This window comes from Endozoicomonas acroporae, assembly GCF_002864045.1.
Taxonomy (GTDB): domain Bacteria; phylum Pseudomonadota; class Gammaproteobacteria; order Pseudomonadales; family Endozoicomonadaceae; genus Endozoicomonas; species Endozoicomonas acroporae.
On sequence record NZ_PJPV01000161.1, the window covers coordinates 1 to 55,495 of the forward strand.

At 47.9% G+C, this 55,495-nt stretch carries 56 protein-coding genes; 16 read left to right on the plus strand and 40 right to left on the minus strand.

The window, feature by feature from the left end; all coding sequences use genetic code 11:
- Positions 1 to 162: 162 nt before the first annotated feature.
- Positions 163 to 681, minus strand: coding sequence for a ProQ/FINO family protein (locus tag CX664_RS21365; RefSeq protein WP_180966579.1), 519 nt, complete (start codon positions 679 to 681; stop codon positions 163 to 165).
- Positions 682 to 1,030: 349 nt separating this feature from the next.
- Positions 1,031 to 1,240: a transcription antiterminator/RNA stability regulator CspE gene (gene cspE, locus CX664_RS21370; protein ID WP_101748687.1), complete on the minus strand. Its 210-nt coding sequence runs from the start codon at positions 1,238 to 1,240 to the stop codon at positions 1,031 to 1,033.
- Positions 1,241 to 1,914: 674 nt separating this feature from the next.
- On the opposite strand from cspE, the gene CX664_RS21375 reads away from it, so the two are divergent.
- Together CX664_RS21375 and CX664_RS21380 are read left to right on the plus strand one after the other, a co-directional pair.
- Positions 1,915 to 2,601, plus strand: a complete 687-nt coding sequence (locus CX664_RS21375; RefSeq protein WP_146000201.1) for a hypothetical protein — start codon at positions 1,915 to 1,917, stop codon at positions 2,599 to 2,601.
- Positions 2,576 to 6,115 carry a DUF4518 domain-containing protein gene (locus CX664_RS21380; protein WP_101748689.1) on the plus strand — a complete coding sequence of 1,180 codons (3,540 nt, stop codon included), beginning with the start codon at positions 2,576 to 2,578 and terminating at the stop codon, positions 6,113 to 6,115. The genes CX664_RS21375 and CX664_RS21380 overlap by 26 nt, the downstream gene beginning before the upstream one ends.
- A 113-nt stretch (positions 6,116 to 6,228) precedes the next feature.
- Here the strand turns inward: CX664_RS21380 and CX664_RS21385 are convergent, their stop codons facing one another.
- The 4 genes from CX664_RS21385 to CX664_RS21400 all read right to left on the minus strand — a co-directional run bounded on the left by CX664_RS21385 (position 6,229) and on the right by CX664_RS21400 (position 10,160).
- Positions 6,229 to 6,720, minus strand: coding sequence for a hypothetical protein (locus CX664_RS21385; protein WP_101748690.1), 492 nt, complete (start codon positions 6,718 to 6,720; stop codon positions 6,229 to 6,231).
- Positions 6,721 to 7,309: 589 nt separating this feature from the next.
- Positions 7,310 to 7,747 (minus strand): hypothetical protein, encoded by a 438-nt coding sequence (locus tag CX664_RS25890; protein WP_146000202.1) that lies wholly within the window; start codon positions 7,745 to 7,747, stop codon positions 7,310 to 7,312.
- Positions 7,728 to 8,483: a hypothetical protein gene (locus CX664_RS26640; protein ID WP_174783936.1), complete on the minus strand. Its 756-nt coding sequence runs from the start codon at positions 8,481 to 8,483 to the stop codon at positions 7,728 to 7,730. The genes CX664_RS25890 and CX664_RS26640 overlap by 20 nt, the downstream gene beginning before the upstream one ends.
- An 84-nt stretch (positions 8,484 to 8,567) precedes the next feature.
- Positions 8,568 to 10,160, minus strand: a complete 1,593-nt coding sequence (locus CX664_RS21400; RefSeq protein ID WP_101748692.1) for a hypothetical protein — start codon at positions 10,158 to 10,160, stop codon at positions 8,568 to 8,570.
- Between the two features lie 352 nt (positions 10,161 to 10,512).
- On the opposite strand from CX664_RS21400, the gene CX664_RS21405 reads away from it, so the two are divergent.
- Entirely contained in the window at positions 10,513 to 11,220 is a 708-nt protein-coding gene (locus CX664_RS21405; protein WP_101748693.1) for an F-box protein, read from the plus strand.
- A 38-nt stretch (positions 11,221 to 11,258) separates the two neighbouring features.
- Here the strand turns inward: CX664_RS21405 and CX664_RS21410 are convergent, their stop codons facing one another.
- From CX664_RS21410 to CX664_RS21450, 9 genes are all read right to left on the minus strand, one after another.
- The gene (locus CX664_RS21410; RefSeq protein WP_101748694.1) at positions 11,259 to 11,864 is read right to left on the minus strand and encodes a hypothetical protein; all 606 of its coding nucleotides are present in this window, start codon (positions 11,862 to 11,864) and stop codon (positions 11,259 to 11,261) included.
- The gene (locus CX664_RS21415; RefSeq protein ID WP_146000203.1) at positions 11,857 to 12,177 is read right to left on the minus strand and encodes a winged helix-turn-helix domain-containing protein; all 321 of its coding nucleotides are present in this window, start codon (positions 12,175 to 12,177) and stop codon (positions 11,857 to 11,859) included. Before CX664_RS21415 ends, CX664_RS21410 begins: the two co-directional genes overlap by 8 nt.
- Positions 12,178 to 12,677: 500 nt before the next feature.
- Complete coding sequence (locus CX664_RS21420; protein ID WP_101748696.1) at positions 12,678 to 12,962, minus strand: nucleotidyl transferase AbiEii/AbiGii toxin family protein; 285 nt, start codon at positions 12,960 to 12,962, stop codon at positions 12,678 to 12,680.
- An 11-nt stretch (positions 12,963 to 12,973) separates the two neighbouring features.
- Complete coding sequence (locus CX664_RS21425; protein ID WP_206679377.1) at positions 12,974 to 13,276, minus strand: type IV toxin-antitoxin system AbiEi family antitoxin domain-containing protein; 303 nt, start codon at positions 13,274 to 13,276, stop codon at positions 12,974 to 12,976.
- 107 nt (positions 13,277 to 13,383) lie between these two features.
- Positions 13,384 to 13,749, minus strand: coding sequence for a hypothetical protein (locus CX664_RS21430; RefSeq protein ID WP_241693445.1), 366 nt, complete (start codon positions 13,747 to 13,749; stop codon positions 13,384 to 13,386).
- Positions 13,746 to 14,339 carry a nucleotidyltransferase domain-containing protein gene (locus tag CX664_RS21435; protein ID WP_241693446.1) on the minus strand — a complete coding sequence of 198 codons (594 nt, stop codon included), beginning with the start codon at positions 14,337 to 14,339 and terminating at the stop codon, positions 13,746 to 13,748. The genes CX664_RS21430 and CX664_RS21435 overlap by 4 nt, the downstream gene beginning before the upstream one ends.
- Before the next feature lie 303 nt (positions 14,340 to 14,642).
- Positions 14,643 to 15,737 (minus strand): hypothetical protein, encoded by a 1,095-nt coding sequence (locus tag CX664_RS21440; protein ID WP_101748699.1) that lies wholly within the window; start codon positions 15,735 to 15,737, stop codon positions 14,643 to 14,645.
- 5 nt (positions 15,738 to 15,742) lie between these two features.
- Positions 15,743 to 16,027: a hypothetical protein gene (locus CX664_RS21445; RefSeq protein ID WP_146000204.1), complete on the minus strand. Its 285-nt coding sequence runs from the start codon at positions 16,025 to 16,027 to the stop codon at positions 15,743 to 15,745.
- Between the two features lie 398 nt (positions 16,028 to 16,425).
- On the minus strand, positions 16,426 to 16,716 hold the full coding sequence (locus tag CX664_RS21450) for a hypothetical protein (RefSeq protein WP_101748701.1): 291 nt from the start codon (positions 16,714 to 16,716) through the stop codon (positions 16,426 to 16,428).
- Positions 16,717 to 16,993: 277 nt separating this feature from the next.
- On the opposite strand from CX664_RS21450, the gene CX664_RS21455 reads away from it, so the two are divergent.
- Complete coding sequence (locus CX664_RS21455; RefSeq protein ID WP_101748702.1) at positions 16,994 to 19,060, plus strand: hypothetical protein; 2,067 nt, start codon at positions 16,994 to 16,996, stop codon at positions 19,058 to 19,060.
- Positions 19,061 to 19,107: 47 nt separating this feature from the next.
- Here CX664_RS21455 and CX664_RS27145 read toward each other — a convergent pair whose 3' ends face one another.
- The 4 genes from CX664_RS27145 to CX664_RS21470 all read right to left on the minus strand — a co-directional run bounded on the left by CX664_RS27145 (position 19,108) and on the right by CX664_RS21470 (position 24,292).
- A complete protein-coding gene (locus tag CX664_RS27145) occupies positions 19,108 to 19,377 on the minus strand; it encodes a calcium-binding protein (protein WP_219622254.1) in 270 nt (89 codons plus the stop codon).
- Complete coding sequence (locus CX664_RS27150) at positions 19,378 to 20,088, minus strand: calcium-binding protein (protein WP_219622252.1); 711 nt, start codon at positions 20,086 to 20,088, stop codon at positions 19,378 to 19,380.
- Between the two features lie 5 nt (positions 20,089 to 20,093).
- Complete coding sequence (locus tag CX664_RS21465; RefSeq protein WP_101748703.1) at positions 20,094 to 20,882, minus strand: hypothetical protein; 789 nt, start codon at positions 20,880 to 20,882, stop codon at positions 20,094 to 20,096.
- Positions 20,883 to 21,229: 347 nt separating this feature from the next.
- Positions 21,230 to 24,292 (minus strand): type I restriction endonuclease subunit R, encoded by a 3,063-nt coding sequence (locus CX664_RS21470; RefSeq protein WP_101748734.1) that lies wholly within the window; start codon positions 24,290 to 24,292, stop codon positions 21,230 to 21,232.
- A 47-nt stretch (positions 24,293 to 24,339) separates the two neighbouring features.
- Between CX664_RS21470 and CX664_RS21475 the strand changes: the two genes are divergently transcribed.
- Both CX664_RS21475 and CX664_RS21480 read left to right on the plus strand, forming a co-directional pair.
- The gene (locus CX664_RS21475) at positions 24,340 to 24,618 is read left to right on the plus strand and encodes a type II toxin-antitoxin system RelE/ParE family toxin (RefSeq protein WP_101748704.1); all 279 of its coding nucleotides are present in this window, start codon (positions 24,340 to 24,342) and stop codon (positions 24,616 to 24,618) included.
- Between the two features lie 5 nt (positions 24,619 to 24,623).
- Entirely contained in the window at positions 24,624 to 24,908 is a 285-nt protein-coding gene (locus CX664_RS21480) for a HigA family addiction module antitoxin (RefSeq protein ID WP_244910705.1), read from the plus strand.
- Between the two features lie 5 nt (positions 24,909 to 24,913).
- Here CX664_RS21480 and CX664_RS21485 read toward each other — a convergent pair whose 3' ends face one another.
- From CX664_RS21485 to CX664_RS28325, 4 genes are all read right to left on the minus strand, one after another.
- Positions 24,914 to 26,215, minus strand: coding sequence for a restriction endonuclease subunit S (locus tag CX664_RS21485; protein ID WP_101748706.1), 1,302 nt, complete (start codon positions 26,213 to 26,215; stop codon positions 24,914 to 24,916).
- Positions 26,208 to 28,586, minus strand: a complete 2,379-nt coding sequence (locus CX664_RS21490) for a type I restriction-modification system subunit M (protein WP_101748735.1) — start codon at positions 28,584 to 28,586, stop codon at positions 26,208 to 26,210. Before CX664_RS21490 ends, CX664_RS21485 begins: the two co-directional genes overlap by 8 nt.
- 304 nt (positions 28,587 to 28,890) lie before the next feature.
- Positions 28,891 to 29,091: a hypothetical protein gene (locus CX664_RS25895; RefSeq protein ID WP_146000205.1), complete on the minus strand. Its 201-nt coding sequence runs from the start codon at positions 29,089 to 29,091 to the stop codon at positions 28,891 to 28,893.
- Complete coding sequence (locus CX664_RS28325; RefSeq protein ID WP_101748707.1) at positions 29,040 to 29,264, minus strand: terminase small subunit; 225 nt, start codon at positions 29,262 to 29,264, stop codon at positions 29,040 to 29,042. Before CX664_RS28325 ends, CX664_RS25895 begins: the two co-directional genes overlap by 52 nt.
- Positions 29,265 to 29,584: 320 nt before the next feature.
- On the opposite strand from CX664_RS28325, the gene CX664_RS21500 reads away from it, so the two are divergent.
- From CX664_RS21500 to CX664_RS21520, 5 genes are all read left to right on the plus strand, one after another.
- Complete coding sequence (locus tag CX664_RS21500; protein ID WP_101748708.1) at positions 29,585 to 30,811, plus strand: site-specific integrase; 1,227 nt, start codon at positions 29,585 to 29,587, stop codon at positions 30,809 to 30,811.
- Positions 30,812 to 31,098: 287 nt separating this feature from the next.
- Entirely contained in the window at positions 31,099 to 31,332 is a 234-nt protein-coding gene (locus CX664_RS21505) for a helix-turn-helix domain-containing protein (protein WP_101748709.1), read from the plus strand.
- Between the two features lie 123 nt (positions 31,333 to 31,455).
- Complete coding sequence (locus tag CX664_RS21510) at positions 31,456 to 31,878, plus strand: hypothetical protein (protein ID WP_146000206.1); 423 nt, start codon at positions 31,456 to 31,458, stop codon at positions 31,876 to 31,878.
- 91 nt (positions 31,879 to 31,969) lie between these two features.
- Positions 31,970 to 32,317: a hypothetical protein gene (locus CX664_RS21515; protein ID WP_101748711.1), complete on the plus strand. Its 348-nt coding sequence runs from the start codon at positions 31,970 to 31,972 to the stop codon at positions 32,315 to 32,317.
- Positions 32,298 to 33,773: a YfjI family protein gene (locus tag CX664_RS21520; protein ID WP_101748712.1), complete on the plus strand. Its 1,476-nt coding sequence runs from the start codon at positions 32,298 to 32,300 to the stop codon at positions 33,771 to 33,773. The genes CX664_RS21515 and CX664_RS21520 overlap by 20 nt, the downstream gene beginning before the upstream one ends.
- Before the next feature lie 304 nt (positions 33,774 to 34,077).
- Here the strand turns inward: CX664_RS21520 and CX664_RS21525 are convergent, their stop codons facing one another.
- Positions 34,078 to 34,608, minus strand: a complete 531-nt coding sequence (locus CX664_RS21525; protein WP_101748713.1) for a hypothetical protein — start codon at positions 34,606 to 34,608, stop codon at positions 34,078 to 34,080.
- Positions 34,609 to 34,823: 215 nt separating this feature from the next.
- Here CX664_RS21525 and CX664_RS21530 point away from each other — a divergent pair, with 215 nt between their 5' ends.
- Positions 34,824 to 35,354: a hypothetical protein gene (locus CX664_RS21530; protein WP_101748714.1), complete on the plus strand. Its 531-nt coding sequence runs from the start codon at positions 34,824 to 34,826 to the stop codon at positions 35,352 to 35,354.
- 4 nt (positions 35,355 to 35,358) lie between these two features.
- Here the strand turns inward: CX664_RS21530 and CX664_RS21535 are convergent, their stop codons facing one another.
- The 16 genes from CX664_RS21535 to CX664_RS21610 form a co-directional block, all read right to left on the minus strand.
- Positions 35,359 to 36,519 (minus strand): ImmA/IrrE family metallo-endopeptidase, encoded by a 1,161-nt coding sequence (locus CX664_RS21535; protein ID WP_101748715.1) that lies wholly within the window; start codon positions 36,517 to 36,519, stop codon positions 35,359 to 35,361.
- A gap of 286 nt (positions 36,520 to 36,805) precedes the next feature.
- Entirely contained in the window at positions 36,806 to 37,981 is a 1,176-nt protein-coding gene (locus CX664_RS21540; protein WP_101748716.1) for a restriction endonuclease subunit S, read from the minus strand.
- On the minus strand, positions 37,978 to 39,597 hold the full coding sequence (locus tag CX664_RS21545) for a type I restriction-modification system subunit M (RefSeq protein ID WP_101748717.1): 1,620 nt from the start codon (positions 39,595 to 39,597) through the stop codon (positions 37,978 to 37,980). The genes CX664_RS21540 and CX664_RS21545 overlap by 4 nt, the downstream gene beginning before the upstream one ends.
- 180 nt (positions 39,598 to 39,777) lie before the next feature.
- On the minus strand, positions 39,778 to 40,116 hold the full coding sequence (locus CX664_RS21550) for a DUF5615 family PIN-like protein (protein WP_101748718.1): 339 nt from the start codon (positions 40,114 to 40,116) through the stop codon (positions 39,778 to 39,780).
- Positions 40,116 to 40,337: a DUF433 domain-containing protein gene (locus CX664_RS21555; protein WP_101748719.1), complete on the minus strand. Its 222-nt coding sequence runs from the start codon at positions 40,335 to 40,337 to the stop codon at positions 40,116 to 40,118. The genes CX664_RS21550 and CX664_RS21555 overlap by 1 nt, the downstream gene beginning before the upstream one ends.
- 81 nt (positions 40,338 to 40,418) lie before the next feature.
- On the minus strand, positions 40,419 to 43,832 hold the full coding sequence (locus CX664_RS21560) for a DEAD/DEAH box helicase family protein (RefSeq protein ID WP_101748720.1): 3,414 nt from the start codon (positions 43,830 to 43,832) through the stop codon (positions 40,419 to 40,421).
- 349 nt (positions 43,833 to 44,181) lie between these two features.
- The gene (locus CX664_RS21565) at positions 44,182 to 44,667 is read right to left on the minus strand and encodes a terminase small subunit (protein ID WP_219622253.1); all 486 of its coding nucleotides are present in this window, start codon (positions 44,665 to 44,667) and stop codon (positions 44,182 to 44,184) included.
- A 410-nt stretch (positions 44,668 to 45,077) separates the two neighbouring features.
- On the minus strand, positions 45,078 to 45,407 hold the full coding sequence (locus CX664_RS21570; protein WP_101748721.1) for a hypothetical protein: 330 nt from the start codon (positions 45,405 to 45,407) through the stop codon (positions 45,078 to 45,080).
- A 33-nt stretch (positions 45,408 to 45,440) separates the two neighbouring features.
- Entirely contained in the window at positions 45,441 to 45,761 is a 321-nt protein-coding gene (locus CX664_RS21575) for a winged helix-turn-helix domain-containing protein (RefSeq protein WP_146000208.1), read from the minus strand.
- Positions 45,762 to 45,916: 155 nt separating this feature from the next.
- Complete coding sequence (locus tag CX664_RS21580) at positions 45,917 to 46,744, minus strand: type IV toxin-antitoxin system AbiEi family antitoxin domain-containing protein (protein WP_101748723.1); 828 nt, start codon at positions 46,742 to 46,744, stop codon at positions 45,917 to 45,919.
- Positions 46,745 to 46,977: 233 nt separating this feature from the next.
- Positions 46,978 to 47,349, minus strand: coding sequence for a calcium-binding protein (locus CX664_RS21585; protein WP_101748724.1), 372 nt, complete (start codon positions 47,347 to 47,349; stop codon positions 46,978 to 46,980).
- An 82-nt stretch (positions 47,350 to 47,431) separates the two neighbouring features.
- Entirely contained in the window at positions 47,432 to 48,034 is a 603-nt protein-coding gene (locus tag CX664_RS21590) for a hypothetical protein (RefSeq protein WP_101748725.1), read from the minus strand.
- A 38-nt stretch (positions 48,035 to 48,072) separates the two neighbouring features.
- Positions 48,073 to 48,993 (minus strand): nucleotidyl transferase AbiEii/AbiGii toxin family protein, encoded by a 921-nt coding sequence (locus tag CX664_RS21595; protein WP_101748726.1) that lies wholly within the window; start codon positions 48,991 to 48,993, stop codon positions 48,073 to 48,075.
- A complete protein-coding gene (gene abiEi / locus CX664_RS21600; protein WP_101748727.1) occupies positions 48,977 to 49,519 on the minus strand; it encodes a type IV toxin-antitoxin system AbiEi family antitoxin in 543 nt (180 codons plus the stop codon). Before abiEi ends, CX664_RS21595 begins: the two co-directional genes overlap by 17 nt.
- Before the next feature lie 144 nt (positions 49,520 to 49,663).
- Positions 49,664 to 50,758, minus strand: coding sequence for a hypothetical protein (locus CX664_RS21605; protein ID WP_101748728.1), 1,095 nt, complete (start codon positions 50,756 to 50,758; stop codon positions 49,664 to 49,666).
- A 5-nt stretch (positions 50,759 to 50,763) separates the two neighbouring features.
- Positions 50,764 to 51,552: a hypothetical protein gene (locus CX664_RS21610; protein ID WP_101748729.1), complete on the minus strand. Its 789-nt coding sequence runs from the start codon at positions 51,550 to 51,552 to the stop codon at positions 50,764 to 50,766.
- Positions 51,553 to 51,961: 409 nt separating this feature from the next.
- On the opposite strand from CX664_RS21610, the gene CX664_RS21615 reads away from it, so the two are divergent.
- The 4 genes from CX664_RS21615 (at position 51,962) to CX664_RS21630 (ending at position 55,287) form a co-directional block, all read left to right on the plus strand.
- Positions 51,962 to 52,267 carry a plasmid mobilization protein gene (locus tag CX664_RS21615; RefSeq protein ID WP_101748730.1) on the plus strand — a complete coding sequence of 102 codons (306 nt, stop codon included), beginning with the start codon at positions 51,962 to 51,964 and terminating at the stop codon, positions 52,265 to 52,267.
- Positions 52,264 to 53,595: a relaxase/mobilization nuclease domain-containing protein gene (locus tag CX664_RS21620; RefSeq protein WP_101748731.1), complete on the plus strand. Its 1,332-nt coding sequence runs from the start codon at positions 52,264 to 52,266 to the stop codon at positions 53,593 to 53,595. The genes CX664_RS21615 and CX664_RS21620 overlap by 4 nt, the downstream gene beginning before the upstream one ends.
- 96 nt (positions 53,596 to 53,691) lie before the next feature.
- Positions 53,692 to 54,264: a hypothetical protein gene (locus CX664_RS21625; RefSeq protein ID WP_101748732.1), complete on the plus strand. Its 573-nt coding sequence runs from the start codon at positions 53,692 to 53,694 to the stop codon at positions 54,262 to 54,264.
- A 9-nt stretch (positions 54,265 to 54,273) separates the two neighbouring features.
- Complete coding sequence (locus tag CX664_RS21630) at positions 54,274 to 55,287, plus strand: DNA phosphorothioation-associated putative methyltransferase (protein ID WP_101748733.1); 1,014 nt, start codon at positions 54,274 to 54,276, stop codon at positions 55,285 to 55,287.
- Positions 55,288 to 55,495: the final 208 nt, after the last annotated feature.

The following is a 55,495-nucleotide window of genomic DNA, read 5'->3' on the forward strand; positions in this document are numbered from 1 at the left end:
TAGCCAGAAATATATGATTCCATATGGCCAGCTACTTAGTTTATCCACAGCTTTTGTGGATAAACTTGTGACAACACTCGGGATAGTTCACAAACACCTGTCAATTCAGGCCACCCGGACAGTTTGATTAAAAAATGATCAGACCGGCCTACTGGCATCCGTTCAAGTCTGTTTATTCACGGACAATAAACGAATCTTCTTAATAATGACCCTATCCCGTGTTATGACAAAATCACTGCTCTGGGTATAAAGCTTGATTTCTGCATCCACTGCTTCGCGAAGTTTCACCCGACCTGCTGCCTGCCCCTCTAGGTTAATCCGGGTAGCTCCGGACTTTATCTTCTCAAGGTAGCGTTCCATGGACGTAAAAAACCGCAATGCAACCGGAATAATGTGTGCAGGCAGCAGGTTTGCCTCTGCCATCTCCTTGTGGATACCAATCTTAAGGGGCCTTGGATCCGAAACATTGAAGGCACCGGGCCAGATAATTCGCACCAGACGCAGCGCCTCAGAGTTCATTACATCGCTTTCAGGCCGGTTATGCAGCCTCTCAAGAATTTTCCTGGCCTCTTCCGGAAGCGCTTGATTCATAGGGGAACCGGAAACATCCTGTTCAGAGGCCAACTGCTGTTCCTGCTTCTGGATGCCCTGGTCAGAAATATTACTGTCTTCTGCTGTCATCGACTGCCTTGCCCAAATAACACTCGGCATCCCGGGAAAATAATAAGCAGTGCCACCACTCCCCTGAGACGCCCTTGAAAACCAACACCAAACCAGCCTGAGCCAGCGGGAGCACTATAATGACGGATTCAGCCCCGCCATAAAAGCGTAATTTATCAACAAACCGTACCAATCATAAGACGAGTACTGAAGAACAGGTCATTTTGGGCGACGCCAGACGAATGTTGAGCAAGTAACTGAATCAGAAGGGGCATAACCGGCTCTTCCCGCCCCCTTTGTGGCAGGCAATAAAAAAGGCAGTACCGTAAAGCACTGCCTTTTTATGGATCGCCCAAATGAAAACTGAGTTTTACAGAGGACGGATATCTTCAGCCTGTAGACCTTTCTGGCCCTGAGTAACACGAAACTCAACGCGCTGGCCTTCAGTCAGGGTTTTGAAGCCTTCGGTAGCAATCTGACGGAAGTGGGCAAACACGTCAGGTCCACCGTTTTCCTGGCTGATAAAACCGAAACCTTTCTCGTCATTAAACCACTTAACGGTTCCTGTAGAGGTAGACATACTCATATCCTGATATTCAAACACTATAGGGTGACTTTGCGGACAAAGCCGTTTAGCTAGAAGTTTTATTTTTGTTTATGAAGGATATGCAGAGAGACTACGCTCGGAACATCAAATCTTTTCATAAAAAAACTAATATCACTTTTAACGGTCCCTATCATACAGACTCTCGTCAGAAAACTCATCAGTGATTACCTTATCTTGAAATAATTCATGCCTCCATGAGCCTGACAGAAGTGAGTAGTCGTAGCGTACACCTAAGGAATTTCAGGTACAGAATGGAACTCTACAGCACATCAGTAGTCGCTGCTCTGGACAGCGAGTGATAGAACCTGTTGTCCCTTAACAGGAGCTCCCTTAGAAAGGTCAATGAGTACGTAAAACCATCAGTTATCCGAGGTCATTAATGGTCACTTTGGAGAGGGAAAACAGGGCATTTCAAGGCGTGTTTTTTTACACCGGCTGCATCGGTGTCAGTTTCATCGAGTCAACGACCAATGCTGAATGGGGGAACTTTTATAAGAATCAGTGGTCTTTGGCTGTAATTCAATAGTTCAATAATTCTAATGAACACACTCAATCTGAACCTGGATCCTGATCTTTTTTATGCCAATTTACAGGGTTTTCCAGATGAATTTTTAACACTAAACGACATTTTCAGCTCATCGCCATGCATGGCTGGTTATTCTGTACACAGACATGACTCACCTCTTGACGAATATTTCAATCAGGAAGTCACAAACCAGGAGCCACCTTCTCCACGGTCACTGAATGATTTTTCAATTTCTCATTTACCATTTGCTGAAAATGCATCAGCTCATTTTTCTCAGCCACCACCCCGTCCGGTTGCTGTAGTTCGCCCATTGAATAAAAACACACAACAGCCAGGGCATACCGTAACTTCTGGATTTACAGGCACTGAATCTTCCAGTTCTGATGAACCTCAGCCACCTGCGCCTGAAGTGGCAAGTGCTTCTGAAAAACGCAAGACGAACAAAACCAAAAACCAGGCCAAATACGTCGCATCCGAAAAAGCCAAGTTGAGGAGAGCCAGATACTTAAGATCCGAAAAAGGCAAGGCGTCCAAAGCCAGATACGCTTCATCCGCTAAAGGCCGGGCGAGCCAGGCCAGGTACTACTTATCCGATACACGTAAAGAGTCCATGGCCAAATACAAAGCATCCGATAAAGCCAAGGCATACAGAGCCATCAGAAATGCCAGATCAAACGCCTATAAATCTGCCATAAGAAAAGGCTTTAGCGAAAAATTGGCCAGGGAGAAAGGAGAGTTGGCAGCTAAGGCAAAAAGAGCAGAATTATCATCAGTGCTGCCTCTTGCCACTGTTAATTCCACTTACTGAAGGAATATTTGTACCGAATTCACCTTCTCAACATGAACTGTCCAGACAGGGTTTTATTCTGAAAGCAACCGCATCAACCTACTCCCGCCCAAAGCCTGCTGGCCATGTTGCCCGGCAAGCGGGTTCAAGGGGCATTCCTGATCGCTCAAGAAGCACATTTAACGGTAAAAGAGTCTCAAACCATCCGTCTTATAGAGGTAGAGCCCCCATCCTGGATGTAGGCAAACGTGTTGAGGACGCCTTTTGGGATAAAAACCCATTAAAGGGACGTCAAATCTCCTCGGCCGCTGTGCTTGGCACCTATAGAAATGATAGAACGTCTCTCAGAGGTGGCTTCTTTCTGCAAAAACTCTGCTTACAGAACATTCTACACGGCAATAGAAAAGTGTCCCCGGACCAGGTCATTCAGGAATTCAACCGGAAACCAGATGGTGACAAGAAATGCAAATTAGCGATAATTCGCTTCAAAGCAGAATGTTGCCTGAGGGGCCTGTTGTTAAATGAACGACAGGTCTCACCGGATGCGGTGATTAATGATTTTAAGGCAGTCAAGGCAACACTGGAGCTGGCGCGCTTTAAGGCAGAATGTTGCCTCAGGGGATTGCTGTTGAATAACCAGCTGGTCACAACGGACGATGTGGTTGAGCATTTCCCGGATAGTCCGGAGGGCAAATTGGGGATGGCCCGGTTTAAGGAACAATGCTGCCTGATGGGCAAGTTATTGAATGGTCGTCAGGTCACACCGGATACGGTAGTTAAGGGTTATCAGGCCACCAAAGCAACACTTGAGCTGGGTCGCTTTATTGAACAATGCTGCATCAGAGGGCTGCCACTCAATGGCCAGCTAGTCACACCAGCTACGGTGGTCAGGGAATATCAGTCAGCCGGAGCCTACCTGGAGCTGGCACGCTTCAAAGCGGATTGTTGCCTGAAGGGCTTGTCGTTGAGTGGCCAGCAGGTCTCACCGGATGCGGTGGTTAAGGATTGTCAGGTAGCCAATGCAACATTGGTACTGGTACGTTTTAAGGAAGAATGTTGCCTGAGAGGCCTGGCGTTGAATGGCCAGAAGGTCACACCGGAGGCGGTGGTTGAAGATTTTCAGAAAGCCGGAACCACACTGGAGCTGTCCCGTTTCAAAGCGGAATGTTGCCTGAGGGGCCTGTTATTGAACGGCCAGCAGATCACACCGGATGAGGTGGTTAGGGGTTATCAGGCAATCGGCGCAACTCTGGAGCTCGCCCGGTTCAAAGCGGAATGCTGCCTGAGGGGCCTGGAGTTAAACGGCCAGCAGGTTGCACCGGATGCGGTGATCACGGTTTTCCCGGACAGTCTCGAAGGCACATTGGGCAGAGCAATCTTCAGGGTACAATGTTGCCTGAGAGGGCTGCTGGTGAATGGCCAGCAGGTCAGACCGGGTTCGGTGGTTAAGGATTTCCCGGATAGCCCGGAAGGCAAACTGGGAATAGCACGCTTTAAGGAAGAATGTTGCCTGATAGGCCTGGCGTTAAATGGCCAGAAGGCGACACCGGAAGCAGTGATTAAGGCTTTCCCGGATACGACAGAAGGCAGGCTCGGAATAGCGCGCTTTATGCAGGAATGCTGCCTGAAGAGACTGGTACTGAATGGCCAGCAGGTGACAGCAGATGCTGTGGTTAAGGCTTTCCCGAATAGTTCAGAAGGCAGGCTGGGAATAGCGCGCTTTAAGCAGGAATGCTGCCTGAGGAAACTGGTACTGAATGGCCAGCTGGTTACCCCGGATGAGGTGTATAAGAATTTTCAGACGGCCAAAGCGACACTTGAGATCGCACGCTTCAAAGAAGAATGTTGCCTGAAGGGGCTGCCATTGAATGGCCAGCAGGTCACACCGGAAGCAGTGGTTAAGGATTATGAACGCGGTGGCTGGTTGCTCGAAAGAGCTATTTTTTATTCTCTACTGGCATTGCATGCCAGAGAGTTGAATGGCAACTATCTGGATAACCAGAAAGTGTTAGAAGCGTTTAATGAAGTACCTGGTGATCATTCTTCACGACAAGTGATGTATCTGATTCAAAGGCTGAACCAATCTCAGGGATATGATGAAACCAGCGAAGCTCAGGATATCATTCAAACAGCCTGGCAACTATTAAACAACGTATCGCTCAAAGATGAGCAACACCGGCTGCAATGTATCCTGAAATTCATGGCTATGCAGAATGAATTGACTATCGATCATCAGGAAGTGTCAGCAGAACAGGTGTTGCAATCCATCAAAAAACTGAGGAACTCATTTCAGAATTCACGCGTACATTTCTTTTTCCTGGCACACTGCTATATCACGAGGCAGTCTATTGATGGACTGAAAGTCCATAAGGATCAGGTACTTGGCTGTCTTCAGAGTTTTCCGGAAGGAAGCAAACTGCGCCATGATCTAGGCTTCTGGTTTGAACAATACAGCTACGAAGCCCATTGTGTAAATATCACCGGACATCGGCATAGAGATAACCTCCCCGACCTGATTCCCAATGTAGAGAACGCTGGCCGAGCAACGAAATACCGGGGTGAAACAGGCCATACATTCGCCACTCAGGGCATTACCACCAATGGGGCGCAAAATCTGAAGCAATGGACAACAACTGGCAGACCGGATTTCCCGGAAAATCCGGCTCTGCGGTTAACTGCGCTAACACTGAAAACACTGGAGATTATTCAGGAAATCAATGTTTCTTATAGCAATACCCCCATTCTGATTACCGGTTCTTATGCGCGATTTTTACAGGACCACTGCTCATTATTTAATGATATTGATATTATCTGCACAACAGAAGAGCCCGCCAGAATACTCTTTGCAAAGCTAGAGGCACTGAACACCACAGACTCAGACATTCCCAAAAGCATCACCATCTGGCAACTCCCGGGGTGTCCGGAGATTAAACTACCAAAAACCTACAATATTCATCTTAGGGACGCGGATCTGTGTATGAAAGCCATGGGGCTTCAGGTCAGTGTTGACGCCCGATTAACCCATGACAATACCGCACCATTGGCCGTCCGCGTTCCTGGTGTTGCGAGGCCGGTACTGTGTTTGTCGTTTGCTGATGAAACAAAGTTAATGAACGATACGCTGGAATACCTCGCTGAAAACCTGGATCCGCTGACCAGGCAACTACAAAGAGGGGCAGTATTTGACCTGCCACGAACCATTCTTTTTAACGACCCCCAAAATATCGAGGAGCGTATTTATGGCTTGCTTATTCGCTCTCTGCTTACCCTGAATAAAGCCAGGCAGTTTATCGATCTGCACTCAGAAGGCAAACCCGGAAAACCTGACTGTCTGCCTGAATATCGTCAAGTACAACAACAACGCCTGCACACGCTTACAGCACTTCTTCAAAAAAAATTGGCTGGCCATGTTTGCCGTAGTGGTTTCGAGCACAGAATTAACAACTGGCTGTCGACCAATCAGTATGTGAGTGATTATGAAATCAAAAAGAAGAATTTTATCAAATCGCTGCTTGTGATGATGCATTCGGCATAAGATCTGGCACACACAACAGTTACTCCAAAATGCTATCCGTAAATTAGCACTTAATCCTGTAAAATGCAGCCATTTTCAGAATGAGCTTATGCAATACTATATAATTCATGCGGTCAGTGTATAAGCTGTATTTTTGTCAATGTATCAGCACCAACCCGAGGTAGTTTAATATGAAAGTATTCACTCAAATTCTTGCAAATGGCATATCTATCAAAGGCCTTGGCGCTAATAGCGTCAATGATTTTGTAGGTGGACTTGTTCCGGTAAATATTGAAAAAATGCCCTTTTTCCTCACCAGACACTTGATATGAAAAACTGACAATGGCGTGTTCATTTGGCTTCATCTCAAGTAACTTCTGCTCACATGAAAATATCAGATCATCGTGCTCTCCTTCAAACAACTCCAGTTTCAGTGTTTTTTTTCCCAAGTAGATGTCATCAAGTTTGCCATAGACAGTCAGTGTTGATAGTGGTGCTGGTGCAGTAAATTCATCACAAAGAATGGGCTGAAATGTTTTATTCTCCAGGTAATGAAAGACCCTCATAGCAACAAACCCACAATTGGCTTTACATTCTGCCTGGTTAATATTGGCAAGAATATCCATGCTCTGCTCCTCAAGCCTATTCCTTAGAGGTGCATTCATATTTCTGCTTTGATTTTGTGCAGATGAACAGTCAGAAATCATACATTAGATCATTGAAGCCAGAATGGGTCGATACTCATTGTTAGCATTAAGTAGTTGGCCAAATGGAATCGTATATTTCTGGCTAAGTGGGCAGTTACTATGCAAGGCACAACGTAGGGAGCATAGCCGTAGCTATGTGACCGTAGTTGTAACGCCGCAGAGTGACTGCCCACTTAGTCAGAAAATACGATTTCATTTGGTTAACTACTTAACTTCCCTAAGCGTTAACCAACACAGTGATGTTTATGCCATAGACCCGTCTCCCAATGACCTGTGTACTATGCCTCTGCGCTCTATAAAAGACAGTTCATTGTGGTAGCGGTGTAAATGAAGTTTGAGGCCTTTGAGACTGGCTGATTTACGTTGACACAAACTACACCTGTAGGGATACCTTTCTGCTGACAGCTCCTCCTGCCGAATAGGGGCATGTTTGGCACAGTCAGCCTCACCTCTGGCTTGACAATATATTGCATAGTGGTCCGCCCATGGTTTTTCAAGTGGTGCTGTCTCAAGAAATAACTGGCCTGTTATTGCATAAACATACATGCTTTTCATTCTGCCCTGTCCATATGGTTGAATTTGCGGCTCTACAACAACTCCCCGGAATGCCGGATATAGATCCTGAGTTGTCTGATATTGTTGGTAGTGCATTGGGTTTGGTTGCATCATTTGTTACCTTGCCAGATATACACTTATGTTTATTTACCTGTCGGTGAGGCCTGTTCCCTGGTTGAACAGTTATTGAGTAAACCTTTCCCCTGGTTGAACAGCAATCCCCTGCATGATAGCTTGATATTGTTTCCAGATATTTTTTTTCCGCCATTTGAGACCTGACCTCTATCTCCAACCTGTTGTTTTCCGTTATTAGAAATCTGTTTTCTAACTCCAACCTGTTTTTTAACGCTACAATAGCCCTGTTCTCTAACTCAAGCTTGTTTTTTCCCATTATTAGAGACTTCTTCTCTAACTCCAGCCTGCTTTTTTTCAGACTTCAACATTTTCACTTCATTGGCAACAGCTTGTTTATTAGCCATTACCCCTTTTCTATACCCTGCTTGATGACGCCTGTTTTTTTCCGCTCTTCTAATATATCTCACGAAACTTTTAACTTCCTTGCTATTTTCTTTCTTGAGAAGCAGATTAAGCTCTTTAGTTGATATCTCAGAAAGTTCCTGACGAGTATACTCTCTATTACCTATAAAAATTTTCTGAGCCAATCCCGGGAATTTTCCGCTACCTGTAAGCCTGTCTGTTAAATAGAGCCAGAATGCAAGCCCATATTGTCGGCACGTTTTCTTGAGGCTTGCAAAGGTGTCCCTGCTCCGTCGGCCGTCCTCACTTTTGGTGACACCGCTGATTTTACGCCGTTTGACGTGTTCTCTTATCTGACTTTCGCTGAGGTTGTTATGAAGAGGCAGTAATGTCTGGAAATTTCCCCGGCTTTTGCTCCCAATGGTACTGAACCAGGTAAGCAACTCATTGGTTATGACAGTGCAGTAACCGTTTTGTCCTTGATGTCTCGACCCGGTGTCGTCTGTTTGCGGGTAACAGATAGCTTCGGAGTGAAGCTCCAACTCCTGCACATAAAAGGCATCTCGCCCATGACGAATAGAACCTTCTGGAATGGAATCCGGAGCAATCACGGATTCTTCAGTAGAAAGGTTATCAAACGATGTGTTCATGAGCCTGAAAGGTAGACTGTAGAAACAGTATTTTCCTCAAAGTATTAGTTTTTGAGTACATACCCACTGAGGCTAGCTTGAATTTTATATCTGTCCAGTATCCAGATCGGGTAGAGATTCAAGCAAAGACCGAAGGTTCTGGAGCCACATGATATCGTCTAAGGTTTGCACCGCTGTGTTTTCAAACAGAATATCCATCATCTGTTGTTCATTTTCGGTGAGATGTAATGGGTCAAAGGTTCTTTCCGGATGATTGAATGGAAGATCAAAAACACTTAACTCCCCACAGTTGCCCTGATGCAATCTGAACTCGATAACGCAATAACTGGCATCCTTAATTGTTGTTAATTCATAGAGGAAATAATATTTGTCATTGCGCTTGGGCAGAACAAAATCTCGCAAGTAACTAGCTGCCTTGCCCGGATCAGGCAATATCAGTTTTTCATTATCTCTGGTGACAATATAAGGAGTTGATAAAAAAGGGCTATACACGTGCTGTTTACCGTGCTGTTGCCTTATTTTGAGGACTTTAAACAGTTCCCGGACTTCGTGAAACAGCCATTGCTCCAACTTTTCATAGGCGGTGCGTTTTCCAGGAAATTCTTTCCAGCCACCATAGTCCAGAAATATCAGTATTATGACCTTGTACAGGTCATTCTCCCGATCTCTATTAATGCTTGTGACCAACTCGTTAACGGTCTCATCTGATAGCAGTTGAAACACCTCCTGAAGCTGGCCAGCTCTGATGCACAAAGACACATGGCGGATAACTCTTTGACCACCACGCGTTCTGGTCGTAAAACCATAGTTAATTATTTTCAGACAGTTGTACGACCAGTGCATAAAAACAGGCAGTGTGTTTTCATGTTCCGTTTTTATTCCGAACTCCCTCAACAGAGCGGTAGCGATCTCTTTTGCTTCACACCAACCGGCTGCATCAAGCAGTGAATAGAGTTCCGTTTGCTGGGGGATATTCGCAAATTGTCTGATATTTTTAAATTCTACAAAAAAGCTGGTCTGTTTGTAATAGTCCCAACCTGCCTCCCGATCCGGTATCTTTATTAATGTCAGAGGTCCTTTGCCGGTCGAGGTGCTGACCTCCGCTTGATTTAGCAGCCCATAGTTAATACCCTGGTCGTGTCTGAGGGAGGTCGGCTCATGGACTGTCGCTAATTGCAAAAGAGCACAGGTACGTTCGTCAAACCCATCAAGGCTTTCCAGCCATCGATTGTATTGCTGGATCAGTTCTTCCAGCGCCATGCCGGTCTCTGAGGGGATGGTTGCCAGCATCTCAAACAGTTTCTCTACCAGCTCACATAAACGCAGTTTGACCAGCGTCTCCGATGACAGCGGTGCCAGCACCGTCTCCAGTATTGCCAGTATTTGCTCCCCACCCGTTTGATCAATGGTCAGACTCATTAATGGGTAGCCAAAGTGACATCCCAGAGTTTCCGCAAGTACTGTGCCTTTTCTGAGGGCAATGCCAGGAGCTGTGACTGTGACGTTGTTGGACTCATACTCCATACCAATGAGTCTGGTATTGTTGACTACCGGAGGAAGGCCCAGTATTTGGCTGATATCCCGGTTGAAATACCGACGCTGAACGGCATGCTCGGCCTCAAAAGGTCTGCTACTGTCGGCGGCTGGAACATTCGTCGAAATTGTCGTTGAAAACATAGGCAATAATGGTGGTTGCTCTTTTTTTGATTCAGTGCGTATTGCACCCCCCGGATAACAAAAAACAGAAATAAAAAATATAATTTATATTCTTTTTGACAGTAGGGGGGATGAAAAGTTCATTTAGTAGAGCGTCAAATGTACGGAAAGGAAACCGCTGACTATCAGTCCAGGACAGCTCATAGCACTTCGATACTGCCGTTTTTTCCAAAGATCAGGCTGCCTGAGAGCATGTTGCCGGTGTGGATTTCCCGGTTTTGCATTGCATCACCCACTCGCCCGCAGATGGAACTTTTTCGCAAACTCAGGTTCTATTAGGACGTGGAAGAGAAGGAAATATAAGAACTATCTTATGCCATTCGATGCTCCATGTAATCAAACAGGGTTATCACCCTGTGTTCCCCCGCAATTAGCAGAATCAACACCTGACCAACAGCTACAACCTGGCTATTTCAACTGCTTGCCAGTTGAGGTTATTCAACATATCGCAAATAAACTGACACTGCCCGACGCGCTCCGACTCAAGCAGACATGCCATAATGCCAACAATTCTATTAATCAAAAGATTATCGAAAATTTAAGGCATCGAATTCAATTCAAAAATATGAAAACAGTAGTACATTCGAACAAATATGAGAGTTTAAAATCAATCTACAATTCAGGAAAGTTTGATCATTTTTTTAAACGATATGCATACGACCAACACTCAGGACTGGTTAAAGATCCAGAACGGGTAGACATTAAATGCTTCCTGGCAATTATGGAGCTGGGTAACTCAACCACTAAATACCAAGATGAAAAATACACAATGTATACAGGACTATTTGAAAATGGGCATGTTTTTCTTATTGCACCTCGTCACTCCTCCAGTATTGAAGAAGATACAAATGCAAACAACCCCAACAAAGTTTTATTTAACGGAAATACATCCAGTGTAAATGTTGAAGCTATTTATTCGGGCAGAAGTTTTCAGGAAGTAAAGAAACTAATAACCATAGTGCATAGTAACACTCCGCTATCAATACACATCTCTCATATTCTTGAGCACGAGTATAAATGATGTCATCATTGCCTCATATTGTATTGGGCAAAAAATGTTTATATTTGATTCATAAAATCAAGTAATACTATCGACTGTAATTCTTCCATGCTTTCAACGTTTTGCTCCTTTGCCATTTGATACAATCTTTCGATGGTCTGAGCCGCATCTGCCTGCCCCTCTTTTCCACAAAATGCTGTTAATTCAGCAGGCCTGATACTGTGTTTGACCATAACTGCCAACGCCTGGACCAAAGAAGGTTTATCATTCCAATGAAAATAAGCAGTCAACCGGTCTTTTACCACATCGACGGCCAGCAATATTGGAATTTTGCTGTCGCCACATTTAACGATGGTTGTTTTTTGGATGAGTTCATCTCCAACTGCCAAAGGTGCAGGTGGAAACTCAACACAGATTGGTGTCGTGTCATTAATATAAAAACGCCCGTGTTTCTTGAACCCTATTTCATCCATTGCCTGAATGATCCTGGCGACCGGGTCATGGCTAACATTCACCATATCGATATCTTTGGTGAGATAAAGGTTCTCGCTGTATATCTCAACAGCCAAGCCACCAACCAACACCACCCTGATCCCATGTGACTGCAGGTGCTCAGCGACTATCCCAGCCAGATCAACAATCGATACACCTTCACAATCAACCATGTTCAGACTTATCCTCTGTTTTGCCTGAGCGGACTCTTATTGTCGGCTTTCCTATCGCCCTGGGTTTATTGCGATTCATCACCAGCTCCTGAATGACTGCCTCCGGATATAGTAGGATTGCGGCTTTCACCATTTCTTTCATTGTCGCCAGAAAGACATACCTGGGATTCAGGCGATACTCTCTTAACCTTCCAATTAAGTGACTGACAACGACACCATCCTCTTCCATTCTAACCAGCTGTTTTTGTACTGAGTTTTGAGAAAGGCCAAAAAATTCGGCAATACCCTTTCCGTAACCAGAGTTTCTGAGCATCAGGTATATCAGTATCTTTTCCTGACTTTCAGCGCGAAGCACTCCCTTTAAGGCAAACATTCATAAAGCTCGTAAGGTATAGATGATAGTTCAAGTATAAACCAATATTTCTACCTTAATAACCAATATATGGTTTATTTAATAGATATGTTGGTTTATTACGCACTCATACTTCAGGGTGTTGTTATTCACTGGTCGTCATTACTCCAGAAAAAAACCTTCCACTATAATCACATCCTGAACTCAGGAGACTCACCCTCACCATAAAGCTCTCCCCTCAATCGACTAAACAGTTTTTGCAACGTCCCTGACAAGTAGCTTTCAAATTTCTCCTTCCCCAATGTGCGCTCATATTGTCACGGCTCTATTCTGCCCAAAACAGCCAACCTGCCATGGTCAGATGATTAACGGACAGTGTACTGAGCCAATGTTTTAAGAAGGGAGATTCGTAAACGGATATCAAGCAGCCGGTTGAAGAATAAACCGGGCCTCAAGCCTTCTCAGCAGGGCAAATGTGCTGATGTACTCCACTTCATACCTTGCAATGTAGTCTGAAGATCAGCACTGACCTCCCCCAGAGTCTCTCTAATGTCAGATAGTGCCTCACTACGCTCTTTTAATGGGAGGTACACCAGGTCGATATCGACGGACAACCGAGGAAGATTCCGAACGAACAAGTTGATTGCTGTTCCTCCCTTCAGGGCAAAGCAACTGTGCTTGCTAATGAAAGGCAACACCTGCAAGAGCAGCTGCACCTGCTTATAGAAATAACCCGATCGATCCATTCTCTACTCTCTCAATGTCTGGATTCATTCTTCATATGGAACGGCACAGTAATTAAATACTGCAGATCCAACGCTCCATGTTTAGCAATGACCTGCTTTCCTGAACCAAGTTCATAATTGTCCAGGTTCAGGCGGAAGAACCACGGATATTGGTGACGCTCTGCAAGCCAGAGGAATAACCTTTTTACCTTTATACTCAGGCACGCTTTCAACACTTGATCCAGCTTTCCTGGTGACAGGTTTACCAATCCCTGCATCGGTTCATCCGCATGTTCAAAACTGAACTTATCAGGAAGATCAGCAATCTCTTCCAATATGGTTGTGCTCAGTATGAGACATTCACCCAAATATTTGGCACGCAAAAAGGCTCAAGTGGTATTTTCAGCCAATGGCAGGGAGCTGCTTAACCAAACCTAAAAGTTCATGAGATAACGTAACCAATTCTTAAGCAACTGAGGATTAATCTTAAGGCAGCCCTCATACTCAGCCAGATTGCGTTGGCTATGGCACTGATCCAATACACGCCATTTTGCCCCACCGTATGCTGTAAACAGTGAAAAACCAGGTACCGGCTTTCTGAGCGGTAACCATGCCACCGAAGTGCAGCAAGTGACAATGCATGAGCAGCACTATAAGCCAGAGAAAACTGACTATCTACTGAAAGCCCGACAATAGCAGCATCTTTTAACTTGGTTTCTGCCGCTCTTATCATCCCTGCAAACTCTTTCGCGTCTGGTGCTTCCAGTTTCAATTTGTGTATTTTGACCAGGTTATCAAGCTCTTTCATGATTCGCCCTTATCAACAACTGCCTGATCAATGAGCCATATCTTAGGTTGATCCATCAACCGTGTCACAAAGCTTTGCTGTGATTCTTTTCTTTGCCGGAACTCATCGGGAGAAAAAATAGTGGGATTAATAACTCGACCAAGCTTCTTTTCTGCAGGCTCCAACCGTTCCAGAATATCACCATAGCTTAGTCCCTCACCAACCAGTAATACATCAATATCACTATCGGCGTGTTCAACTCCCTTTGCTACAGAGCCATACACAAAAGCTATATCGCACTGTTGTAAAACAGGCGACAACACCTCTGTAAGTAAATTTTGTATGCCAAAAGTTTTGCGCGTAATTGCTCTTAATTCTTCAAAAACCGGATTTCCAGGATTGGCTTGATAGTGCTGCTGATTCCCCTGTTGATAAGTGACCAGTAAGCCTGCTTCGGTCATTTTTTTTACTTCACGAACCACAGCACCTTTGCCAGTCCCCACTAACCGGACCAACTCATTCAGATAAAAAGAGGTATCTGGCTTGCCATAAAGCACGGACAACAGCCGTTGCTGGGTTTTCGTGAAAAGAGCAGAAGCAATGGTAGTCAAGAGGGAAATCATCCTTTAATGGTCTCTTTTTGGGTACTATAGGTCTCATTACAGGACTTTTTAAGGTCCTTATTTGATACCTTTCAGTATCAAATTGAGACCTGACCGTACTTAAATTAAAAGCGATATCCCTGCTCAACCCAATAATACCAACCAGGGCACCGTCCAGCGTTTGCCATCGGTAAAATCCAACACCAGCGCCCGCTTTTTCTTAAGCTGCAACAGTTGATTACTCCATAGAAGAAAATTCAACCATCAGTTTCTGAACTCAGGAGGCTCACCTTCACCATAAGCCATGGCCGGTTACCGGCGCCTTAACCACTGCCAGTGACTGGTTTTCTTTGCGTAGCGTTGTTTCAGCTCTGCCAGCCTCTGGTCATAGGCTGTTTGCCTGTTCTGCATTTTGGCCATGAGTTGAAGGTCACCAAGCTTTGCGGACAGTTCAGAATACACGGTAGAAGAGCCCCTTTTCTCAAACAGTTCTTCCACTCGACCCCAGTACGCCCCTTCATTGGCGGCCACGCTTTCTGCCTTTTCCTGTTGTTGCCGCAACTTCTGTTCCCTGGCCTTTTCATGGGCTTTTTGCCGCAACTCACGGGCTGAAGCCAGCAGGTGGCCAACCGTGACCGAACTGCTGCGGGGCACCTCCTGAGCCTGACCAACCAGGGCGGCAAACTGTTCTCTTCGTACAGTACCGGTTTCGTCTAATAGCAATGCCCTCAGCTGGTTTCTGGCAGCCGTTTCCGGGAGCTGCATTACATATTGATCGATCAGCGCTTCTGGCTGAGCATTGGCATAATCCGGTTTGATCTGAGCCGACGCCACAACCCGTTGAGCATCCAGTTTCAAAAAATCACACAACGCACTCTGGCTGGCAGAAAGATCATCCAGACCGGGTGGGATGGCGGGGGACAAAGCATCCGGTTCCAACCAGTCCAATTGAGACAACCAGGCCAGATACAGTGAACGATTGTCACCGTGCATCAGCTCACTGCGAATGTTCAGCAAGCTGCCCATCCAGCCATCACCTTCATCCCACTCATCGTCGTAGCAGTCTTCATTTTCATAGGCAAACTCAATAATCCAGTGACCGGCCACCCTCGTGTAATTGCAAGTATCATTCACCAGATACCGGAGCAGCAGCGACTCATCCAGAAGATTTCGCGGCACCTTGGTTGCAAAAATTTTGCAGCCAAAATTGGAGACATAAACATAAGCATCAAAGAACCTGCTCAGTAACTGCCTTGGGTCGGCTTTTAAATCACCGTAGTTATAGGTGTTACAAAACCGGGTGGACGATATCTGTGCCCGGCTGGAAATCCCTCGAAGATACCCCATCTCATCTTTGGACAACTGCCGGTCAACGGCCACCAACTCGTAATACTGGTATTCACTCATGACTGTTATGCCTTCTGCACCTTCTTACGCTTACGCACCTCATCAAGGCTGACCACATTATCTGGCAAAGCCAATGATCTCTCCTGCCCAATAACAGTAGCTGCTGTTGCAGGAAATGGGTTCGGAAAATCCCCATCCGGCGTCTGTGGATATGCCCACTCAGCCAAACCTCTGGCAAACCGGATTCCCTTTTCCATATCCAGAAACTGGTCATAGCCTGAACAAAAACAGACCTGATGATAGTGCGCTATTTTGGGTTTGAGTACCTGCCCGTGAGTGAGTCTGTGCAATGATTTTCCACAGCAATCAAGTGAATATAAATTCCTAATCACTTTTCTAAAACGCATAACCAGCTTAATCATGACAAGATCCTCCTTGATGAGCCTGGTCACAGGGTGATTTTGATGAGTTTTGGGGAGAGGCATTGAACATGGATGGCAAGAACATCCATTGAGAATCATCAGACAAACAAGCAAGGCAGTATAGACGACGATGGATAATAGGTTTTAACACAAATAGAAGGGAGTAACTTGATAGGAGGTGTAGGCTATACGTAGATTGGAAATCATGAAAGGCAAATGCTATGAGCGCTTACTCATGCACGCAGATACCTCTATTATGATTATGGCGCACCCGAGAGGATTCGAACCTCTGACCTCTGCCTCCGGAGAGGTGCTTTGGTACATATTTAATATTTGACGCATTTGAAAGATCTCCATAAACCACTGATTATTATTGATTTATCTACCCTTATCATTATAGAACAAAAGTACAAATCTCGACCAAAATCGATGGCGAGCAGTGACCAATCAGGCTCTCCCCTCTTGAAAGAGAGCAGGAACTGTTTTTCTTCGCTACTCAGCCCTATGTGTATTTGTTCAACCAGCTGCTGACTGACCGATTGCAGTTCTTCCAGAGAAACCGGAATCTCCGTCATATCAGCAAACTCACTCTTATAGAAATAACCGGATCGATCCATTCTTTATTCTCTCAATGTCTGGATTCATTCTTCATGTGGGCGGGCACAGTATTAAAAACTGCTGATCCAACGCTCCATGTTTAACAATAACACGCTTTCCGGAACCAAGTTCATAACTGTCTGGGTTCACATCGGAAGCCATGACGACTTCTCAAGCCCCCAGCAGGAAACCTTTAGTACTCCAAATTGAGACCAACAAGCACCAGATAATCTATATTGCAAAATCGCCCCCAGTCTCTATGATGCCACATTTGACAGGAATCCAGAGACCTCCCCCATGGCGATAAAACCATTCCAGTTAGGTAATATTGATCAGTCTGAAGATCCCGATGCAGCCAATGTCAAGCTGGATCAATGGCTGGATGCAACCCGCCCCTTTTATCTGGCATCCCCCGAATACCAAAAGTTATCCAAAGCCAATAAAAAAGGGGAAGGCAGCTGGTTCGATATGTTTATGAACCTTTACCTGAACTACATTGGCACAGACTTGAAAGATCTTGATGTGGATGCGGCCGAAGAGCTAATGCGGGACCTCTTTCCCCGCAAGTTGATCTGCTCCGACACTCAGGCCAAAACCATTGTCCCGGAACTGATTGCCTACTGGCAGTTGCTCCATCGCATCTTAAATGGTGGCAAGCAGCGAAGACTGAAACATGCAGAAAGTGTTATTACCTTTCTGGAGAGTATTCGCAAAGATTATCTGAGCATTTATAAAGGCGACGGCAACGGCCATCCTTTTGCAGGAATGGATTTTAATACATTAATGCAGGCAGCGCTTAATCCGGCTACTCATCACGATGATGATGACTGGGTTGCAAACCTGATCGCCGATGCGGCTCACCATCTGCCAGACTACAAACAGAAACCTTCACCACCGGATCACTGGCTGCCACTTCGTGAGCTGTCCAATGTGGCGGAACTTCTGGATTATGTCTGCCATATCGGTTTTGACCCCAATCTGCCCAATGCGGAGGAGGCCGTTTTTGAACTATTGAACTGCGCCTGTCAGGACGTCTTTATGCAAATCCGGCAAGGCGCTCCCCATGCGCAGAAATTCTGGCAAACGATTGAACAGCAGATCATCGTCAGTGGTGAAGATAATGCCCTGGCTCCTGAAGGCATGAGTGTGCTGTTTGCCGTGCTATCAACCCATAAGCAATTTCTATCCCCTGAGTTTCTTAACTTTATTCATCAATGGCATATGGATAATGTCACTGAGATGGCACCGGACGAGTTGACCCCAGAAGCGGTTGAACAAGCCTTGCAGAGCATGATCAGCGAGATACCGGATGAATTTGCCCTGGTCTCAGCCCTGCAGGAACAACTGGCTTTTATTCCGCCGGAAGGACTGGAGCTGATTACCCATGCACTCATCACCTCCGAAAAGGGCCTGAACGGAACCGCCCTGATGATGCTGGATGATAATCAGGAGCGGGCAATGAGCATTGTCAAAGTACTGAGCCATAATCCGGCGGCCATCACTCCAGTCACACTGGCCCGGCTGATTCGAATTCGTAACTGGCTGGCAGCACCGGTTAAGAGCAAGGTGGATAAACTGGTCCAGGCTGCCCGTAAAAAGGGCATAGCCCCTCAGTCACCACAACCATTACCAGCCAGCAATATCCTCGAAACCTATATGTCGGCCGTTGATGGCAGCGGTGCTCAGGGCGCTATGTTAACCTTCCGTGATGGCAAACTGCAGCGGTTGATTTCTTTTGTCCTGAAGGAATCCGTGGGTATTGTCGACGTATTAGTCACTCCGCCAGCCCCAAAACGTCAGATACAGCAGTATGTCTCCATGATGAAACAACAGGATGCGGCAGCGGAAAAAGTTTCCCTCGAACTTATTCACAAGCAGCTGCCCTTTTTCCTGGCCCTTAACCTGAAAAGTGGCGTCGCCATTGACCATGAGCTGGTACAGGTAATGGAGCTGTTGGGTGTGGAGAGCTGGAACCCGGAAAGCACGGATTTAGCGACGCTTTTTGATCCACTCTTATCCGAAACACCTTCACCGGCAGATATTGCCTCTGTGCAGAAACGCTCGGCAAAATGGACACAAAGTGCTGTGGGCCAGTCATGGTTTGAAGATCCCGATATGATTGGCCCCTTCAGAAAGCTGAACACCCGAAGTAATGAAGCATTCTTTGCGGAGGTGATTGAGCCTGCACGAGGAAAATGGGCAGAACGGCTTGGACGCATGGCACTTTGGGCTCACTACAGCACCAATAAAAACCGACAGAAGCAGAGCACGGATTATGCCATAGCCAACTGGCTGCTGGCACACTCTGATATGCCTGCCCACGACATCAGCCTTCTAAACGCCATTGCCCGAAATTCGATGTAGCCTTTAGCCAGAACTGTCCGCTATCTCAACAGATAGTGGACAGTCTCTTAAAAGTGGTATCCCTGCTCAACCCAATAATGCCAGTCACCTATCGCTTCAACCGTCTCTTCGTCCACGTCATCACTGGATGCTTCGAGTTGCACCAGCGGAACTGCCAATGTTCGATCCAGCCACTTAATCTGAACCTGCATGGTGGCCTCGCAATAATCCTGATCCGCCATTCCGGTAACCACCACCCGCTCTTTCATTTTCAGTGGTGATACCGTTAACTCCTGACAGCACTCTGCCTCAAAGGGAAAAGCCAGCCTGTCATCCAGTTAACAATGCCAGCCGGTGCTACGCTCCAGCTCATCGTAGCAATCCACAACAATATCGTTGTAAATCCGTTCCTCTATTTCAATTAACACTTCAGGCTCAACACTGGCATAATCCGGTTTGACCTTGGCCGACGCAACAACCCGCTGGGCATCCAGTTTCAGGAAATCGCACAACGCACTCTGGCTGGCAGAAAGGTCATCAAGGCCCGGAGTGATGGCGGGGGACAGCGCATCCGGTTCCAGCTCATCCAATTGAGATAACCAGGCCAGATACAGTGAACGATAATCACCGTGCATCAGCTCACTGCGAATGTTCAGCAGGCTGCCCATCCAGCCATCGCCTTCATCCCACTCATCGTCGTAGCTGTCTTCATCTTCATAGACAAATTCAATAATCCAGTGCGCGCCAGACGATTTGTAAGTGCAGATATTCCCCAGGAGGTAACGCAGCAGTGTCGATTCATCAATAAGATGACGAGGCACCTTAATCGCAAAAATTTTGCAGCCAAAATTGGAGACATAAACATAGGCATCGAAGAACCTGCTCAGTAACTGCCTTGGGTCGGCTTTTAAATCACCGTAGTTATAGGTGTTACAGAACCGGGTAGACGATATCTGTGCCCGGCTGGAAATCCCCCGAAGATACCCCATCTCCTCTTTCGACAACTGCCGGTCAACGGCCACCAACTCGTAATACTGGTATTCACTCATGGTTGTTATGCCTTCTGCATCGTCTTACGCTTACGTACTTCGTCAAGGCTGACCACATTATCTCGCAAAACCAATGGCGCCTTCTGCCCGATAACAGTAGCTACTACCGCCGGAAAAGGATTCGGAAAATTCCCATCCGGCGTTTCAGGATACGCCCACTCAGACAATCCTCTGGCAAACCGGAACAGCCAATCATCCACCATCCGCGACATTGGAATAAACCGCTCCATTGGTTTCGCACCAGGAAACGCCCTGGCCTTTTTGTGAACACAGTTGATGCGGTGCATACCCAACCCGATCTCTTCACTCTCGTCCAGTTGCTCCACCCCATAATCTTCATAGGATTGACTCAGCCACTGCTCAGCATCCGCAACATGTCCGTTGACGCTAAGGTCGGTATTTCTGACAAACCGGATTCCCTTCTCCATATCCAGAAACTGGTCATACATGGTCTGAGCCTGCGCTTCTGTTGTAGCACCACTCTCTATGGCCATATGGATACACTCTCTGGCCCAGCGTTTGGTAAATCGCTCAGCAAACTCATCTAAATCTGAAAACATCGGGTTAGAAAACAAAATGGCATAACGACTGCGGGCTTCTACAGCAATAACATCCGTGTACCCTTCTCTATTCCGGTAGCCCTTAATCGCATGCACCTGCCAGGCAATGACATTATCCCCAGAAGCAATGGGTTGAGTGCCTATGCGCTTACCATCCGGACTGGGTAACCGATCCAGGTCAACCTTCATATATTTACAAAAGGCATTGGTAGCAGAAATTAATACTTCAAGCATTCGCGGTATCTCTTGGCTGTTCTCTCGCAGGAGGGCTTACTGGCTGAATATGACAGATTTGAACTATCAGTCAGATCACTGCGGGATGCAAGCAAGGGCAAAGTAATGACATTACTTTGCAGACTGACTCAGTATGTACTCGCACTGAGTGGGTGCGGCGTCGTTTCACTCCGCCGCAGAACAATAAATGCCGATTTCGGCAATGGACTTGCCGGATAGATCAACGCAAATGCCAATTACAGGCATACCAGACGCCAAACCAGTCAAACAGTGTATTGTCCAAATCAGTAATCAATACAGTCTTTGTCACAAGCCTACCTTCACGCTGATGAATTCTAAGCAGACTATCATTGGGCAGCCTTCCCTGAAAGTTGCGCAGGACCATCCAACATCTCCCGCAAACTCTGCTGCATCGCCGCCTTAAACGCCGCATCCGTGGCCAGCAGCCGATACAGCTCCAGCTCATTGCGCCGGTTATTCAGCATCACCTCATCAAAAATCTTGTTAAAGGCCAAATCCCGGTTATGGCGATCATCGGTCCCCTGGTACTTGGCGGCAAAGTCCGGATGGTTACGAATACTGCTGGCCATGCTCATAAACTTCACCCGTTGTTCTTCCGGCGTGGCGGACCATCCCTGAAACCACCGCTCATTAAACGACTGAATAATAGCGTCCAGCGGGTCTTTTTCCTCCTCACCGCCATGGGCTCCCCGTAAATTGGGGTTCTGGGGGTCAAGCTCGGTTTCGCTGGCATCCAGGGTAATGGCATGGTTCAGCTTTACCCGTTGCAGGCCGTAGGAGGACAGATCCACCGAGTTCAGCAACTCATCAATCTGGTCCGCCTCCGGGTCTTGCAGAATCAACTTGGGAATCAGGAATTTCAAAAACCAGAACAGCTTTTCCCAGGCGACGATCTCAAAGGGCATAATGGCCGCCATCTGGCCGTAAATCTTCACGAACTGCTTGGCCTTGATCTTGAAATCCGCCTTATCCAGCTCTTCCAGTTCCAGCTCACGATTAAAACGGTCCGCCGCCACATCAATAATCGGGCTTAACTGCTGGGCATCAGCATTATCAAAATACCGTTCAACAAACTGTTCCACCTCCGCCCACTCATACACCCCAACCTCATCCAGCACCGCCTTCAGTTCATGGAGCACGTTCACATCCGTCGCTTCCGAAAGACTGGTGGCCGTGTAAAACGGGTCAAAAGCCGCCTTGATATCTTCCACCTCGTTAAAGAAGTCCAGAATAAACAGGTCTTCCGTCTTCTTGTTCAGCTTGGGAGCCGCCCGGTTCAAACGGGACAGCGCCTGCACCGCCAGCACTCCCTGAAGCTTTTTATCCACATACATGGTGCACAGCTTCGGCTGGTCAAAGCCGGTCAGGTACTTGTTGGCCACCACCAGCAGCCGGTAGTCGTCCGTATCAAACCGGTCACGGGTATCACTCTCGGAAAACCCGTTAATCTCCGGCTCGGAATACTCAATACCGTCCACCGCTTTACTGCCGGAAAAGGCAATCAACACCTTAAACGGCTGCCCCCGGTCCGCCAGCAGCCGGGTCAGGGCATGGTAATAGCGAATCGCCGACTCAATATTCTGGGTAATCACCATCCCCTTGGCTTTGCCCTTCAGCTTGTGCTTATTGCTCACCACCTGCTCCATAAAATGGTCCAGCATAATCTCAGCTTTCAGGTTGATGGTCTGCTGATGGCGCTCCACAAAGGCTTTCAGCTTCTTTTGCGCCTTGCGGGTGTCAAACAGGGGGTTATCCTGAATGGACTTCTGAATCTCGTAGTAACTTTTGTAGGTGGTGTAATTGGCCAGCACATCGAGAATAAACCCTTCCTCAATGGCCTGCTTCATGGAGTAGAGGTGGAACGGGTGAAAACTGCCATCCGCCAGTCGTGTACCAAACTTTTCCAGCGTCGTACTTTTTGGTGTAGCGGTAAAGGCAAAGTAGGAGGCATTGCCCCGCATTTTGCGCGAGCGCATCGCCTTGAGAATTTTATCCTGGGCATCCAGCGCCTCGTCATCCTCATTGCCCCCAGTGCCAATCACCCGGTTCATATTGTCGTGGGCTGAACCGCTCTGGGAGCTGTGGGCCTCATCAATAATCACCGCAAACCGGTTGTCGCTCAGGTCGCTGATGCCATCAATAATGAACGGGAATTTCTGAATGGTGGTAATAATAATCTTCTTGCCCTGCTCCAGGGCAGCCTTTAACTCCGCCGACTTATAGGCCGGTGCCAGAATATTTTTAACCTCGGAGAACTCCCTGATATTCTCCCGCAGTTGTTTATCCAGCAAGCGCCGGTCCGTCACCACAATGACCGAATCAAACAACGGCTGGTCCACCGACCGGGCACCGGGCACCCCGTCATTGGCAGGATAGGCCTCAATCAACTGATACGCCGCCCAGGTGATGGAGTTGGATTTCCCGGAACCCGCCGAGTGCTGAATCAAATAGGTCTGACCAACCCCCGCCTGTGCCGCGTGGGCCACCAGCCGACGAACCACATCCAGCTGGTGATAGCGGGGGAAAAACAGCGTGCGCCCGGGGAGCTTGTCTTTCTTGCTGCCATCGAGCCGGACAAAGTGCTGGATAATATTGGCGACACTCTCCCGGCGAAGCACCTCTTGCCACAAATAGGCCGTTTTATGCCCCTTCGGATTGGGTGGATTCCCGGCTCCCAGGGCATACCCCCGGTTAAACGGCAGAAACCAGGTATGCTCACCGGCCAGTTTGGTGGTCATGTACACCTCATCGGTGTCCACCGCCATATGCACCAGACAACGGCCAAACTGCAACAGCGGCTGGCTGGTATCCCGGTCCTGCCGGTACTGCTTCTGGCCGTGGTAACGGGCGGTCTGCCCGGTCCACGGGTTCTTTAGCTCCAGGGTGGCAAAGGGCAGGCCGTTAATAAACAACACCTGATCAATGGCTTCCCGTCGGTTGGCCAGGGAATATTGTACCTGTCGGGTAGCGCTGAAAATATTGGCCGCAAATCGGGCTTTTACTTTCTCCGAACTGCTGGCCAGCGGTGCCGGGTAGAACAGCGTCAAATGGGCGTTATCCACATCCAGGCCTTTTTTCAGCAGATGCAGCAAGCCGTACTTCTTCACCAGCCGGTCATAGCGGTCGAGAATTTTTTGTTGCCAGTCCGCCCCGGATTTTTGCAGCTTTGCCAGTTCATCGCCCTGGGTCGCCTGCAGAAATGCCCAGAACTGTTGGTTATCCACAGCGTAATGGGCATTAAAATCCTGTGCATAACCCAGCCGGTAACCGTGGTTCGGTGCAGCGGTGGTGCCCCCCTCTGCTACCTTGTCCCTGTGTTCAAGGCAGGTGCCGGTAAGCTGCTGTTCGATGGCGGCCTCAAGTGCCTGCTCGTTGGTTTGGCTGACCATAATCATCTCTCAATTGACACTGGAACCTCAGGGGTTACACTTCAGCTATGATACTCAGTTTTCTGCACAAAGGGTTGGAGCGGTTCTATCGTACCGGTAAAACCTCGGGAATACAGGCGCAACATGCCAGAAAATTGCAGCGCATTCTCACCAACCTGGACGAATTGGCGCATATTTCTGACATGGATTTTCCCGGCTACCGTCTGCACCAGCTGAAAGGAGAACGGCAGGGTATCTGGTCGGTCACCGTCAGTGGCAACTGGCGAGTGACCTTCCGACTGACACAGGCCGGTGTCGAAATAGTCAACTATGAGGATTACCACTGATGGCCATGTACAACCCCGCCCACCCCGGTGAAATTCTGGGTGAAGATCTGCTGAAACCGCTTGGGCTTTCCGTTACCCAGGCGGCAGAACACCTGCGCGTCAGCCGTAAGACCCTGTCCAAAATCATCAACGGCCGGGGGGCGATTACCGCAGAAATGGCGTTGCGTCTGGAGAAGGTGTTTGGCAAACCCTCTGCCGACCATTGGCTGCGGATGCAAAATGCCCACGATCTCTGGCATCTCAAGCAGGGGGAGCTGGACGTTACCCCCTACCGGCCGGATGCCGCCTGATGTCCTCAGGCCACTTTGATTTTGCCGGTTACGGCGCTGTTGATCAGGGTGGCTTTGTACTCTTTTAGTCGTTCAATTTGTTGTTGGTGGAGGGTGATGGCTTTGTTGATTTTGGTGGACTTTTGTTCAATATAGACTGCAATTTTTAATTGCTCTTCCACTGGAACAATAAGGAGGTCAACCATGCAAAAGTTCTCATACCTCAGCGCTTGCCCATCCCTAACAAGATTAGATGTACTTTGTAACGCTTCTATATACCTCTGGGATTTGAACAGATACTTAAAGTAAGGCGCATGAATGTTTTCTTGCGGTATCAGTGGAACATAAGCTGAACTCACACACCCCTCGTAAAGGCAGTGCTCAATCCCGCCCTGAAAACTTCTCATACTGATCACAAAGTCATTTGCACTCACATGCTTTAAAATCTCAGGATTTAGGTCAACTTGAGTTACTTTTCTTCCTTCTAAGGCCATAAACTTCTGCTGAGGTATCACTCCATATTTTTGAGATGCTGTTAGCTGCTCATCACTCTTCTTGGCTTTTTCTCTTCTCTGTAGGAACAGCCACTTGCTGCGGGATGTTAGCCAATGCGCCGGAATCTCCCCAATCCAGTCAACACCGGAATCTTTCATCGGCACCGCTGGATCAAGGCCACGGGTCACGGCATTCTGAATCAGTATATGCTTGCGCTCTTTTAGCAGGGTGATCTGTTTTTCTTTGACCTGGATGGCCTGGTCGATTTGGGTGGTTTTGCGATCCAGAAAAGAAATAATCTCACCCTGTTCCGAAACTGGTGGGTATGCAATTCTGATATTACCAACAGTTTCCGAGTTTAAATTTAACTGAGTGCCATGTTTACCAAGACCAAGATATGGTTGCCCCGTTTCAAATACTCGATATATAAACTCAGGATTGTCTTTAAGTTCAGGGAAATAAACAAAACCATCATGTATACAGCATCGTATTTTCGAGATTATTGGCTTGCCTACTGTGCCAGCAATGCTAAGAAAAATCTGCCCAGGCTGAATTTTTACGCTCAGTGAAGCTCCAAGCCTTGAAAGCTTTTCTTTTGTACAGTTTAAATAGTGTTCATTCGCAGAAACATCAGCTATGCGAACCCATGAATATTCCCCTTTTTCAGAAAAATATCGCGGGTCATCAATTGGTCTTGGTGAAGCACCGCGCTTTATCATGCTAAGGGTCTTAATCCGTCTGACTTGCCAATGCTCAGGAATCTCCCCCAACCACTCAACCCCAGAATCCTTATAAGCCTCATACCGAGGCATAACCGCCAACACCTTATCCATGCTCCACCCCCGAAACCTCAGCAATACCCATCCCCAAGATGTCAGCAATCAACCCCTCCGCCTGCTGCTCCAGCGCCACAATATCCGCCGCCACCGCTTCCATAGAACGCAACGGCTTATGCCGGTAAAAGTACTTGTTAAAGCTGATCTCATAGCCAATTTTGGTGGAGTCCAGGTTGATCCACGCCTCCGCCACATGAGGCTTCACCTCCGCCACAAAGTAACGGTGAATATGGTCCTTCAGGGGAATGGATTCACTGTCCCTCAGGTCGCTGCAAGGCTCATAGGTCAGGTACTCACCGGCCTTATCCGTGGGATAGTAACCAAAGTCTCCCAGTTCCGACTCCTCACACCCCAAATGCTCCAGCAGCTTTTCCAGCTTCTCGCCACTGAGCTTCTCGGTTTTGCGAATCACCTTCTCCGCCTGCGGGTCATACCAGCTGACGGCATTGAGAATGGCATTTTTCTCACTGGCCCCCAGACGCAGCTGTGCCGTTTTCAGGTGCTGGTCTACCCGCGTTCTAAACTGGTTGAAATCAGTAAACGTCTGCTGCCCAATGGCTTCCAGCAACTGGTTGGCAGCATTGAACAGATGGCACCCCTTGACCCAGGTATCCGGGCTTAACAGTTTCTTCCGGTTTTTAGCATTCAGGCTCAATTCATTCTCTTCACACCAGCCCAGAATCCCCTGTTCATTGGCCTTCAGCGTTTCCGACTCATAAACCGCCTCGCCCCACTGACTGAATACCCACTCCATGGGCTCCCGCAGGGCTTTATCAAATCGCAACGGGGCAATCCGCTCCGGGGTAAACTGCGCTGAGCGTCGGTCAGGCCGTTCGATATTGACCTTGTAGTAACCAAAGTCGTCATTATCGAACACTTTGGCAGCAATGCCGCTACTGTCACCCTCCCGTTCTACCTGAGCCAGTGCCAGATAGTTACCGGTAATCGCCTGGATATGCTCCGGGGCAAACTCACAGTTTTTGTTTCCCAGGTTCTTGCGCAGTTTGCGGTACAGCCCGCTGGCATCAAGCAACTGCACCTTGCCTTTGCGATGTGCGGCCTTGTTATTGGACAGTAGCCAGATATAGGTGGTGATGCCGGTGTTATAAAACAGGTTGTTGGGCAACTGGATAATGGCTTCCAGCCAGTCATTTTCGATGATATGCCTGCGGATATTGCTTTCCCCGCTGCCCGCATCGCCGGTAAACAGGCTGGAGCCGTTGTGTACCGAAGCAATACGGGAGCCTGCATCGGTCTCCTTCATTTTGCTGACCATCTCCATCAGGAACAGCAACTGCCCATCGCTGGACCGGGGGGCGGCATCCTGCACTTCACCATTGCCCCAGTAATCCGTCAGGCGCACCCGAAAGCGACTGTCGATCACCTCAGAACCATCCTTGATGTACTTCTGCTCACCGGCCCAGCTTTTGCCATAAGGGGGGTTGGAGAGCATAAAATCAAACCGCTCCCGGGCAAACTCATCGGTAGAGAGCGTGGAGCCCACCCGAATATGCTCCGGGTTATTGCCCTTGATCATCATGTCCGACTTGCAGATGGCGTAGGTCTCATCATTGATCTCTTTGCCGTAGAGGTGGATATCCCGCTGGTAGCCCTCTGCCGGGTATTTTTCATCAATAAAATTCTGCGACTCGGTGAGCATACCGCCGGAACCGCAGGCCGGATCGTAAATGGAGAGAGTCAGGGGCAACCGCGCTTTGACCGGGTCAAACACCAGATGGGTCATCAGCTCGATCACCTCACGGGGTGTAAAGTGCTCCCCGGCCTCCTCGTTATTCTCCTCGTTGAACTTGCGGATCAACTCTTCAAACACATAGCCCATGCCCAGATTGCTCAGGGCAGGCAGCTTACGGCCATCCGGGTCTTCTGCTTCCTTTGGGGTCAGGTTGATCAGGGGTGAGGTGAACTTTTCCAGCACATCCAGCAGCACATCCTTTCTGGCCATATGCTCCATTTGCGCTTCCAGGTTAAAGCGCCGGATGATCTCCTTGACATTCTGGCTGAACCCGTGCAGATAATCCTCCACATTGGCCAGCAGAATCTGCTGGTTATTGGTGGCGGTTTGGTTCAGTTTGGTCAGGGTCCACTTGCTGGTGTTGTAAAACTTATAACCGGAAGCCGCCATCAGCGGGTCAGTCAGCAGCTCGGTAACGCCCATCTCCTTTTTTTGGAACTCAACCTCTTCCAGCACCTGCACTTTAGTTGGCTCAAGCAACGCATCCAGACGACGCAGGACCACCATGGGCAGAATCACATCCCGATACTTGCCCCGGACGTAGACATCCCGCAGGCAGTCATCAGCAATCGACCAGATAAACGAAACCAGCTTGTTGTGGGCACTGTGATCCATGGAGAAAAGGTTCCAGATAAAACGACGGTAAACCGGCAGGCAAGAGGACAGACAGCGCAGGTTGGGCAAGCAAAGCCAGGCCAATAAACTGTCTGAAGTGGGTGCCTGCAATCTTGATAGCGGCAGATGCTAGCACGAAAGCAAAACCGGTTGTATGACCGAAATCGTGAGGGTGTTTGACGACGATGATAATGACTGCCTTTGCTTCCCTTTTTATTCCTATACCTATGGTAGATATATAAAGGTCACCAGTATCTGGTACAGAACAAGGTCAAAATCGGCACCATCAGCACCAGAATCTGGTTCAGGTAACACCAATAGCCGGTGCAGGAAATAGCAAATTGCAGAAAAACCCACCCCGGCGCGTCCGCACAATCAACTCCTTGTCCAGCAGTTCCCGTGTTGCCTTGGTCAAATGATCGTTACTGCTCCAGCCTCTTGACTTCAGGCAACTCATGGTGGCTTGCAAATCACCATTGTTGTACCCGTCTGCGCAATCTGCCACAGCTTCGCCCGCTTGTCTTGGGCCGAAATATTCAACTCACGGCTGAGTTTGTTTTGCCGGGCACGAATTTCTGTAGAAATGTCAGCATTTGCTAACAATCGACTGCCCTGAACTCTGGCGGTCTTTGGACTATACCCAGCGGCAATGGCTGCACGGGTAGCGTTCTGATCGATAGTCTAGGATTACGTTTTTCACACGTTAGTGGAAATGAAGTGGAAAAAGAAATTCAAGTGATTTTGACGAAGAGAAAACAGGAGATAAAACATTGATTTTACTGGCGCACCCGAGAGGATTCGAACCTCTGACCTCTGCCTCTGGAGGGAGATTAAAATATATTATCCTGAATCTCCCCGAATAGAAACACCCTCCAAACCCATTGATTTACTTGACCTTTCATCCCATAGCGATACATTTACATTCAGGACGTGTATTTTCTACCGGGATACAGTTGGGATACAGTTTTGATCAATAATAATTATTTGGACCAGAGAACATGAAAGGCCTTCCTCCATTAAAAAGAAAAATCACCGAGACAGTTATCAAAAATATGACCAGCGGTGACCGTGTATATGATACCGATATCCCTGGATTTATGGCCGAGAAAAAGAAACGTGGTGTGGTATTTAACCTTCGTTACCGGATCAACGGTAAGCGCAACATGATAAAGATCGGCGACTACGGAGCCCTGACCGTAGCTCAAGCGCGTGAGCAGGCCAAAGTATTTGCCGGTGATGCGGCAAGAGGAATAGACCCAGCGGAGCACAAAAAGAAATTACGAGAAGCCGCCAAAGCCAAACCGGCAGCAACTTTGCGAAGCTTCCTGCATACTGAATTTCTGGAGGTCACTCCGGTAAAAACTGCCGCCGACATCATCCCTCGTGTAACCCGACATTTTAAAGAATTCCTCGACAAACCGTTATCGGAAATCACCCCCTGGCAGCTTGAGAAGTGGAAGCGGGCATTCAAAGGTAAAGCCTCATCCTGTAATCGGGAACTCACCGCGCTCCGAGGTGTTTTTTCAAAAGCTGTGAACGCTGGCTTATTAAATGATTCGCCCATGCCCAAGGTGAAAAAAATGAAAGAAGACAAAAACTTGAAAATCAGGTTTCTCTCCAGCGATGAAGAGAGCAAGCTGTTTGCTGCTATTGAGCAGCGTCAGGAACAACAAAAGCTAAAACGCCAGAGCAAAATAGAATGGTGTATTGAGCGTAGATATGAGCCACCGGCACCTCTGAATGACCAATTTACTGACCACATTAAACCCATAGTCATTCTGGCGATCAACACAGGCCTTCGCCGAGGTGAGCTGTTCAACCTTCAGGCCAAAGATATTGATCTACATGCCCGCATACTGACTGTCGTCGGTGAAGGTGCAAAGTCTGGACAAACCCGACATATCCCACTTAATGAAAAAGCATTCAGAACGCTAGTCAGCTGGATGAACCACATTCAACCATCCACCTATGTTTTCCCCAGCCCAAAGACTGGCAAGCGATTAGACAATATTGCTTCCTCCTGGGATAAGATCAGAGAGCTTTCAAATCTTCCTGACATTCGATTACACGACCTCAGGCATACATTTGGAACTCGCTTGGCTCATGCTGGCATTGACCTTGTGACAATCAAGGAATTGATGGGGCACGAAGACTTGGAAACTACTGCTAGATACCTCCATACCAATGATCAGCGAAAGATGAGCGCTGTGACCAAGTTGGAATAGCATGAGTATTTTTACAAAAAGTTGTTATAGATATTTTTTAATAATAAAAAAAATCTATAAAAAAATTATGTTTCCCTTTGTTCGCATTGTTTCTAGTTGTTTAAGAGCGTTCATACTCGTTCATTGTTTATTAAAAACATATATCTCCCTTATTTTATCTTCATCAAAAATACTGGCATATTGACCTTAGAGACTTTCAAACTGATACAACACACCTTTGTTTGAATTCTCATTAGCGAATCAGGATTTAAATCTGATTTATTGTTTAAACGGCTACGGAAAGCTATATGCCAAAAACCATCCCACCAGCACTGCTCACAGCCGATCAGGCTGCGGACTACCTGGGAATAGCGAAAACTGAAATCGCTCAGTCCCGAGTAACCGGAAGCCTGTCCGGGCTTGAGCCGCCATACTTTATCAGAATTGGTAAACGAGTTCGTTACCCTATCGAGGCACTGAATGAATGGCGGAACAATCTGCCTCAATACAAGACACTTGCTGAACAGGAGGCAGGCAATTAATACTCAAACAGAAAGAAAAAAATCTAAAGACAGTAGATTTAGAAAGATAAAAACGCTTTCAGTTGCCGCTGAAAGCGCTTACTTCAAACAACCACCAATGCGTCGATACTGGATATTACTATCATGAACAATCCAAGGATGGAAAACCAGTACTTTTATAGAACTCCAACACCTCCCAAGCCCATCAGCCGAACTGAGCAAGCCCTTCTGGCCTTGCTGGATGCAGGTACTCAGGGTTTGACCGTATTTGAAACCGTAAGGCAGCCTTTTGGTTACCAGTTTCAGCATATTCTCGGCTCATTCTGGTGCCACTGCCTGAGCAGCTACGTTGCGGCTTTAGAGGCTAAGAATATAGAAATAGCCAGACGTTCTGAAACAATGGAAGCTATCATCGGGAAACCTGTCTGCGTTACCCGTTACTGGATCAAAGACACAACCTCATCATTACGGGCCGTAGCGCTTTGTAACAAGTACCGGGAAGCGCGAGGAGAAGCCCTTATATCCTGGCCACTGCTCAAGGTGCTCAACGGTCAATTCCCGTCTTAGTCGCATATCGCCCAAGACTGAAGTTAACCACATAGCTCCAGCACCCTGCTGGGGCTTTCAGTAAAACCACGAACGGCAGGATGCCAAAGCCATGAAAAAACTCCCTCCCTACGGAAGGCGGTTGGTGGTTCCCAATAACAAAATTATAGTGCTTTTCGTTGGAGCACCGCACTGCTGGATTGCAGCCCGCGAAAGCATTAATAAGGGACACCAGAACATACTTGTGCTTCCAACAATAGCATCTGTAACACAATACCAATGGCCAGTTGAACACAAGAGTGTCATCGTCGTTGACTTCACCGGTGGACCTATTTCCGACTTAGATCGACTCGCCCAAGTACTAATGAACAATGGCGCAGCCTTTGTTGGGGCCAGCCAGCTTGGGTCAGACACATCATACCAATATGAAGAGAATCCCCATGGAAAACCGACCAATTAATCGCACAACCATACACTCTGACATGGATAAGATTGACGCCTCATCAACGAGCCCTGTCACACAAATTTACAACGCGTTAAAACCACCCCATCCTCCCATCAGCACTTCTACTGAAAAGAGGGAAGAGCATAACGAGCTCTATAATATCAACCCTCCTCCAAAAACCCCGGAAGGTGCATTTCCTCCGGACCTGCAATCAGCCGTCAATGTGGCTTGCCACCATACAGAAGCACACCCAATGGCAGTGGCCTTACACCTCATCACCTATTTCGCTGCCCACGTTGGTCAACAGCGGCATGTAATGATCGGGAATGAAAAGCACCCTCTGATTTTTTACGGGTTACTCGTTGGCGATACGGGCAGAGTCAAAGGCACCGCAGAGTCGCAAGCCCGATACATTGATCAACTCGGCACAAAAATATTGAAAGAAAAATTCGGTTACCAACCACCACGCACATTATCTGGTCTGTCATCAGGGGAAGGCTTGATACAATCCATTCAAGACCCTGATAACGATAACGAGCGGGAGGGCGTCCAAGATAAGCGCCTGATGATCACTGAATCTGAATATGCGAATGTTCTGGCACAAGGCCAACGGGGTGGCAACACGTTATCAATGGTCTTGCGGGATGCATATGATGGGAAAATGCTGGCCAATATGACGGTAAACCCAAGGATGGCAACTCACCCCCATATCAATATTATTGGTCATATCACTCCGGAAGAACTATCCGGCCATAAATCATTTCTTACCCAGGCGCAAAACGGTGCCCTGAATCGTAACCTGATTTTCTCAGCCAAACGTGAAAAACCAATACCCAATCCACGGCGCTACTCATCCCAGGAAGCGGAAGCCCTCTCCAAGTGGTATGCCGAAGTAATCATTAAAGCAAGAGATCAACGCCCTATCGATAATGCCTTTAATGATGAAGGCAAAGAAATAACGATGTCAGAGGAAGGCCTGAAAATCATTGAGGCTGAATATATTCAGAGAGAATCGGATCTGGATAGCATGCCAAGGATTCTGTCGTATCTGGCATCCCGTCACCGAGTCTTTATATGGCGGCTGTCAGCTATTTTTGCCCTGATGGATTATAGTGACGTCATTACCGCTGAGCATGTCAGCCAAGCCTATAAGTGCATGGATTATTCACTGGATAGCCTCAGGTACTTGCTGAAAACGGCAAGACAAGAAGCCCAGCAGGAAGAAGCAGCCAGTCTGGCTGAACGCATCCTTTATGCCATAACCTTCATCAACAATGGTAGCGGCTGCACACTGACCGACATTCATAAACATTTTAAAAATAAATTGAAGTCCAGTGATATGGAAAAAGCGATCTGCACACTCCTGGAGTCAGCACCGCCGAAAATTGAAGAAGTCGTCAACCACTCTAAAAACAAGCGAGGCCGAAGAGCAAAAATATTTCGCCCCACCTCCACGAAAAAAACGAATTAACGAATTAATACCCACAGGCCGGTCTGTATGTGGGTTATTTCATTCGAACAGCAGGTGGCGAATAAAACCCACCTTGCGAATAATTCATCAACCAGCAGTCCAGGCGATAAAACATTTCTTCGCCATCCCCATTCATTCGAAAAATCATGAGCGAACAATATAACGCTGTCACCATAAGGCTTAGCGCTATTTATTCTATAATTCATTTCTTCGCTACTGATGTCACTGAATAACCAGACATTCAGGCTCCTGAACGGCCATTCAGTAGGCGCTGTTTATGCGCCTCAAAAGGTTCACCCACTAACTAATCAAACAATGTTGGCGGTACCACCGAGCTGAACACTTTCAGCCGGTAGCCACCGTTTTCCCGCAACACATCAAAATCCATAACAAATCGCGAGTCGTCGCTGAACACAGTTCTACGCTGCTCAACCATACTGTCCAGCAGTTCACAGAAAAGTACCCGAGACCCGTCGATATCCTCATCCTCGTCATTGCCGGATGAAGCCATATGTTCCCTGATGATCTGACTCACCATTTCATCCAGCATCTCTTTACCCTCATCTTCAGGGTAAGCACCTATATTCCAGCACATCGTCGCCAGGCTGACGGCCGACTCCACCACTTCCTGGCTCTCGTCACCGGTCACACTTAAAATGGGCTGCGCAAATTCCAGCAGTGCCTCTGAAATCTTGCATTTCCCCTTGGATGACTGACTGACATTGCCTAAAAACTTGTCCCGTTTTTTCTTCCGGATGAAGGCCTGAACGAATTGCTCACTGAAGGATTGTTGAGTCATGATGAAGCCCACTCGGCTGGAGAAAATAAAATTCATCAGGTGGAGTATAGGCTGTGTCGGTTGAAACTTTAGGTCAGTGACTATCAGACTTCACTCTATTCTCTCGATGACTAACTTTTTTCACCTGTACCGAAAATAGGCACTATTAAACGAAATGTACGACCATAAAAGTTCGATATCTCATAATGGTTAAAAAAGAGAGGTTTGTGAGAATCTACCAGCCCAATCATCCATCCCGGAGTACCTGAACGTTGATCAACAAGATCAATACACCGCTCAAGCTGGTAATCGCTGCACTGGTCGTAATGACAACCTCAGGCTGCACATCCGTAGCCCGGAAGGTTGGGGAGCTTCAAGTCGCTGTATACAAGACGTATTACAATGCCTTTGACCAGATGGCACGTAATGGAGCTGTAGAAAGCTGTCAGAAGCAGCAGGAAGAATCATCAGGGCAAATGGATTCTCTTGCCTACGAACAGTGTCTGGCCTCTGAATATCAGCAACAGATGGATTTCTATGTCAGTACCATGAATCGAGGTATTCAGAACTCATCTGCCAGAAGGGCGACACAGTCCAGCTACGGCACCAAAGTCTACCGAGCAGACGAATGCATTGGGTCTATAGTGAACGGCGTGTGTCACGGCTCTATTCTGCCCAAAACAGCGAATCATCCAACCTGCTATGGTCAGATGATTAATGGTCATAGCATAGTATTGGTTTTTCGCCTGGATAAACGTGTTCGCGTCCAAAAGGTATTGCATCAACAGCTCATCCTACATTAAGAGACTATCCATTCAGAGACTTGGCAAAATCGTTGAGAGTACTGATCTTATTGATATTCAAAAGCCGGGAAGCATCCCTGAGTAACAAGCGCCCTTCCATTGCAGCCCCCACAACAGCCGTAGAAAAAAGAACGCCATTGCGTGTTTTCAGGTTCAGATTAAAAGAACCACCACCGCCTTTTTGATTCCGGAACTTTTTCAGCTCAGCATGATAAAAGTCCAGATACTCCTCGCGGGGAATCAGACCAAGATCATAGGCACGACGTGCCAACACCATGGGGCTGACCTTATAAACCTTTTTTAAATCCGCACAGTTTTCCACCAGGCTGCGCTTTGCCTGCCAGTCATTCACAAACTCTTTACCAGGCACCAGAAACTCAGCAGCAACCCGATTACAAAATGCCTCTTCCTTCCTCTGGTGGCCTCGTTCAGAAAAATCATCCAGCGGAACATTAGAAATACCACTGTTACCCACCCACAAATGGGCAAGTTCATGAACCAGGGTAAACAGCCGCGCGGCAGGTGCATCGGCCGCATTGATAAAGATCAGCGGGGCATAATCATCACTGATGGCAAACCCCCGAAACTCTTCCACAGACAGTTTTCTATTAGAACTACTGCCGACAATGCCGCTTCGCATCACCAGAATGCCCACGGCTTCCGCCCTTTCAATCAGCAAGCTCAGGTATTGCTCCCAGTTCCGGGCACCTTTCCGTAAAGCGGCCGTTACACCCAACGTACGAGCGATATCCTCAGCCACACTGGCAGCGTCGTCATTCAAAGAACAGCGGCCTATAAACTCAACTTTGTCATTCCCGTTTTCAATCTGGTACTCCCGAAACCACTCTTGCTTGAGCAGCACATTATTCAGGAGATCACGGAAATTCTGCCCCAGCTCAGGGGATACCCGACTGCCCACGGTACGCAGGTCAGGTATGGGCAAAGGAGCTTCAGGAGGCTCTTTAAGAAACAGATAACCGAAAGGAACCCGGAGGTGGCTTGCCAGCTTCTGAGCCTGGGAAAAACTGGGCCGACTTTTGCCCTGTTCCCACTCAAGCAGCTTTTCGGGCTTCTGTTTTAACTTTCCCGCCAGATCAGCAGGAGCCATCCCAGCACGCTCTCGCGCCCAGTGGACAATCTCCGGATTGATCATGGCTTCGTTCATTATTGAGGTCCATCGTGTAATGGTTGGAATGGTATCATTATGAATATTCCATCGGTAGGCGTTCGTCGAGGTTTACTGCCATCGTCCAAAACAGATCCCATACAGCCTTGTCGTGAAACCTTATGTGGTTCCTGCTGACAGGTGCAGATCCTTGCTCTTGCAATCTCGTTCCCATGCTCTGCGTGGGAATGCATACCCACTGCCTCAGAGTCTTCGGAACTCGAATCTGCCACCCCACTTCAGGGAAGTTCGGTAGGCATTCCCACGGAGGACCCTGGTAACGAGGTCAAAGCTCTCCGGAAAAAACTTTTTGGCAAAGAGAGTTAAAAAGAGGTAACTCATTAGCCGTGCGCTTTACATCTTTAATTGACTCAAGCTTCAATTTAATGGTTTCAAACGCTTCCTGCAGTTCTATAGGAGGCACTCTGACCTTAAATTTTTTACATTCAGGAACGGAAAGGTGAGTTACTGTAGATCCAGAACTTAACTTCCTAATCTGCTGCTTTATACCGCCACCCATCAGCTCATATAATAAGTATGCTGGCTTTACCAAGTGCTTGTCAGGTCTGAAGTGCATAGTCCTCTGTCCAAGGAAAACCAGATCATTTGTTTCGATGATACCGGCCTCTCCCGCTGGAGCTTCACGGGTAAAGATAATGTCGCCCTTCTGTGGACGAAGCCGCCTTATCCATTTTTCATAAATATCTTTATCAACACACTTCAAGTCGAACAGGTGCAATTTATAGCCACGAACATTGGTTGTTCTAATCATTTTATAAGGTGTTTCATAATCAACTGTTGGTGCTGTTCGGTTCACACAGTCAACTATGTCCGTACAAACATCTGAGATATCCTTTACCTCCCACCTCTTCGGGTTAGTGACCGGGTCGCCAAACATATCCAGAAAGACGCTGCGGAGGAAGTCGTCGGCTAGGGCGATGGCCTGCTGGCGTTTCTGGCGTAGCTGGTCGGCTTTATCCAGAATGGCGGCAATGCGTTTTTGTTCGGCCAGTGGAGGAAGCGGAATTTCGAGTTCTTTAACAACATCCTTATTCAGGTTCTTAACGACTGCCCCAGCAGCTTTTCCTGCCAGGCGGTTATACACTATCTCTGACCCCAAGTAGTGATAAAAGTAATCGGTAAAAATCTGATCAGATTTTGGACTCAATATTAGCCATCCATCGTGAACACATCCTGACGTTTTCATTATGTACGGCCTGCCAAAACTCATTGAGTTAGTCAGCAAAAAATCCCCGGGTTTTACCTGACGGGTTTTCTTAAGCCCTTCTTTTCTGATTTTCTTGGCCGTGGACTCAATGTATTTAGAGCCCTTTTTTGTATCACCAATCATGACCCAGTTATAACCATCAAGATCATCTGTCAGGTAATCCTGAATGGGTCGGGGTGAGCCACCTCTGGCCACATCGAATACATCCTTTATTTTTACAAGAGGCCAGCTCACAGCATTCCCTCCAACGCCAAAAGCTCTTGCTGAATATCAGCCTCCAAGGCTTTCAACCGGGCAAGAATCTCATTAGGCGGTTCATACTGCTCCTCCTGATAAACAACCTCTTTATAGCGGTTGATGGAAAGATCGTATTTATTGGTTTTCAGGTCTGCTTTAGGCACAACAAAAGCCTTCTGAGTGCGATCCTGAAAATCCGTTGCAGCAATCCCTTTCGGGTAGTCTCTAATAAAATGCGACTGCAATTTATGGCCCACAAAGGCATCCACCGGTCGGCCTTTGCCCTGGCGATACTGCTTCCAACTGGCAATCAGATGCGGCAGGTCATTTTTGGCAATCGGTGTCCGTTTATCATCCAGACTATAACCGTCGTTTGCCAGGTCATAGAACCAGACGTCATCAGTCTCACCACCCTTGGTAAAAATCAGAATCGCCGTGGCCACACCGGCATAAGGCTTAAACACACCGGAAGGCAGGTTGATCACCGCTTCCAGCTGGTTCTCTTCCACCAGCTTTTCCCGCAGGCTCTGGTGCGCCTTGCTGGAACCGAACAGCACTCCCTGGGGTACAACCGTGGCACTGCGACCACCCACTTTCAGCATTTGCAGAATACGGGCGCAGAACAGCAGCTCGGTCTTTTTGGTTTTGACAGTTTTCAGCAATACCGGGTCAATGTCTTCTTCATCCAGTGTGCCGGTAAAGGGCGGGTTGGCCAGAATCAGATGAAACGCATTGTGGGAGGCTTCCGGGAATTTGTCGCTGAAACCCTGGCTCATGGTGTCCTGGTAGTGGATATCCGGCTCGTCCACCCCGTGCATAATCAGGTTCATGGCGGCAATGCGCAGCATGGTGGAGTCAAAGTCATAACCGTGGAACATGTCGTAGTCCACATGGTTCCGGTATTCATTCAGCAGATCACCGGAATAGACATACTGGGCTTCGGGTTCGCCCTTCTGGTTAATAACCATCTCTTTATGGACGGAATCCAGGGAACTGTATTTTTCCAGCAGGTATTCGTAACTGGACGACAGAAAACCACCGGTCCCACAGGCAGGGTCACAGATACGCTCATGACGGGCCGGGTTAGGCTCCATCATCTCCACCATGGCCCGGATGATATGACGTGGGGTACGGAACTGGCCGTTGATGCCCGCCGTGGTCAGTTTACTCAGCAGGTATTCGTACAGATCACCCTTGGTGTCCCCCCGGTCCAGCGGTAACTGTTTGATCATCTCTACTGCTTTTACCAGCAAGCTGGGCTTAACGATTTCCAGCCGGGCATCTTTCATAAAGTTGCCGAGTAAAGACCCCTTCTCACTCAGCGTTCTGAAGTGACGAAACACCTCATCCCGCACCAGCTCCATCATTTCATCCGCACCCAGGTTGGCAAAATGGCTGAACCGGTAGTCTTGCTCATGGGCAGCAAAACGGGGCTTGAAGTCAACGCCTGCCAGCGCCTTACGCTGCTCGTCCTTGCTCTCCTGCATATCCAGCATGCGGGAGTACATCAGGTAGGTGATCTGTTCAATCACAGTAAGCGGGTTGGTGATACCGCCCACCCAGAACTCTTCCCAGAGCTTGTCGATTTTGCTTTTCAGATCGCCGGTGATCATGGGTGATGCCTATTTCACTTTAAAGGGGGTAGAAAATGGTGGGAGTATACGGATTTTGGTTTGTAATTTCCCGACATCCTGTTTCACAGGGCCAGAGATGAATCTTACCTGGATGGGTTAAGCCAATAATGCAGTATTGTACTGGTCAAAGATACGTAGCGTCTTGAATTTGGCACCAAGTTACAGGCGAAGGCATAGAAGCCCACTGTTTTCTTCAGCCAGAAACTGGTTGATGCAATCCTGATTATCCATAATCAGAGACTGTACCGCAGCCAGTCGAGCATTCCCGATCTGAATATGGATGACTTTAGGAGGAGGGCCAAGGCGGCTCCAGTAATCGACAAAATCCCGGTCTTTAGTCACAATTGCCAGATCCTGGTGTTTCGCATAGTCCCAAACGCTCTGATCTGAAGCACCTTCCCCCAAAGTCGCTACCCTTGAAACGGCAACCGCTCCCCTGAAAGGCTTGCTGACCATCCTCGCCAGCTTATATGACAGGTTTTCATCAAACAGCAGCACTACGCAGCATTCCCTTTCGGCAGGTGGCTCGCTGCATATTCCAGCGCTGCCCGGATCCTGGTTTCATCCAGGCTGGGAAAATCAGAAATAATCTCCCCATAGGTCATGCCTGAACCCAACATTTCCAAAATGCTTTCCACTGTAATCCGGGTACCTTTGATGCAGGGTTTGCCTCTCATTACATCGGGCTTACACTCTACCCAGATATTACCGTTAATCACTTGCCATCTCCTTTCGCCGTGATTTATTCCTGACCTATTCTAGTCTTGCAATGGCTCAATCGCCATTACTCTATACAGGGCTCAGGTTGTTGCCTTGCCAATATCAACCGATACCCCATCCACAATGGCTTTAATGGCCATCACCTGATCCATATCCGGGAACAGGCCGGTAATGCCTTCACCATGGATGCGGGTAAAGGGCTGATCAAACAGTTGCGCCATTTCGATGGTGCCGTAATCCCGTATGTGGTTTTTCAGCAAATCCAGAAAGCGAATCTGCTGGCTGCTTAGATTGTATTGAGCGGCAAAACCGGCAAATTTTTCGGCTACAGCCTGGCTCTCCATACCAATCAGGGTTCGCAGAATCTGATCCAGCCCAGCAGAGGCTTCGGGGTAGAACTCTTTCAGTACCCGGATATCCACATTCGGATTCTGAACCAGCACCAGTTTTGCCAGCTCATCCAGCTCTTTGGGCTGTACCGGTTCCCCCCGACGGATTTTCATCAACACGGGGTTACTGGTGAACAGGGGTTCCAGTGCGCCCTGAACCTGCTGACGGTAGAGTTTAAAGTCCACCGACTTGATATTGGTCTCCCGCCGTTTGACCTCGTACTTGCCCTGATCTTCACGGATATCCGTTTCCACGGGGGGTGTAGGGGGCGGAGTTACGTCGCCCTCCATCAGGTACATGATCCCCCTGAGGCGGGTACGGGCATGTTCCAGTTCGGCAAAGCTGGCGTTGTGCCACCAGTCCAGGTCCCGGAGCTGGTTAATGATGTCACCCTGCTGCTGGACCTGAGCCAGATGTGGGGGTAGCTGATCCAGTTTCTGGGTAACGATGGACCACTGTTTTTCCAGTCCGCTTTTGTTGGTGTACAAGGCAGTCTGGGCGGTAATCATATCCAGATCAAAACGCATGGCATTCCCCTGCCCCCTGACATCCACCCACTGCATCAGAGGACCGATGTCATCCAGCAGTTGCTGCTGGGTTTGGGGGGCAAACTGTTCTAACCGTTTCAGGTCACTCAGCCGGGCACGAGTCTGCCATTTTTCCTGAACGGCAATGGATTTTTCATCCAGTGCAGACACCTGCTCATGAAGCTGTTTGGCAATGATGGCCAGACTGCCCTGTTCAAACTTTTTCTGTGCCGCTTTGGCCAGTTCGACCCAGGCTTCCAGACGTTTCTGTGCCAGTGGCTTGCCGGTGGTTGGCTGCACCTGGGGCGGCTCCTGCTCGAAGTACTCGAAGTTGGCCCAGTGGTCGAAGATACGGAATTTGTCCTTGTCTTTCCCTGCCCCGTACAGGTCTTTGCAAAGACGAGTCCCCCGGCCAATCATTTGCCAGAATTTCACCTTGGACTTCACCGGCTTGGCAAACACCAGGTTGACCACTTCCGGCACATCAATACCGGTGTCGAGCATATCCACCGAAATGGCAATGGTCAGCGTTTTGTTGGTGCTGAGGTCACCGCCTTTAAAGTCTTCAATCAGTTGTTCTGCCCTCGGATCATAGTTATCGATGACCTGACAGAACTTACCGGCAAACTGCGGGTACATCTCATCAAAAACGCTTTGCAGCAGAACCGCATGCTGATGGTTGCGGGCAAAGACAATACTTTTGCCCGGAAGCTGTTCATCCCGGTCACGGATACCATGCTCCATCAGGTTGCGCATAATGGCCCGATTGGTGTCCCGATTATAGATCGCCTTATCAATGACCTTGGCATCAAATTCCAGGGTGTTCGGGTCGATACCCTGCGCTTCCAGTTGGGCAATCTGTTCATTGCTGAGGTTGTCTTTTTTAATACCCTCACGGAGGAATTGCGTGGTGTGGGTAATGACCTCAAAGGGCACCAGATGATTGTCGTTTATCGCCGCTTCCAGTGAGTATTCATAGGTGGGTATACGGCCTTCGCAACCAAACAGGCCATAGGTGGTGTGGCCGATCATATCCACGGGCGTTGCGGTCAGGCCAACCTGAAGGGCATCGAAGTATTTAAACAGGTCCCCGTAAACGTTATAGATGGAACGATGGGATTCATCCGCAATGATCAGGTCAAAATAGCCCACATCGTACCGATCCATAATGTTCATCATTCCGGGATAGGTAGAGATGAAGATGCGGGAGGTGTCCTGGTACTTTTTATCCGTTCGACCTACCACATAGATAGGGTCACGGATGAATTCATTAAATGCATTCCGTGCCTGCTTACGTAGCTCTTTTCGGTCACAGAGGAAAAGCACCCGCTTGGCCCATCGGGCATCGAGCAGCCGTTTGGTCAACGCAATGGCAACACGGGTCTTACCGGTACCGGTAGCCTGGACAATCAGGGCCTTGCGATGTTTATCCGTAAAGCGTTCACCGACTCGGGCAATACTCTCCAACTGATACAGACGACCGGCAATATGGGTGTCAACCGGCACTTCTGCTAACGGTCGACAGCCCGTACGTTGTTGAACCAGGTAGGCCAGACTTTCAGGGCTGTAGAAACCAAAGAGTTTTCTCGGTGGATAGTTTCGGGCTGGGTGGTCATCCCAGAGGTAAATATCGTAGCCGTTTGTATAAAAGATCGCAGGGCGCTGACCGTACTGCTTTTCCAGCCAGTCGGCATAGAGCTTGGCCTGGGTACGACCTTTTTCTGCCGCCACCTGGGTACGCTTGGCTTCCACGACAGCTAACGGTTTACCGGTATCGTCCCAAAGCACATAGTCCACGTAACCATCGCCACTGTTGGTGGGTTGCTCTTTGACCGGATGCTCCTGGGTGACCTGGGCTGTATCCTTTACACCCTCAGCGACATCCCAACCGGCAGCGATCAGGCGAGAGTCGATCAGGCGACGACGGGTTTCGGCTTCATCCAGCTCCAGAATATTGGCTGCCTGCTCATTTTTCTGACGCAGAGCCTCCATCCTTTGCTGGAACTCTTCGGCTTTTTCTTTTTGAAGCTGCAACTCACGGAGAATACCCATTTCCCGTTGCTGGGCAACTTCGAGTTCTTCCTTTGCCTTTTCCAGTTGGGCCTGTTTCTGCTCCAGCTCTTTCTTGGTCAGCGCGGTATCCGTCTGATCTGACGAGGCCTTGGGTAACTGGAATTTAGTAATGTCGTCTGCATGCCCATTGCCATAACGCAGGTAGATCCATGCACCCATGATGAAGGCTTCTTTCAACAGCCACCGGGCATCATTCACCTTGATCGCATCACCATGAGCAGCCCGGTTACCATGAATACGAATGGCATCCATCTTCACCTGAATGGCCTCGGGAATCGTACTTTTAAAGGCATCCGCCTTCATCAGGTCATAGAGACTGGAACGATACCCTTCAGGCAAACGCTCCTGACGGTAAAGCCACCGGATAATCAACTCAAGATAGTTCCGGAGCTTGACCAGACAGCTCTCAGGATCAGTGTGGACGTACTCTTCTGCCTTACTGCCCAAGTTGGCCAGTTCCGGCCAATGGGTGCGCAGCATTTCAAAGTTCAATGACTTCTGCATGGCTGACCATCTTATAATCAGAGTGCCTGCCAAGCGATAAAGGCAGGAAAATAGACGACAAAGAAAAATATTGTATCCTCAGGCTGCCCCGATATTCCATACCGAAATATGCTAACTGAATAGAGGGTGACAGTGACCAAGCTACCAGGCCTGTGTTATTGGCAGGGGGATTCCGCAAAATTTTTTTCAGCCATAGCGATATAAGAAAGGTTGCCAAAGTATGGGTAGATGATTTATCCCCCCCCTCCAGTTATCAATGGCAAAGTGTGCATGCATTACCCCTCGACTGCTGACTTGGCAGGCGTGGGTGTCAGGTCCGGCATACGGGGTACTTCCCCCCCTATTTCATTTAATACTCACTGTTCAGCCAGTTGCTGTCCTGGACCTGTTCAACATGACCTTCAGGGCGATCTTCCGAATCGAAAATCTGGATAAAGTTAATACGGCTCTCTTCCTGAGCCTTTTGCTGATAGTCACCGTCCATCTTATTCAGTTCAGCAATGGCGGCCGTGGCAGCTCTCGGGTTTCGCATCCGTAAATCACCCTCTGGCGTTTCGATCACTTCACCACAGAACCGCGCGATCTCCCAGAGCTTGGCACGCTTGTCCCGAGCAGTGATATTCAGCTCACGACTGAGCTTACCCTGACTCACCCGAATTTCGGTGGCAATGTCAGCATTTGTTAACAGCCGACAACCCTGAGCTCTGGCAGTCTTGGGACTATAGCCAGCGGCAATGGCAGCTCGGGTCGCATTCTGGTCAATCAGGTACTCATCAACGAAGCGGCGCTGTTTGTCATTCATGGCAATCATCCTTGATGGCATTGAGATCATCATACCATGCAATCCCTGAACTAAAGACTAAACGGCTATAAGTCAGCGGACGTGAGTTGCAAGAATAAAAAAGGGTAGGGCTCTGAACAGTAGTCTAGAATTGCTGTTTCCACTTGTTACTGGAAATGTAGTGGAAAAAGAAATTTAAGTGCTTTTAACGAAGAGAAAATAGGAGATAAGACATTGATTTTACTGGCGCACCCGAGAGGATTCGAACCTCTGACCTCTGCCTCCGGAGAGGTACTTTGGTGCATTTTTAATGTTTGATGCATTTAAAAAATCTCCGTAACCCACTGATTATTTTTAATTTATCTACCTTTATCATTATAGATCTAAAGTACTAATATCGACCATAATTGATGCCATTTGTAGGCTATGCGTAGGTTGCAATGCTGATATATGAAATCAGTCGTTTATATTTGATTCATAAAATCAAGTAATACTATCGACTGTAACTCTTCCATGCTTTCAACGTTTTGCCCCTTTGCGATTTGATACAATCTTTCGATGGTCTGAGCCGCATCTGTCAGCCCTTCTTTTTCGCAAAATACTTTTAATTCAGCAGGCCTGATACTGTGTTTGATCATAACTGCCAGAGCCTGGACCAAAGAAGGTTTATCATTCCAATGAAAATAAGCAGCCAACCGGTCTTTTACCACATCTGCGGCCAGCAATATTGGAATTTTTCTGGCACCTTGTTTAACGATGGTTGTTTTTTGGATGAGCTCATCTCCAACTGCCAATGGTGCAGGTGGAAACTCAACACAGATCGGTAATCAACCATGATCAGACTCATCCCCTGTTTTGCCTGAGCGGACTCTTATTGTCGGCTTTCCTATCGCCCTGGGTTTATTTCGATTCATCACCAGCTCCTGAATGACTGCCTCCGGGTATAATTGGATAGCGGCTTTCACCAGTTCTTTCATTGTCGCCAGAAAGACATACCTGGGGTTAAGGCGATACTCTCTAAGCCTTCCAATCAGGTGACTGACAACGACACCATCCTCTTCCATTCTAACCAGCTGTTTTTGTACTGAATTTTGAGAAAGGCCAAAAAATTCGGCAATACCCTTTCCGTAGCCAGAGTTCCTGAGCATCAGGTATATCAGTATCTTTTCCTGACTTTCAGCGCGAAGCACTCCCTTTAAGGCAAACATTCATGAAGCTCGTAAGGTATAGATGATACTTCAAGTATAAATCAATACTTCTATTTTAATAACCAATATATGGTTTATTTAATAGATGTATTGGTTTATTGGGAACTCATACTTCGAGGTATTGTTATTAAATATTTACGATTCAGGGCCCCACACTCTGCAATAACTCGCTTTCCGGAACCAAGTTCATAACTGCTCACGTTCAGGCGGGCAAGCCACGGATATTGGTGGCGCTCTGCAAGCCAGAGAAATAACCGTTTTACCTTTATACTCAGACACGCTTGCAACACTTGATCCAGCTTTCCTGGTGACAGGTTTACCAGGCTCTGCATCAGTTCGTCTGCATGTTCAAAACTGAACTTATCAGGAAGATCAGCAATCACTTCCAATATGGCCTTTTCTGGACAAGAAAAATAAAGCGGAGGCAGATTGGGGGCGAACTCATGGGATCTCAGAAGGCCAGAGGTCTGCATCAGCGATTCTGGCCAAAGCCGCCTGGAACTATTTACCGTCAACATCGCAGTCGTTTCTACGCGAGATACCCAGGAAGGCAACTTAGTGGTGGAGTAAAGCTGGACAGTCTTACGGTTTCCGGGAGAGATATACTGAGCAAGTCCGGACAGAGCCAGAGCGGATACACCACCTACGTGCACCGCGGTTGCTAAAGGCGTTGCCTGCATCCGCTGTATAGATGCAACCACGCCTTCCCAACGGAGGTTAGTCGTGAATTGGGAGTAGACGCCTGATGCCAGCTGCAGTAACTTGCCACTCTTAACGCCATTATCGAGAGAGTGAGAGCTAAAACCCTGTTCTATCAACCACTTTCGCGTAGCCAACGGCCCATAGGGTAAAAGAGCATTAAGCTGCTCTTTACGGCTATTCAGTCCGTATTCTTTATCACTTGAGCTTGATATACGAACCATGCCAGTGCCTTACCGGTTTAAAATAATTAAAATCATCGGCAAAAAAAGCCGAAATATTTATCAAATATAAACTAAATCGGAAAGAATGGTTTATATTAAGCCATTTAATCGGCGATAAAAGCAGGAAAAATAAATATTTTAAAACCATCATCTTATAGAACAGTCTTTCTTTTGGTACTGAAATATAATGACTATTAACAATCAGAGCCTGCTTGATTGGGCTCCAAAAGTACTTAAAAGTGGTATCCCTGCTCAACCCAGTAATGCCAGTCACCAATGGCCTCAACAGTTTCTTCGTCCAGGTCATCGCTGCATGCTTCGAGTTGTGCCAGCGGAACTGCCAATGTTCGATCCAGCCACTTAACCTGCACCTGCATGGTGGACTCACAATCGCCCTGATCCGCCATTTCGGTAACCATCACCCGCTCATTTATTTTCAGTGGTGATACCTTTAACTCCTGCCAACACTCGGCTTCAAAGGGAAAAGCCAGCCTGTCATCAAGGTAACAATGCCAGCCGGTGCTGCGTTCGAGCTCATCGTAGCAATCCACAACAATATCGTTGTGAATCCGGTCCTCTATTTCAGAATTTTCGGGTGAACTCATTACTGATTCCTATACAGTATGTTTATCCCATCCAATCAATCACCAGCCACTGAAAACAGTCAGGCTTCAGGCAAGAAGTTATTCACTCAAGTAATGAGCCCTGAACCGTCTCACTGCCCTGATCAGCCCTCTCATCGTCAATCAACAGTTCTCCTTCCTGTTCACCCTGCCCATCCAGAACCCGGTAGAGCAGAGAATAAGCGACCCGCCACTGCCCTTCTGACACCTGCAGGGTGACCGATTTAGTATTCAGACGGAGGACATGGCCAAAATGTTCCTCCCCATGCTTATCTTTAAAACCCAGCAGATCGCCTACAGCAATGGCATGGCGACTCAGGCCTTGTTGAGTTTCATGATTAACGCGAGCATCGGCACCTTCAAGATTGAGCATGTAATAAGGCACCGTCCAGCGTTTGCCATCGGTAAAATCCAGAACCAGTGCCCGTTTTTGCCTGAGCTGCAACACCTCGCAGTCACGCAGCGAATTGCTGTTACGGTCAAAGTAGCTCAGCTTCTGTCCTATTGTCAGAGCAGCCCTGATCCGGCCAATACGCTCTGACGACTCCAGCTCGCGATCAATCATGGCATTCAGCCGGAACAGATCAAAGGTGCTGGCCTGGTTTAACGCTTCCAGCAATTGGGCATAATCCATGGCTGGTTTTGCTGGGGGGTTACTGTTATTCATTGGTCATCATTACTCCAGAAAAGAACATTCCACTATAATCACATCCTGAACTCAGGAGACTCACCCTCACCATAAAGCTCTTCCCTCAATCGACTAAACAGTTTTTGCAACGTCCCTGACAAGTAGCTTTCAAATTTCTCCTTCCCCAGTGTGCGCTCATAGACATCAGAAGGTAAAAATCGCCGCATTTCAGCTTTAAGCCCACCACCGGATACCATTTCAGTTATATTCGGAATAAGCTGATCCAGGCGCTGTTCAAAGTCATCAAGCCGGTAATCATTCACTTTGTTCTTCACCAGCTCAACATTTACTTCAGCGCCCTGCTGCAGAAGCCAGGGCAGGTCCCATATATCGCGGTAGCGAATGTATTTTTGTGTCGCAGGTAAAGCAATCAGCTTGTCTGCCAGCACTTCATCAAGGGTTTCAGTAAATACCAGGGTGTCTCCATAGCCATCGGGGAGAAACGGGTAATTCACTCGCAGCGGCAATGTTTCTCTGGTGTATGCAGGCACATTAGCGACTTCAATCTTGATTTTTTGTCGGGGAATATCTTTACGCTTCGGAGAGGTTATTACCGAGATTTGCCATTTATCTATGTTCATTTCCCCATAACAAGGCTCTTTTCTGAGCATCGCCGGCTCTTTAACCAATACCTCCAACCCGTACCTGGTACCGACATAATCCTCAATACACATCTTTATATCGGCAAGAGAGGCTGATGAAAAATCCACGCCTCCAACAAAATCCAGATCCTCGCTGAAACGGCTACCGCCATGACACAGGCGTAACGACGTACCGCCCTGAAACACCAACTGATCCAACAGGCCTTCCTGATCAAGACAGAACAGAATGTCATAGTGAAGCAGCTCTTTCTCAACGACTGGACGCATTAGCGCGAGATGATTATTTTGCATAATCCTCTCAACCAGCTGTGAAAAATCCTCAGTGGTCATTTTCATAACTCTGTGCCTCCTTCACCAGATGACTATTCCTCCCCACACGCCGCAGATCACGCATTGCCGCCTCAGGCGTAGCAATTTTTAACGGTCTGTCACGATCAACGACACTGTCCAGAATATCGGCGACTGAACGGCGGGTGTGGGTAAATTCAAGAACCCCAAAAGGGGTTTTATACTCTCCCTTCCGGCCTGTGGTCATAATGGTCAGCCGATCGACAGGGATTTGGGAAATAACGCCATACTCCGATAGCGCTGATTCCAAACTGATGTAGTTGTACTCCCCCCTTCGCAAGGCTATGGCAATGCGCTCCAGCATATCTGCATTTTTGTTGCTTGAGAGGGTGAACGTATAAATCCCTTTAATCATCCGACGAAGAATACCATTCTTCACCAACCGAACCAGTCCAGCCTGAAAGGCTCGCGGGGAGTCTTCAATAAAGATTTTGCCCAAATCCCTGGTGGTAAAAACCGAATATCCCATCCGATCAAAAGCCGATAGCCGGTGGATTGCCGTGGCCTGATCCATCGTTACCACTCCTTTATGTAGACGCTTTAATCACTTAAATGGTGTATATCTGTCTACATAATAGCAAAATACACAGCATATAAACGCGAACAACATTAAATAGTGGTATTTATGTCTACTTATTGGCTAGTTGATTAAGGTCAGTTACCGGTACCTTAATCCCTGCCAGTGGCTGGTTTTCTTGGCATAGCGTTGTTTCAGCTCTGCCAGCTTCTGGTCATAGGCTGTTTGTCTGTTCAGCATTTTGGCCATCAGCTGAAGATCGCCAAGCTTTGTTGACAGCTCGGAATACACGGTAGATGAGCCTCTTTGCTCAAACAGTTCTTCCACCCGACGCCAATAGGCCTCTTCATTGGCGGCAACGCTTTCGGCCTTTTGCTGCTGTTGCAGCTGCTTTTGCATCATGGCCTTTTCATCAGCCTTTTTCCGCAGCTCCCGGGCAGAAGCCAGCAGATGGCCAACCGTGACTGAACTGCTGCGTGGTATTTCCTGAGCCTTATCCACCAGAGCGGCAAACTGCTCTCTTCGTGCAGTACCGGTTTCATCTAACAGTAACGCTTTTAGCTGGGCTCTGGCCGTCGCTTCCGGGAGTTGCATGACATATTGATCAATTAACACTTCAGGCTGCACAGTGACATAATCCGATTTAACCTGAGCTGCAGCCACAACCCGTTGAGTATCCAGCTTCAAAAAATCACACAACGCACTCTGGCTGGCAGAAAGATCATCAAGGCCCGGAGGGATGGCGGGGGACAGCGCATCCGGTTCCAGCTCATCCAATTGAGACAACCAGGCCAGATACAGTGAACGATAATCACCGTGCATCAGCTCACTGCGAATGTTCAGCAGGCTGCCCATCCAGCCATCGCCTTCATCCCACTCATCGTCGTAGCCGTCTTCATCTTCATAGACAAATTCAATAATCCAGTGCGCGCCAGACGATTTGTAAGTGCAGATATCCCCCAGGAGGTAACGCAGCAGTGTCGATTCATCAATAAGATGACGAGGCACCTTAATCGCAAAAATTTTGCAGCCAAAATTGGAGACATAAACATAAGCATCGAAAAACCTGCTCAGTAACTGCCTTGGGTCGGCTTTTAAATCACCGTAGTTATAGGTGTTACAGAACCGGGTAGACGATATCTGTGCCCGGCTGGAAATCCCCCGAAGATACCCCATCTCTTCTTTGGACAACTGCCGGTCAACGGCCACCAACTCGTAATACTGGTATTCACTCATGGTTGTTATGCCTTCTGCATTTTCTTACGCTTACGTACCTCATCAAGGCTGACCACATTATCTGGCAAAGCCAATGATCTTTCCTGACCGATAACTTTAGCTGCTGCTGCAGGGAATGGGTTCGGAAAATCCCCATCCGGCGTTTGTGGATATGCCCACTCAGACCAACCTCTGGCAAACCGGAGCAGCCAGTCATCCACCATCCGCGACATGGGAATAAACGACTCCATTCGTTTTGCACCGGGAAACGCCCTGGCCTTTTTGTGAACACAGTTGATGCGGTGCATACCCAACCCGATTTCTTCACTCTCGTCCAGTTGATCCACCCCATAATGATCATAGGACTGGCTCAGCCACTGCTCCGCATCCGCAACATGTCCGTTGACGCTGAGGTCGGTATTTCTGACAAACCGGATCCCCTTCTCCATATCCAGAAACTGGTCATACATGGTCTGAGCCTGCGCTTCTGTGGTAGCGCCACTCTCTATGGCCATATGGATACACTCTCTGGCCCAGCGTTTGGTGAACCGCTCAGCAAACTCATCTAAATCTGAAAACATCGGGTTAGAAAACAAAATGGCATAACGACTGCGGGCTTCTACGGCAATAACATCTGTGTACCCTTCTCTATTCCGGTAGCCCTTAATCGCATGCACCTGCCAGGCAATGACATTATCGCCAGAAGCAATAGACTGAGTGCCTATGCGCTTACCATCCGGACTGGGTAACCGATCCAGATTAACCTTCATATATTTACAAAAGGCATTGGTCGCAGAAATTAATATTTCAAGCATTCGCGGTATCTTTTGGCTGTTCTCTCGCAGGAGGGCTTACTGGCTGAATATGACAGATTTGAACTATCAGACAGATCACAGCGGGATGCAAGCAGGGGCAAAGTAATGACATTACTTTGCAGACTGACTCAGTGTGCACTCGCACTGAGTGGTTGCGACGTCGTTTCACTCCGCCACAGGACAATAAATGCCGAATTCGGCAATGGACTTGCCGGATAGATCAACGCAAGTGCCAATTACAGCAAACGACCCATAAAATTTAAGCGTTAACCACTTTAAAAGCACATCAACACCTTTCTGAAAGTTTCTAATTACCTTAGAGCACCAACATATCCGGACAAAAAAATCATCCCTTAACGTTTTCCCACCCTGGGCCACGGTATCCTATACATCAAAAAGGACGACCATCATGGAGAAAACCAAAACAATCCAAATCCGGGTAACTTCTCAGGAAAAATCTGCAATCCGGGCAAGAGCAAAATCACTGAATTTGCATGTATCAGAATACCTCCTCTCTCTGCATCGGAACACAGCCTTACCTCCGCCACCATCAGAGATTGAACGACGGCAGCTGCAAGAAGTGGCCCAAATCGGGAATATGGTCAACGCACTTATAACAAGCGTACGCAGCGGAATAGTCCCAGATACATATGAGCTCCAGCTGGTGATTAAAGCGATCAGCCTCTTTGTTGAGTTCCATAGTCAGAAACGATGATCGCTGATGCCAAACTGACCGGAAGTATCGCGAAAGGAATTTCCGTTGCACGCTATATGTTGGACCCAGATGCAAAACAGCAAGATTCTGACGTCAAAACAATGCAAAAGGCAGAGAGTAGTGAGCGAGTACTGCACATAGAGACAGACCTTGCCAATCCAATCTTGATAACCGACTCTCCAAAAGCATCTGCACAATCGTTCATCCGCGAGGTCGTAGACTGGAACCAGCGTAACCGGCCAGGCAAGAAAGCTCAGCAATCACAGTGGGAGCACCGTGTGATTAGTTTTCACCCATCAGACAGTCAAAAGCTTAATGCCCATACTGCCTGTAAAATAGCCAGAGAGTCATTAGGGATAGTGGCACATGGTCAAAGACCTTCCCTCTTCGTTGTCCACGGAGATACGGCTCACCTGCATGTGCACATGCTCTACGGAAGTGTGGACCAAACTGGAAAAATCCATAACCCGCATCAGGACTTCAGAATGTGGGAGCAAGCTATGGAGCAACTTGAAATAAAGTATGACCTCTATCGGGTAGACAAACGGTTAGCCTGCGCTGATAGGGATTCCACACGAATGCCGGATGGTACGAACCCAAAAAAATCAGAGTATAGGATGACGCAGAGAACCGGGGAACCTTCCTGCAAACAAAGGCTGCGCAGGCTCCTGGATGAAGCAATTGGTGATAGTAAATCTTCTCCTCCAGAGCAGCAGTTCGCACGATTCTTAGCCGGCCTGCAATCTAAAAAAATTGGTGTCTCTGCAAATATACAGAGCACGGGGCGTGTGGCAGGTCTCCGATTGCATTACGGAATCTTTTCTAAAAAAGGCATCAAAGCTTCAGCACTTGGAAAGGCCTACAGTTGGAACCAATTGGCCAAAAGAGCAGGTTTTGAACACAATAGCCCCTTTAATACAACTCTACTAAAACTATCCGACAGGCGCATCAAAGAATGGATTCAGCACGATTCAGGCGGCAAAAAAAGTGCATCTCAGATGCTTTCCAGCATTCATGGTTCAGGCAACAAGGCTGCGCCCAGAAGCAACGTCAAGGCTTTAACCTCAACTTCAAATCAGGCTTTCATCATCAGCCCCGAATTCCCTGATGAATACCCAGAGTTCCTGAAAGAGTACATCAGGGCAATTGTAAGAGCTGCAAACTCTGAAATGAGTAGACAGCAGCAACGTAACAACCAGCTCAATGACTCTATAGAAACTATTCTCGAACTGCTGGCGTCATTCCAGCAAAGAGCCATAAAAAACCATTTGAAGCACCATAGACCGGATAATGTTTATCCAAGTACAAGTGACACCCCGACTAGCTAATTAGATCATTATCCTCTAAAAGAGAACGATTCAGATAGAATTTGGAACTTCAATGCATTTTGATTATTCTGATCAAAACCAACAACAGGTTTCACCATGCCGTGGCTGGACCAACCTTGCAGCAAGCACTTCACCTACCGACAACTGATTGAGTGCGGTGAAACCTGGCAATCCTCGTCAATTGATAACCTGCCGTTGGCTGACGAGAGCTGGCATGCCCTTGCCGATTTGGCGACTCATATTCTCGATTCAATTTATGAGCAGTTTGGTGCCCTGGAAATCACCTACGGCTTTTGCTCCCCCACATTGGCAACCGCAAGAAAAAAACTGGCCAAAGAACAAGGCGTGCTGCCCTCTATCTACCCCACCCTGGATCAGCACAGCTGCTTTGAAACAAACAGGAAGGGAGACATCATCTGTTCCCGGGGAGGAGCCGCCTGTGATTTTCGGGTGCCGTGCACCTCATCACTGGAGGTAGCTATCTGGGTAGTGAAACAGCTCCCCTTTGACAGGCTCTATTTTTATGGACACAACAAGCCCATTCACGTTAGCTATAACAGAGGCTCTCAAAATACAGCCATCAGCATAATGACACCCAAAACCAACGGACAGGGCTACATTCCCCGAAACCTCTCCCCTGAACGTTTTCTTGAACAATTTCAGCTATAAATAAAAGCCATGAATGAACAAGAATGGTATGAAACGGTTGCACAACTTTCTTGCCATAAAGAGCTTGGCAAAAAACTGCCTAAAGCACTCTATCTCCACCGTTCGGCGCTGAGTGAAACCGCACCGGATTTTTTCTCATGGATTCACCAGAAAGCCACAAACTCAGGCATACCGGAACAACACTGGAATATCGTTCGCTTACATAAAGACTGCTTCAAAGTCACCCTGCTCTACTATCCGGATTTCTACGACGAAGCCTATCCATCACTGCACTTCAGTTATGGGTTAGACTTCGCCAGCGAGAAAATAAAACCCACTGACTTTACCAGCTCAACCAACCCACCTATCCTCCATCGCAAAGAACACATGATCCTCCCCTCAGACCCTAACCACGCTGACTTTTGTGAGATTACCCGGGAAGGCGAAGCGGCAGGGCTGTATGAAAACACACGCATCATTGGGTTCCGTAACAGCTGGGAAACCCTGATCAAAGACAAAGGCTACGAACTACTGGATGGTCGTCTATTCCGAAGAGCAGCCATCGACTTAACCGAACCACAAACACAACACAAGGTCGACCGCCATAAAACCGCACTGAGCAGGGACAGCCTTTCAAGCCCCATGAAAACACTGGCCAATAATGGCTACCTGAAAGGGCAATACACCCTGTTTGACTACGGCTGCGGCCATGGCGATGACCTGTCGGAATTACAGGCCCATGGCATCACCGCCAGTGGCTGGGATCCAAACTGGCGACCCGAGGGCGAAAAAACAGAAGGGGACCTGGTCAACCTTGGCTATGTCATTAATGTAATCGAAGACCTGGAAGAAAGGGCTGATGCAGTACTCGGAGCCTGGTGCCTGACGGGCAAATTACTTGTGGTATCCGCCATGATTGCCAGCGAACAGCACATCCGCAAATTCAAGCCCTTTAAAGAACGCGAAGACCGACTTTTGACCCATAGATCAATAAATAACACTACATGGTCGGCCGAAACGGCATTTTTAACAGACGCTCCCTAATCATGCCCGAAAACCGCGTTTTCAAGCAGTTATTAAATTCTCAAACTGAATAGCAGGCTTACCAGCTTGTACATTTAGGAATACACCTACGTTGTAAGCCAGTAACTTGCGGGCCATTCTTGCTGTCATGCGCCACATATTACGGCAGCCACTGTGCTCAATATCGAAAGGGTGAAAGTCTGATATTGACTGGTACTTTCATACAATA

What these genes read in the sequence shown, in the direction of transcription:
- CX664_RS21385 (WP_101748690.1), bottom strand. Translation starts at nt 6,720, where the DNA reads ATGGATATTCTTGCCAATATTAACCAGGCAGAATGTAAAGCCAATTGT.
- CX664_RS21455 (WP_101748702.1), top strand. Translation starts at nt 16,994, where the DNA reads ATGGCGATAAAACCATTCCAGTTAGGTAATATTGATCAGTCTGAAGAT.
- CX664_RS21465 (WP_101748703.1), bottom strand. Translation starts at nt 20,882, where the DNA reads ATGCTTGAAGTATTAATTTCTGCTACCAATGCCTTTTGTAAATATATG.
- CX664_RS21580 (WP_101748723.1), bottom strand. Translation starts at nt 46,744, where the DNA reads ATGGTTCGTATATCAAGCTCAAGTGATAAAGAATACGGACTGAATAGC.
- CX664_RS21365 (WP_180966579.1), bottom strand. Translation starts at nt 681, where the DNA reads ATGACAGCAGAAGACAGTAATATTTCTGACCAGGGCATCCAGAAGCAG.
- CX664_RS21630 (WP_101748733.1), top strand. Translation starts at nt 54,274, where the DNA reads ATGAATGAACAAGAATGGTATGAAACGGTTGCACAACTTTCTTGCCAT.
- cspE (WP_101748687.1), bottom strand. Translation starts at nt 1,240, where the DNA reads ATGTCTACCTCTACAGGAACCGTTAAGTGGTTTAATGACGAGAAAGGT.
- CX664_RS21480 (WP_244910705.1), top strand. Translation starts at nt 24,624, where the DNA reads ATGTACAACCCCGCCCACCCCGGTGAAATTCTGGGTGAAGATCTGCTG.
- CX664_RS21595 (WP_101748726.1), bottom strand. Translation starts at nt 48,993, where the DNA reads ATGAAAATGACCACTGAGGATTTTTCACAGCTGGTTGAGAGGATTATG.
- CX664_RS21575 (WP_146000208.1), bottom strand. Translation starts at nt 45,761, where the DNA reads ATGCTCAGGAACTCTGGCTACGGAAAGGGTATTGCCGAATTTTTTGGC.
- CX664_RS21440 (WP_101748699.1), bottom strand. Translation starts at nt 15,737, where the DNA reads ATGAGTGAATACCAGTATTACGAGTTGGTGGCCGTTGACCGGCAGTTG.
- CX664_RS21450 (WP_101748701.1), bottom strand. Translation starts at nt 16,716, where the DNA reads ATGGATCGATCCGGTTATTTCTATAAGAGTGAGTTTGCTGATATGACG.
- CX664_RS21615 (WP_101748730.1), top strand. Translation starts at nt 51,962, where the DNA reads ATGGAGAAAACCAAAACAATCCAAATCCGGGTAACTTCTCAGGAAAAA.
- CX664_RS21405 (WP_101748693.1), top strand. Translation starts at nt 10,513, where the DNA reads ATGCCATTCGATGCTCCATGTAATCAAACAGGGTTATCACCCTGTGTT.
- CX664_RS21490 (WP_101748735.1), bottom strand. Translation starts at nt 28,586, where the DNA reads ATGGATCACAGTGCCCACAACAAGCTGGTTTCGTTTATCTGGTCGATT.
- CX664_RS21525 (WP_101748713.1), bottom strand. Translation starts at nt 34,608, where the DNA reads ATGAATTTTATTTTCTCCAGCCGAGTGGGCTTCATCATGACTCAACAA.
- CX664_RS21510 (WP_146000206.1), top strand. Translation starts at nt 31,456, where the DNA reads ATGAACAATCCAAGGATGGAAAACCAGTACTTTTATAGAACTCCAACA.
- CX664_RS21565 (WP_219622253.1), bottom strand. Translation starts at nt 44,667, where the DNA reads ATGATGATCTCAATGCCATCAAGGATGATTGCCATGAATGACAAACAG.
- CX664_RS21400 (WP_101748692.1), bottom strand. Translation starts at nt 10,160, where the DNA reads ATGTTTTCAACGACAATTTCGACGAATGTTCCAGCCGCCGACAGTAGC.
- CX664_RS27150 (WP_219622252.1), bottom strand. Translation starts at nt 20,088, where the DNA reads ATGAGTGAATACCAGTATTACGAGTTGGTGGCCGTTGACCGGCAGTTG.
- CX664_RS26640 (WP_174783936.1), bottom strand. Translation starts at nt 8,483, where the DNA reads ATGAACACATCGTTTGATAACCTTTCTACTGAAGAATCCGTGATTGCT.
- CX664_RS21485 (WP_101748706.1), bottom strand. Translation starts at nt 26,215, where the DNA reads ATGGATAAGGTGTTGGCGGTTATGCCTCGGTATGAGGCTTATAAGGAT.
- CX664_RS21590 (WP_101748725.1), bottom strand. Translation starts at nt 48,034, where the DNA reads ATGAATAACAGTAACCCCCCAGCAAAACCAGCCATGGATTATGCCCAA.
- CX664_RS21605 (WP_101748728.1), bottom strand. Translation starts at nt 50,758, where the DNA reads ATGAGTGAATACCAGTATTACGAGTTGGTGGCCGTTGACCGGCAGTTG.
- CX664_RS25890 (WP_146000202.1), bottom strand. Translation starts at nt 7,747, where the DNA reads ATGGGAAAAAACAAGCTTGAGTTAGAGAACAGGGCTATTGTAGCGTTA.
- CX664_RS21410 (WP_101748694.1), bottom strand. Translation starts at nt 11,864, where the DNA reads ATGGTTGATTGTGAAGGTGTATCGATTGTTGATCTGGCTGGGATAGTC.
- CX664_RS21420 (WP_101748696.1), bottom strand. Translation starts at nt 12,962, where the DNA reads ATGGATCGATCGGGTTATTTCTATAAGCAGGTGCAGCTGCTCTTGCAG.
- abiEi (WP_101748727.1), bottom strand. Translation starts at nt 49,519, where the DNA reads ATGGATCAGGCCACGGCAATCCACCGGCTATCGGCTTTTGATCGGATG.
- CX664_RS21430 (WP_241693445.1), bottom strand. Translation starts at nt 13,749, where the DNA reads ATGAAAGAGCTTGATAACCTGGTCAAAATACACAAATTGAAACTGGAA.
- CX664_RS21545 (WP_101748717.1), bottom strand. Translation starts at nt 39,597, where the DNA reads ATGATCACCGGCGATCTGAAAAGCAAAATCGACAAGCTCTGGGAAGAG.
- CX664_RS21475 (WP_101748704.1), top strand. Translation starts at nt 24,340, where the DNA reads ATGATACTCAGTTTTCTGCACAAAGGGTTGGAGCGGTTCTATCGTACC.
- CX664_RS21585 (WP_101748724.1), bottom strand. Translation starts at nt 47,349, where the DNA reads ATGAGTTCACCCGAAAATTCTGAAATAGAGGACCGGATTCACAACGAT.
- CX664_RS21415 (WP_146000203.1), bottom strand. Translation starts at nt 12,177, where the DNA reads ATGCTCAGAAACTCTGGTTACGGAAAGGGTATTGCCGAATTTTTTGGC.
- CX664_RS21560 (WP_101748720.1), bottom strand. Translation starts at nt 43,832, where the DNA reads ATGCAGAAGTCATTGAACTTTGAAATGCTGCGCACCCATTGGCCGGAA.
- CX664_RS21470 (WP_101748734.1), bottom strand. Translation starts at nt 24,292, where the DNA reads ATGGTCAGCCAAACCAACGAGCAGGCACTTGAGGCCGCCATCGAACAG.
- CX664_RS21620 (WP_101748731.1), top strand. Translation starts at nt 52,264, where the DNA reads ATGATCGCTGATGCCAAACTGACCGGAAGTATCGCGAAAGGAATTTCC.
- CX664_RS21500 (WP_101748708.1), top strand. Translation starts at nt 29,585, where the DNA reads ATGAAAGGCCTTCCTCCATTAAAAAGAAAAATCACCGAGACAGTTATC.
- CX664_RS21535 (WP_101748715.1), bottom strand. Translation starts at nt 36,519, where the DNA reads ATGAACGAAGCCATGATCAATCCGGAGATTGTCCACTGGGCGCGAGAG.
- CX664_RS21625 (WP_101748732.1), top strand. Translation starts at nt 53,692, where the DNA reads ATGCCGTGGCTGGACCAACCTTGCAGCAAGCACTTCACCTACCGACAA.
- CX664_RS21520 (WP_101748712.1), top strand. Translation starts at nt 32,298, where the DNA reads ATGGAAAACCGACCAATTAATCGCACAACCATACACTCTGACATGGAT.
- CX664_RS21505 (WP_101748709.1), top strand. Translation starts at nt 31,099, where the DNA reads ATGCCAAAAACCATCCCACCAGCACTGCTCACAGCCGATCAGGCTGCG.
- CX664_RS21375 (WP_146000201.1), top strand. Translation starts at nt 1,915, where the DNA reads ATGGCTGGTTATTCTGTACACAGACATGACTCACCTCTTGACGAATAT.
- CX664_RS21515 (WP_101748711.1), top strand. Translation starts at nt 31,970, where the DNA reads ATGAAAAAACTCCCTCCCTACGGAAGGCGGTTGGTGGTTCCCAATAAC.
- CX664_RS21610 (WP_101748729.1), bottom strand. Translation starts at nt 51,552, where the DNA reads ATGCTTGAAATATTAATTTCTGCGACCAATGCCTTTTGTAAATATATG.